Source organism: bacterium, assembly GCA_037147175.1.
Taxonomy (GTDB): domain Bacteria; phylum Cyanobacteriota; class Vampirovibrionia; order Gastranaerophilales; family UBA9971; genus UBA9971.
Window position 1 is genome coordinate 1 of the sequence record JBAWVS010000007.1, and the last position, 57,671, is coordinate 57,671.

General features: G+C 32.1%; 59 protein-coding genes (1 of these 59 running past the window's edge). 30 read left to right on the top strand and 29 right to left on the bottom strand.

The window, feature by feature from the left end; genetic code table 11:
• Positions 1-76 precede the first annotated feature (76 nt).
• Positions 77-1,681 (bottom strand): ATP-binding protein, encoded by a 1,605-nt coding sequence (locus WCG23_02825; protein MEI8388798.1) that lies wholly within the window; start codon positions 1,679-1,681, stop codon positions 77-79.
• Positions 1,668-2,798 carry an SIR2 family protein gene (locus WCG23_02830; GenBank protein ID MEI8388799.1) on the bottom strand — a complete coding sequence of 377 codons (1,131 nt, stop codon included), beginning with the start codon at positions 2,796-2,798 and terminating at the stop codon, positions 1,668-1,670. Before WCG23_02830 ends, WCG23_02825 begins: the two co-directional genes overlap by 14 nt.
• A 253-nt stretch (positions 2,799-3,051) precedes the next feature.
• Between WCG23_02830 and WCG23_02835 the strand changes: the two genes are divergently transcribed.
• Positions 3,052-3,453 (top strand): hypothetical protein, encoded by a 402-nt coding sequence (locus WCG23_02835; GenBank protein ID MEI8388800.1) that lies wholly within the window; start codon positions 3,052-3,054, stop codon positions 3,451-3,453.
• Positions 3,454-3,489: 36 nt separating this feature from the next.
• Here WCG23_02835 and WCG23_02840 read toward each other — a convergent pair whose 3' ends face one another.
• The 4 genes from WCG23_02840 to WCG23_02855 all read right to left on the bottom strand — a co-directional run bounded on the left by WCG23_02840 (position 3,490) and on the right by WCG23_02855 (position 6,860).
• Complete coding sequence (locus WCG23_02840; protein MEI8388801.1) at positions 3,490-4,392, bottom strand: radical SAM protein; 903 nt, start codon at positions 4,390-4,392, stop codon at positions 3,490-3,492.
• Positions 4,393-4,523: 131 nt separating this feature from the next.
• Positions 4,524-4,904: a hypothetical protein gene (locus WCG23_02845; GenBank protein MEI8388802.1), complete on the bottom strand. Its 381-nt coding sequence runs from the start codon at positions 4,902-4,904 to the stop codon at positions 4,524-4,526.
• Between the two features lie 320 nt (positions 4,905-5,224).
• The gene (locus tag WCG23_02850) at positions 5,225-5,410 is read right to left on the bottom strand and encodes a hypothetical protein (GenBank protein ID MEI8388803.1); all 186 of its coding nucleotides are present in this window, start codon (positions 5,408-5,410) and stop codon (positions 5,225-5,227) included.
• 139 nt (positions 5,411-5,549) lie between these two features.
• Entirely contained in the window at positions 5,550-6,860 is a 1,311-nt protein-coding gene (locus WCG23_02855) for an MATE family efflux transporter (GenBank protein MEI8388804.1), read from the bottom strand.
• Between the two features lie 228 nt (positions 6,861-7,088).
• Between WCG23_02855 and WCG23_02860 the strand changes: the two genes are divergently transcribed.
• From WCG23_02860 to WCG23_02870, 3 genes are all read left to right on the top strand, one after another.
• Positions 7,089-7,391 carry an HU family DNA-binding protein gene (locus WCG23_02860; protein MEI8388805.1) on the top strand — a complete coding sequence of 101 codons (303 nt, stop codon included), beginning with the start codon at positions 7,089-7,091 and terminating at the stop codon, positions 7,389-7,391.
• 125 nt (positions 7,392-7,516) lie between these two features.
• Positions 7,517-8,314: a TIGR00266 family protein gene (locus WCG23_02865; GenBank protein ID MEI8388806.1), complete on the top strand. Its 798-nt coding sequence runs from the start codon at positions 7,517-7,519 to the stop codon at positions 8,312-8,314.
• Between the two features lie 22 nt (positions 8,315-8,336).
• On the top strand, positions 8,337-8,609 hold the full coding sequence (locus WCG23_02870) for a cupin domain-containing protein (protein MEI8388807.1): 273 nt from the start codon (positions 8,337-8,339) through the stop codon (positions 8,607-8,609).
• Between the two features lie 8 nt (positions 8,610-8,617).
• Here WCG23_02870 and WCG23_02875 read toward each other — a convergent pair whose 3' ends face one another.
• Both WCG23_02875 and WCG23_02880 read right to left on the bottom strand, forming a co-directional pair.
• Positions 8,618-9,409: a metallophosphoesterase gene (locus tag WCG23_02875; GenBank protein MEI8388808.1), complete on the bottom strand. Its 792-nt coding sequence runs from the start codon at positions 9,407-9,409 to the stop codon at positions 8,618-8,620.
• 152 nt (positions 9,410-9,561) lie between these two features.
• Positions 9,562-9,888, bottom strand: a complete 327-nt coding sequence (locus WCG23_02880) for a hypothetical protein (protein ID MEI8388809.1) — start codon at positions 9,886-9,888, stop codon at positions 9,562-9,564.
• 184 nt (positions 9,889-10,072) lie between these two features.
• On the opposite strand from WCG23_02880, the gene WCG23_02885 reads away from it, so the two are divergent.
• The 4 genes from WCG23_02885 to WCG23_02900 all read left to right on the top strand — a co-directional run bounded on the left by WCG23_02885 (position 10,073) and on the right by WCG23_02900 (position 13,935).
• Positions 10,073-10,828 (top strand): type IV toxin-antitoxin system AbiEi family antitoxin domain-containing protein, encoded by a 756-nt coding sequence (locus WCG23_02885; protein ID MEI8388810.1) that lies wholly within the window; start codon positions 10,073-10,075, stop codon positions 10,826-10,828.
• Between the two features lie 237 nt (positions 10,829-11,065).
• Positions 11,066-11,683: a DUF6088 family protein gene (locus WCG23_02890; protein MEI8388811.1), complete on the top strand. Its 618-nt coding sequence runs from the start codon at positions 11,066-11,068 to the stop codon at positions 11,681-11,683.
• Positions 11,683-12,660 carry a nucleotidyl transferase AbiEii/AbiGii toxin family protein gene (locus WCG23_02895; protein MEI8388812.1) on the top strand — a complete coding sequence of 326 codons (978 nt, stop codon included), beginning with the start codon at positions 11,683-11,685 and terminating at the stop codon, positions 12,658-12,660. The genes WCG23_02890 and WCG23_02895 overlap by 1 nt, the downstream gene beginning before the upstream one ends.
• A gap of 1,113 nt (positions 12,661-13,773) precedes the next feature.
• Entirely contained in the window at positions 13,774-13,935 is a 162-nt protein-coding gene (locus WCG23_02900) for a hypothetical protein (GenBank protein ID MEI8388813.1), read from the top strand.
• A gap of 30 nt (positions 13,936-13,965) precedes the next feature.
• Here WCG23_02900 and WCG23_02905 read toward each other — a convergent pair whose 3' ends face one another.
• Both WCG23_02905 and WCG23_02910 read right to left on the bottom strand, forming a co-directional pair.
• On the bottom strand, positions 13,966-14,367 hold the full coding sequence (locus tag WCG23_02905) for a HEPN domain-containing protein (GenBank protein MEI8388814.1): 402 nt from the start codon (positions 14,365-14,367) through the stop codon (positions 13,966-13,968).
• Entirely contained in the window at positions 14,354-14,677 is a 324-nt protein-coding gene (locus WCG23_02910) for a nucleotidyltransferase domain-containing protein (protein MEI8388815.1), read from the bottom strand. The genes WCG23_02905 and WCG23_02910 overlap by 14 nt, the downstream gene beginning before the upstream one ends.
• Before the next feature lie 566 nt (positions 14,678-15,243).
• Here WCG23_02910 and WCG23_02915 point away from each other — a divergent pair.
• Both WCG23_02915 and WCG23_02920 read left to right on the top strand, forming a co-directional pair.
• Positions 15,244-15,537 (top strand): hypothetical protein, encoded by a 294-nt coding sequence (locus WCG23_02915; GenBank protein ID MEI8388816.1) that lies wholly within the window; start codon positions 15,244-15,246, stop codon positions 15,535-15,537.
• A gap of 11 nt (positions 15,538-15,548) precedes the next feature.
• The gene (locus WCG23_02920; protein ID MEI8388817.1) at positions 15,549-15,872 is read left to right on the top strand and encodes a hypothetical protein; all 324 of its coding nucleotides are present in this window, start codon (positions 15,549-15,551) and stop codon (positions 15,870-15,872) included.
• Between the two features lie 53 nt (positions 15,873-15,925).
• Here the strand turns inward: WCG23_02920 and WCG23_02925 are convergent, their stop codons facing one another.
• Together WCG23_02925 and WCG23_02930 are read right to left on the bottom strand one after the other, a co-directional pair.
• Complete coding sequence (locus tag WCG23_02925; protein MEI8388818.1) at positions 15,926-16,237, bottom strand: DUF3892 domain-containing protein; 312 nt, start codon at positions 16,235-16,237, stop codon at positions 15,926-15,928.
• A gap of 52 nt (positions 16,238-16,289) precedes the next feature.
• Positions 16,290-16,499: a hypothetical protein gene (locus WCG23_02930; protein MEI8388819.1), complete on the bottom strand. Its 210-nt coding sequence runs from the start codon at positions 16,497-16,499 to the stop codon at positions 16,290-16,292.
• 209 nt (positions 16,500-16,708) lie between these two features.
• On the opposite strand from WCG23_02930, the gene murC reads away from it, so the two are divergent.
• Together murC and WCG23_02940 are read left to right on the top strand one after the other, a co-directional pair.
• Positions 16,709-18,175, top strand: a complete 1,467-nt coding sequence (gene murC / locus WCG23_02935) for a UDP-N-acetylmuramate--L-alanine ligase (protein ID MEI8388820.1) — start codon at positions 16,709-16,711, stop codon at positions 18,173-18,175.
• 352 nt (positions 18,176-18,527) lie between these two features.
• Entirely contained in the window at positions 18,528-20,303 is a 1,776-nt protein-coding gene (locus tag WCG23_02940) for an ATP-binding protein (GenBank protein MEI8388821.1), read from the top strand.
• Here the strand turns inward: WCG23_02940 and WCG23_02945 are convergent.
• From WCG23_02945 to WCG23_02955, 3 genes are read right to left on the bottom strand one after another with little or no spacing between them, the layout of a single operon-like run.
• Positions 20,293-20,979, bottom strand: coding sequence for a response regulator transcription factor (locus WCG23_02945; GenBank protein ID MEI8388822.1), 687 nt, complete (start codon positions 20,977-20,979; stop codon positions 20,293-20,295). The two genes, WCG23_02940 and WCG23_02945, sit on opposite strands and share 11 nt — an antisense overlap.
• 40 nt (positions 20,980-21,019) lie before the next feature.
• Positions 21,020-21,499 (bottom strand): hypothetical protein, encoded by a 480-nt coding sequence (locus tag WCG23_02950; protein MEI8388823.1) that lies wholly within the window; start codon positions 21,497-21,499, stop codon positions 21,020-21,022.
• Positions 21,492-22,148: a hypothetical protein gene (locus tag WCG23_02955; protein MEI8388824.1), complete on the bottom strand. Its 657-nt coding sequence runs from the start codon at positions 22,146-22,148 to the stop codon at positions 21,492-21,494. The genes WCG23_02950 and WCG23_02955 overlap by 8 nt, the downstream gene beginning before the upstream one ends.
• 529 nt (positions 22,149-22,677) lie before the next feature.
• Between WCG23_02955 and WCG23_02960 the strand changes: the two genes are divergently transcribed.
• Positions 22,678-23,493: a lysophospholipid acyltransferase family protein gene (locus WCG23_02960; GenBank protein MEI8388825.1), complete on the top strand. Its 816-nt coding sequence runs from the start codon at positions 22,678-22,680 to the stop codon at positions 23,491-23,493.
• 14 nt (positions 23,494-23,507) lie between these two features.
• Here the strand turns inward: WCG23_02960 and WCG23_02965 are convergent, their stop codons facing one another.
• Together WCG23_02965 and WCG23_02970 are read right to left on the bottom strand one after the other, a co-directional pair.
• Positions 23,508-24,791 (bottom strand): FAD-dependent oxidoreductase, encoded by a 1,284-nt coding sequence (locus tag WCG23_02965; protein ID MEI8388826.1) that lies wholly within the window; start codon positions 24,789-24,791, stop codon positions 23,508-23,510.
• A gap of 12 nt (positions 24,792-24,803) precedes the next feature.
• Complete coding sequence (locus tag WCG23_02970) at positions 24,804-25,688, bottom strand: SpoIID/LytB domain-containing protein (protein ID MEI8388827.1); 885 nt, start codon at positions 25,686-25,688, stop codon at positions 24,804-24,806.
• A 241-nt stretch (positions 25,689-25,929) separates the two neighbouring features.
• Here WCG23_02970 and WCG23_02975 point away from each other — a divergent pair, with 241 nt between their 5' ends.
• The 4 genes from WCG23_02975 to WCG23_02990 all read left to right on the top strand — a co-directional run bounded on the left by WCG23_02975 (position 25,930) and on the right by WCG23_02990 (position 31,583).
• The gene (locus WCG23_02975) at positions 25,930-26,523 is read left to right on the top strand and encodes a hypothetical protein (protein MEI8388828.1); all 594 of its coding nucleotides are present in this window, start codon (positions 25,930-25,932) and stop codon (positions 26,521-26,523) included.
• A 149-nt stretch (positions 26,524-26,672) separates the two neighbouring features.
• Positions 26,673-27,761, top strand: a complete 1,089-nt coding sequence (locus tag WCG23_02980) for an MnmC family methyltransferase (protein ID MEI8388829.1) — start codon at positions 26,673-26,675, stop codon at positions 27,759-27,761.
• Positions 27,762-27,809: 48 nt separating this feature from the next.
• Positions 27,810-28,868, top strand: coding sequence for a flavodoxin-dependent (E)-4-hydroxy-3-methylbut-2-enyl-diphosphate synthase (ispG, locus tag WCG23_02985; GenBank protein ID MEI8388830.1), 1,059 nt, complete (start codon positions 27,810-27,812; stop codon positions 28,866-28,868).
• 165 nt (positions 28,869-29,033) lie between these two features.
• A complete protein-coding gene (locus WCG23_02990; GenBank protein MEI8388831.1) occupies positions 29,034-31,583 on the top strand; it encodes an AAA family ATPase in 2,550 nt (849 codons plus the stop codon).
• Between the two features lie 45 nt (positions 31,584-31,628).
• Here WCG23_02990 and WCG23_02995 read toward each other — a convergent pair whose 3' ends face one another.
• From WCG23_02995 to WCG23_03010, 4 genes are all read right to left on the bottom strand, one after another.
• Complete coding sequence (locus WCG23_02995; protein MEI8388832.1) at positions 31,629-32,546, bottom strand: hypothetical protein; 918 nt, start codon at positions 32,544-32,546, stop codon at positions 31,629-31,631.
• Between the two features lie 64 nt (positions 32,547-32,610).
• Entirely contained in the window at positions 32,611-33,474 is an 864-nt protein-coding gene (gene panC, locus WCG23_03000) for a pantoate--beta-alanine ligase (protein MEI8388833.1), read from the bottom strand.
• A complete protein-coding gene (gene panB, locus WCG23_03005) occupies positions 33,458-34,309 on the bottom strand; it encodes a 3-methyl-2-oxobutanoate hydroxymethyltransferase (GenBank protein ID MEI8388834.1) in 852 nt (283 codons plus the stop codon). The genes panC and panB overlap by 17 nt, the downstream gene beginning before the upstream one ends.
• Positions 34,310-34,320: 11 nt before the next feature.
• The gene (locus tag WCG23_03010) at positions 34,321-35,649 is read right to left on the bottom strand and encodes a gluconeogenesis factor YvcK family protein (GenBank protein ID MEI8388835.1); all 1,329 of its coding nucleotides are present in this window, start codon (positions 35,647-35,649) and stop codon (positions 34,321-34,323) included.
• Positions 35,650-35,892: 243 nt separating this feature from the next.
• Here WCG23_03010 and WCG23_03015 point away from each other — a divergent pair, with 243 nt between their 5' ends.
• Positions 35,893-37,374, top strand: coding sequence for a hypothetical protein (locus WCG23_03015; GenBank protein ID MEI8388836.1), 1,482 nt, complete (start codon positions 35,893-35,895; stop codon positions 37,372-37,374).
• Between the two features lie 11 nt (positions 37,375-37,385).
• Here WCG23_03015 and tmk read toward each other — a convergent pair whose 3' ends face one another.
• Entirely contained in the window at positions 37,386-38,000 is a 615-nt protein-coding gene (gene tmk / locus WCG23_03020; protein MEI8388837.1) for a dTMP kinase, read from the bottom strand.
• A 216-nt stretch (positions 38,001-38,216) separates the two neighbouring features.
• On the opposite strand from tmk, the gene WCG23_03025 reads away from it, so the two are divergent.
• Genes WCG23_03025 through rfbA form a run of 4 tightly spaced genes read left to right on the top strand, consistent with a single transcriptional unit; the run spans position 38,217 to position 40,899 of the window.
• Positions 38,217-38,804 carry a CDP-alcohol phosphatidyltransferase family protein gene (locus WCG23_03025; protein ID MEI8388838.1) on the top strand — a complete coding sequence of 196 codons (588 nt, stop codon included), beginning with the start codon at positions 38,217-38,219 and terminating at the stop codon, positions 38,802-38,804.
• Between the two features lie 2 nt (positions 38,805-38,806).
• Complete coding sequence (locus tag WCG23_03030) at positions 38,807-39,268, top strand: tRNA (cytidine(34)-2'-O)-methyltransferase (GenBank protein ID MEI8388839.1); 462 nt, start codon at positions 38,807-38,809, stop codon at positions 39,266-39,268.
• A 17-nt stretch (positions 39,269-39,285) separates the two neighbouring features.
• Complete coding sequence (locus WCG23_03035) at positions 39,286-39,969, top strand: hypothetical protein (protein MEI8388840.1); 684 nt, start codon at positions 39,286-39,288, stop codon at positions 39,967-39,969.
• Between the two features lie 48 nt (positions 39,970-40,017).
• A complete protein-coding gene (rfbA, locus tag WCG23_03040; GenBank protein MEI8388841.1) occupies positions 40,018-40,899 on the top strand; it encodes a glucose-1-phosphate thymidylyltransferase RfbA in 882 nt (293 codons plus the stop codon).
• Here rfbA and WCG23_03045 read toward each other — a convergent pair.
• Positions 40,896-41,498: a hypothetical protein gene (locus WCG23_03045; GenBank protein MEI8388842.1), complete on the bottom strand. Its 603-nt coding sequence runs from the start codon at positions 41,496-41,498 to the stop codon at positions 40,896-40,898. The two genes, rfbA and WCG23_03045, sit on opposite strands and share 4 nt — an antisense overlap.
• A 333-nt stretch (positions 41,499-41,831) precedes the next feature.
• On the opposite strand from WCG23_03045, the gene WCG23_03050 reads away from it, so the two are divergent.
• Positions 41,832-42,632: an HDOD domain-containing protein gene (locus tag WCG23_03050; protein MEI8388843.1), complete on the top strand. Its 801-nt coding sequence runs from the start codon at positions 41,832-41,834 to the stop codon at positions 42,630-42,632.
• A 42-nt stretch (positions 42,633-42,674) separates the two neighbouring features.
• On the opposite strand, the gene WCG23_03055 is transcribed toward WCG23_03050, so the two are convergent.
• Positions 42,675-45,851 (bottom strand): DEAD/DEAH box helicase, encoded by a 3,177-nt coding sequence (locus tag WCG23_03055; protein ID MEI8388844.1) that lies wholly within the window; start codon positions 45,849-45,851, stop codon positions 42,675-42,677.
• Between the two features lie 346 nt (positions 45,852-46,197).
• Here WCG23_03055 and WCG23_03060 point away from each other — a divergent pair, with 346 nt between their 5' ends.
• Positions 46,198-46,344 (top strand): hypothetical protein, encoded by a 147-nt coding sequence (locus WCG23_03060; protein ID MEI8388845.1) that lies wholly within the window; start codon positions 46,198-46,200, stop codon positions 46,342-46,344.
• Between the two features lie 19 nt (positions 46,345-46,363).
• Here the strand turns inward: WCG23_03060 and WCG23_03065 are convergent, their stop codons facing one another.
• On the bottom strand, positions 46,364-47,284 hold the full coding sequence (locus tag WCG23_03065) for a hypothetical protein (protein MEI8388846.1): 921 nt from the start codon (positions 47,282-47,284) through the stop codon (positions 46,364-46,366).
• 301 nt (positions 47,285-47,585) lie between these two features.
• Here WCG23_03065 and WCG23_03070 point away from each other — a divergent pair, with 301 nt between their 5' ends.
• Complete coding sequence (locus WCG23_03070; protein MEI8388847.1) at positions 47,586-47,963, top strand: hypothetical protein; 378 nt, start codon at positions 47,586-47,588, stop codon at positions 47,961-47,963.
• Positions 47,964-47,999: 36 nt separating this feature from the next.
• Positions 48,000-48,461 carry a YbhB/YbcL family Raf kinase inhibitor-like protein gene (locus WCG23_03075; protein MEI8388848.1) on the top strand — a complete coding sequence of 154 codons (462 nt, stop codon included), beginning with the start codon at positions 48,000-48,002 and terminating at the stop codon, positions 48,459-48,461.
• 1 nt (position 48,462) lies between these two features.
• Here WCG23_03075 and WCG23_03080 read toward each other — a convergent pair whose 3' ends face one another.
• Entirely contained in the window at positions 48,463-48,810 is a 348-nt protein-coding gene (locus WCG23_03080; protein ID MEI8388849.1) for a hypothetical protein, read from the bottom strand.
• A 319-nt stretch (positions 48,811-49,129) separates the two neighbouring features.
• Between WCG23_03080 and WCG23_03085 the strand changes: the two genes are divergently transcribed.
• On the top strand, positions 49,130-49,633 hold the full coding sequence (locus WCG23_03085) for a hypothetical protein (protein MEI8388850.1): 504 nt from the start codon (positions 49,130-49,132) through the stop codon (positions 49,631-49,633).
• A 247-nt stretch (positions 49,634-49,880) separates the two neighbouring features.
• Complete coding sequence (locus tag WCG23_03090; protein MEI8388851.1) at positions 49,881-52,079, top strand: S-layer homology domain-containing protein; 2,199 nt, start codon at positions 49,881-49,883, stop codon at positions 52,077-52,079.
• Between the two features lie 75 nt (positions 52,080-52,154).
• Here the strand turns inward: WCG23_03090 and WCG23_03095 are convergent, their stop codons facing one another.
• Positions 52,155-53,426 carry a 3-deoxy-D-manno-octulosonic acid transferase gene (locus tag WCG23_03095; protein MEI8388852.1) on the bottom strand — a complete coding sequence of 424 codons (1,272 nt, stop codon included), beginning with the start codon at positions 53,424-53,426 and terminating at the stop codon, positions 52,155-52,157.
• A 180-nt stretch (positions 53,427-53,606) separates the two neighbouring features.
• Between WCG23_03095 and WCG23_03100 the strand changes: the two genes are divergently transcribed.
• Positions 53,607-54,410: a DUF4258 domain-containing protein gene (locus tag WCG23_03100; protein MEI8388853.1), complete on the top strand. Its 804-nt coding sequence runs from the start codon at positions 53,607-53,609 to the stop codon at positions 54,408-54,410.
• Positions 54,411-54,428: 18 nt separating this feature from the next.
• Here WCG23_03100 and mutS read toward each other — a convergent pair whose 3' ends face one another.
• Positions 54,429-57,020, bottom strand: a complete 2,592-nt coding sequence (mutS, locus tag WCG23_03105; GenBank protein MEI8388854.1) for a DNA mismatch repair protein MutS — start codon at positions 57,018-57,020, stop codon at positions 54,429-54,431.
• Between the two features lie 222 nt (positions 57,021-57,242).
• Between mutS and WCG23_03110 the strand changes: the two genes are divergently transcribed.
• Positions 57,243-57,458: a hypothetical protein gene (locus WCG23_03110; protein MEI8388855.1), complete on the top strand. Its 216-nt coding sequence runs from the start codon at positions 57,243-57,245 to the stop codon at positions 57,456-57,458.
• Positions 57,459-57,559: 101 nt separating this feature from the next.
• Here the strand turns inward: WCG23_03110 and typA are convergent, their stop codons facing one another.
• A protein-coding gene (gene typA / locus WCG23_03115) for a translational GTPase TypA (protein MEI8388856.1) crosses the window boundary here: on the bottom strand, positions 57,560-57,671 show its 3' portion. 1,688 nt of this gene lie beyond the right edge of the window; 112 of the gene's 1,800 nt are visible here — the last part of the coding sequence; the start codon falls outside the window, past its right edge; the stop codon is at positions 57,560-57,562.

Sequence of the window (57,671 nt, forward strand, 5' to 3'; positions counted from 1 at the left end):
TTATTGCAAATTACTCCAAATTCTTAAAAATTAGCTGCTTGTGCATTGGTCTTAAGTGGGTCTCTTATAAATGGTATTAAAAAATTACTTGAGAAATATTAATAGTTCCGCTATTAGGTGATTTAATATTATCTAGTTTATCAACTGCAAGAGAAATTGGCATTTGTGTTGAAATACCGTTAAAAATGCACGTTCCGACTGGCAATGTGGGTATTGAATCAGCTGTTATCCTATCTATATAGGATATTGAAGTTTCAATAGATTTTAAATCATTTTGATTTACTAATCTATGTATAAAATAATTATGAGCTTGAGATATTATTGTTGAAGATATATCAGACGGTCTTTGACTGGAGATAGTAATAAAAACCCCAAATTTTCTACCTTCTTTTATAATTTCTTCAAAAGTTTCCAACCGATAATCTTTCCATGTCTCAGATTCCCTAGAAGAGTCTTTAGATAATATATTATGCGCTTCATCAATTATTATATTAAGAATTTTATTAGTATATTTTTTTTGTTCTTCATATAAAAATTTAGATATTATTAGAGGAACTATTTTTTTCATTCCTATATTTACATTTTTTAAATCAACAACAATAATGTTTTGATTTAACCAAATATCAGATGAATCAATAAATTCAAATATTTTATCAATATCTTTTTTTCTTGATTGTAATCTGTTTATAACTGGTGCAATATGTTCATTTACAGACCTATTACTTAAAACATCTCCAATAAGTTGCAAATATAAAACGCTTATAATCATATCCAATAAATTTTCTTTAATTTTAAAGTTATCAACTCTTTTATAAATTATAGTATTTGGAATTTTATCAGGATTTGTTCTTAAATAGCTATTTGTAGGTTTAAATACATATTCTGAATTCTTGTTATTCCAATCAATATCACAGTCAATATCTATGATATTATCCTCGTCATAATCTTTTGGAAGTATATTTCTCAAATAATCAATTAACAACACAGCTTTTTCTTTATCTGCCATTGTTAAAATAGCGTTAATACGCTTTCTTATAATATTTTTCATATATTCTTCTGGATTGTCTGAATCTTTTATTCTTATGTAAAAGTCTAAAGACCTTTTAATAAACGGCTTTTGTGTTTTATCTGTAGCTTCAGCAATTATAGAAAAGAAACTATTATCTAAAATAGTATTTACAGGCAATTTTATTTTATCTCCACCCTCAAGTTTATATGTGGATAACTTATAAACTTTTTTATTGCAACAAATACAGTCATTTGAAGAATATTCACCATTAAAATCAAACAATAAATATTTACAATTGTCTTTAAACTTTTCATTGCAATTAATCTGTGGATGATTGAACAAAGAACTATATAATTTAGCTAAAGTATTAGATTTACCGCTTCCTGTATTTCCAAATATAGCAATATGACTGCTGAATAATTTATCAACACTAATATTTATATCCATTCCTTCATTTGGCGTTTTCCCAATAGTTATAGTTACATAACCTTTTCTAACTTGAATAAAACTTCCAACTGAAATATTTTTTACTATTTCCCCATTGAAAAATAAATCAGATGAATTTTTGGACTTATCAACTTTAATTAATACTTTTTGTCCACTTACTTCTGATACTTCACCAACTTTTAATACGGAGTCTCTTATTAAAATGTTTAAATTAGTTTCTGGCATATTGTGGTAAACCTTTAATTAATTCACCGAAAAGCAAATTGAAGGCTTCGAAATTCAATTTATCTTTATCATTATAAATAACAGTTACATTATTGTAAGAGTTAAACCGCTCTCTATATGTATCTAGCTGATTTATGTCGTAAGCAAAGATAAATAATTGCAAGGTTGGATTAGTTTTTAAAGCTTTTTGAACGAGTTCTTTTATGTGTTCATCATTAAAAGAGAATCCTAATGAAATAAGCATTGAATTTTCTCTATCTAATTCATTAGCTAAAAACCTTAAAAGACTATAATACACTTGATTCATAACAGTTGTCTCAAACTTATTCTTTGAAGGAATAACAATTGCAATTTTTTTCAATAAATCATTTATTTGAGTGTTTAGTTCAAAATCATTTTTAATAGGTTTTGAAATCCCTTGTTTTATTATTGAAGATATTTCTTTTTCTTTATCCGCAATGTTTATAGAGGCAAAATTGTCTACTAACTTAATAGTTCTATCAAGTACAATAAAAGAGTCTTTAATAAGCCAATGCACTGAACCATGCAGTTTTACAAGATTAACACTTGGTAGTGTTGTTTTATGCTCATATAAACAACCACAATAATTTATTGATTTATTAAATTCAGAAACCTCGAAAACACTATTTAAAAAAAGTTTATTTTTATTTCTAAAACCATCATTATAGTGAAAAAATGAACCTAGTTGCTCACAAGCATCTTCCATAAATAAGTCATAATTAGTTGTAAAAATATTTGCAGAAGGTTTTGTAATGGCATTTTTTCTATTAATGAGAGCTTTGTTCAAGAGTTTCATAAATTTAGTATAATTGTTTTTTGTAACCATAATATCCCCGTTATCAAGGGAATGGAACAACATTTTATTTATGTGAAATATTTCTTTCAAAAATGAAAATAGAACATGTTTTGATAAATTTACAAAATCTTGTTCTTCTATTTTGTTAATAATGTTTTCAATGTCACCTAAGACGTTTATCGCAGGAGTTGACAAACCTGCACCAAATAAGAAATTTATATTGGCTGATTGAAAACCTTTAAATAGAGTTGTTTTTAATTCTTCAATATCATTCTCTGAGTTTAAGTTTATTTCTTTCACTATTAGTAAATCCTTGTTGTTGTTATTAAAATTTATATAAAGACTTTCATTTTTATATTTATACTAACAAAAACAATTACAATTTATTATTAAATTATTATAAACGAGAAGATCCTTTTATAAGAGTGTAGGCATACTCTGCACATTTATGTTTTTTTTCATGTTCAAATAAAAAATATCTTGCCATTGTGGACAATATTTGTTTAAAATCAAACCTTAGAACACAAATAAAAAGTTGTGAGAAGTTAAAAAAATGGCAAGAATAAAAAAGCAGACAATCGGATTCACGCAACAGGATGTTAAAGCGAGAGAAAACAGTTTTAGCTTATCAAGCTACGAGCGAGTCACAACCTTTAATTTCAATGAAGAAGATAAAGAAGCAAGCATCTATACATATAATAAAACTTTAATAACAAAGCTGGATAAGTATTGTGAAGAATTCCCGAAATTATACAAATTAACAAAAACGGATAAATACGGAAAATATATTTCTAAAACTTATTCTGTTCCCAAAGATATGATTTCTGTAAGATTCCCGACAGCTTTGCCTATAAGACAAGACAACGTTTTAAATAATATGGCAAAGAAAAGAATCGATTCTGACGCTCTAAAGCAGCAAAGTTCGGTTCAATTAAACCTGTTAAATATTAAATAAAAATAATTACGACTTTCTGAAAGGCTCAAGATTAAGTTATAATCCTCTTGAAAATTCAAGTTTCAATATATCAGGATGCTTAAGCGCATAATCAATACTTTCAATAAGCTTCTGTTTGTTTTTTGCCAGATTATTTGACTCTAACGGCAAATAATTTGAAGCGTGATTTGACCTGAAGATACATTTTTCAAGGTCATTATCAAGATGCTCAAGAAAAATCTTTAACTCGTGAAGAATTTCAATATTACTCATAGGCAGAAACTCGCCATTTCTTTTTTGCTCATAGAGATGAGTCTTTGGAGGAATCATCAAGGTTAATGCCGAAACATACCAAGGCACAGCAGGTTCCGGTTTTATTCTGTTTATTAACTCAGCGGTCTTTATTGCATGTTGAATGCTTTTTTCTTTATCATTACCGGCTAATCCTAAAATAATAGTTGCTGAAAGAGTTATTCCTGCTTTGTAGAGTTTATGACAAGCCTCTGTTATTTCAGCAGAAGTTACGCCTTTGTTAATCTTCTTTAAAAGTTCATCATCTCCTGTTTCTATACCAAGATACAGAATTTTTATACCTGCATCAGAAATAGCCTTTAATTCCTCATCACTTTTGGACAAGATATCCTGTGCATGAGCATAAGCTCCGATTCTTGTTAATCGAGAATGAGTGTTATAACTATGTTTTGCTATTTCTATAAGTAAATCCGTCTTCATCACAAAAGCATTGCCATCAAGGAGAAACATTTTTCTGACATTATCTCCATACTGCATTTTTGCAGTATTTATATCCTGCTTTATCTCTTCAATGTTTCGGATAAGAAATTTCTTTCCCTCATTTCCGATACAAAAAGTACATTTATGAGTACATCCCTCTGTTGCTTGAATAAGCAGGGAATTTGCTTCTGAAGGCGGTCTGTAAACCGGCTCTTTGTAATAGATCATAATCTCTTTACCAATCGAAATTTTCAGAAAACTCAAGCTATAAATTCAGATCTGACAAACCGCATTTGTGAATTTTTGCATCTTGTTCAAGCTGAATCTTTAAGCTGCAATACTCCTGATTGTAACTTGCATTAACTCCACCAACACTGACCATTCTTGGAAATTTTCCGCCAAATTTCTTGCCAGTGCCATTTTTCTAATTCTACATTTCTTTTTAGAATATAAGTTTGTTTTGAAGTAAGTTTTCGATTTAACCAATCTTGTATAGGTAAATTGGTTTCTTCCTCTGTCACATAATCACCGGCATATTTTTCAATATTTTTATAATGATCAATATGAGAGAGAACTTCTTTTATTTTCTTTACATCTCTGTCTTTGTGGAGATGATAACTATATTTGTCAATATTTTTCGACATTCTGTTTAATTTAAATCTAACAATTTCAAGTAAATACTCGAAATCCCAATCTTCATCCCTCCATAAAACAGGAATCCAAACAAAAAGCCTTTCCATAAATCGGAAAACTTTTTCTGGAAAATATAACATTTTTCTAAATACAGATTTCATTATTTTAACCGTACATTGCCTTTATATTATCAACATTCGTTGTTTTTCTTGCTTGTGCTAAATCATATTGAGTTTGCATATTAATCCAAAATTCAAGAGTAAAATCACTTGACAGCTTATATTTAAGGTCTTTTAATCCCGGTAGAGTCTTTGTGAATGATGAAGTTATAAACTTTTATGACTCGTTAAAAAATTAGAGAATTTTTCAATACTTTGGATTTTAAGGAAATCGTGCCGTAAGATTTTTGACTTTACAGTGATTCGTCTTACCCGATTTTTTTATGTTTTGAAAAATCGTATTCGTTTACAATATCACCGTTAGGAAGTTCGTAAACTATTTTGCCGTTGACTGAATAGACATTCGGCAACCCGTTTAAACGGTTATGCTCCTGAGCTTTTTTAACCGCTCTGTTTCCGATTTTTGTTATTTCATCTGATAATGTTTGAGTCATTTACTTATATCCTTTACAAATTCATTATAAAGAGCATCGTTTAATATTTCAAGCCCGCTGTCTTCATTTTTTGCTATTAAACTATAATTTGAAATACCGTTGTAAAACAAATCCCAATCATCAACTATATCTTTGTATTTTATTTTAAATCAGCAAAGCATTTTTTAAGCTTTTTGATTAAGACTGCGCTGAAAATAAGCGAGCAGGTAAAAAGAGCAACAGCAAGTCCTATCCAGAGCCCGTATATTTTAAGGTGTTTAACAAATGCAAGATAAATTCCTAACGGCAATCCGACTGCCCAGTAACCGAACATCATGGTAAATAGAATTGGTTTAGTACTTCCAAGACCTCTTAACGCTCCCGACAGAGTTATCTGAGTTCCATCAAATATTTGAAATAAAGCTGCTATAAATAATAATCCCGAGCCGGTCAGTATGATGTTTTTGTCAGTCGAAAATATAGACATTAAGCCTTGCGGAAAGACTAAAAACATTAAAGCAAAAATACTCATAACCGATAAGGACAGACTTAGTGCCGCAATTAAATTGTCTTTTATATCCTGATAATTCTTAGCACCGTAGGCATATCCGATCCTTACACCAAGTGCGTTTGATACAGCAAGCGGAACCATAAATGTAATTGATGCGAATGTAAAAACAATACTGTGCGCCGCAACTTGAACAGAGCTTATGTTGCCGACAAGTATAGTGACAAAACTAAAAGCTGAAAGCTCAAGAAGCAGACTTAACGAGATCGGGTATCCTATGTTTAGTATTTTTTTGAGGTATTGTTTATCAAAGTAAAAATCTTTTTTGAAAAACTTATGACAATAAACTATAAGAGCAAGTCCCATTAAGCTTCTTACAACAAGTGTTGCTATCGCAAGTCCCTGTACTCCTATTGACGGGATAAATTTACAGCCGAATACAAGTATCCATGCAATCAAAAGATTTAAAAATACTGCAATTATTGCAACAGTATTGGCAAACATAACTTTTTCATAAGATTGCAGGAATTCTTTCAAGGCGTGATAAATATACGCACCGAGAAATGAGAAACTGCAAATATAAATATATTCTTGAATATTCGGCACCAATACTTTTTCAAAGCCCATATAAGGGATTATCGGCACTAAGCTTAAAGTTATTATCATAAAAATCACCGATAAAACAGCAGCATAAAGAAGAGTAATATTTAAAAATTTGTTAATATCAGTCTTTTTACCTCTTTCTTTTGATAAAACGGGTGATATGCTTAGCAATAGTCCAAAGCCTGTCATAAAGATAATGGTTATTATTGCATTTGCGATGCTGATTGAAGCTACGGTATTTACTCCGTGTCTTGCCGCAACAAAAACATCCCCTGCTCCGATAAGCATTTGACCGAGTTGACCAAAAATTATCGGAGAAGCAAAAACCAGCAAACTTTTTATATTCTTAAAAAAATTCATAAATAATGCCAAAAACCTAATATCAGCTTATTAAAATAATACCTTAAATATCAGTAGAGATTATTTCACGGCTTTCAACTTAATTTTGAAGAAGTTTCATATTAACTCATGGAATTAGCCTATTCTTATATAATTACAGTTGTTTTTATTATAATTCTGTAAATATGATTGCAATTATCCTGATTAAAGGGTAATATATCCAAGTTATCAATATAAGAGAGGTTTGTCATGAACAAAGAAGAATTAGTAAAAGAAGTTGCGAAGAAAACCAAAATGTCACAAAAAGAAGTAGCTGAAATTATCGGTGCTACCGTTGAAATGATTACTAAAACCGTTTCAAAAGGCAAAAAAGTTACTTTAGTCGGTTTCGGTACATTTGAAGCTCGTAAAAGAGCAGCAAGAACCGGTAGAAACCCTCAAACAGGCGCAGAACTTAAAATAGCTGCTAAAACTGTTCCTGCTTTCTCAGCCGGTAAGAAATTCAAAGAAATTGTCAATCCTGTAAAAGTTGCTGCAAAAGCTTCAAAATAGTTTTGACTTAACTTTAACCAAAAATAGCTGAGTACGTAAGTATTCGGCTATTTTGTTACGGAGACAAATTTATAATAATATCTGCTATTATAAATATTGAATTTAAAACAACGGGAGAGACGTAAATGCAAAACAGAAACGCTCACGAAATTGACTATAAAATCTACGGCGATGATATGCAGCTTATAGAAATAGAACTTGACCCTCAAGAAAGCGTCATAGCAGAAGCCGGAGCAATGACAATGATGTCGGAAACGATAGGAATGAATACAATTTTCGGAGACGGTTCAAGTCAAGAAGAAGGATTAATGGGAAAACTTCTTGGTGCAGGCAAAAGACTTCTTACGGGCGCAACTCTTTTTATGACAGTTTTTACCAATAACGGACAAGGAAAACAGCACGTTTCTTTTTCTGCTCCGTATCCCGGTAAAATTATTCCAATGGACTTAAATTTGCTTGACGGAAAAATCGTCTGTCAGAAAGATTCGTTTCTTTGCGCCGCTAAGGGTGTTTCTATAGGGATGGAGTTCACTAAAAGATTGGGTGCAGGTTTCTTTGGGGGAGAAGGTTTTGTTCTTCAAAAACTTGAAGGAGACGGCTTGGTTTTCGTTCATGCCGGAGGAGCGATTATAGAAAAAACATTACAGCCCGGTCAAGTCTTAAGAGTAGATACAGGCTGTATTGTTGCTATGACAAAAGACGTTGACTATGATATCCAAATGGTCAGCGGTATAAAATCAATGCTCTTTGGCGGTGAAGGATTATTCTTTGCTTCATTAAAAGGACCCGGAAAAGTATGGATTCAATCATTACCTTTAAGCAGACTTGCTAACAGACTTTATTCAGCTGCTACAGTAGCAGGAGGAAAAAGCACAGAGCAGGGAAGTGTTCTCGGCAGTTTAGGAAATCTTTTACAGGATTAAAATTTATAAACGGAGAAAAATAATGGCAAAAATTCTTGTTAAAAAACTCACTGAAGAAGAATTAAAATCTTTAAATCTTGATAATTGGGGCTCATGGACTTGCGAAGTTTCAAGATTTAACTGGGAATACTCGGATAAAGAATCCTGTTATCTCTTTGAAGGGGAAGTTGTTGTTGAAACAGATGAAGAAACCGTGGAATTCGCAGCCGGTGATTTTGTTGTCTTTCCGAAAGGTTTAAAATGTATTTGGGATATCAAGAAACCTGTCAGAAAAGTATATAAATTCGGGGATTAACTATTTTATTACAAGCTATCAGTATCAATTATTACTCCATAACTTGAAATATCTTTATTATTTTCGTTGTAATATCCCCAAGGGCAACAAACTACCCTTGTTCCGTACTTTGTAAAATCTACATCGCTATGCACATGTCCATGGCACCATAAAACCAGATTGTCATTTTCTTTCATTATCCAATCTAAATTACTTGCAAAAGCGGCACTTAGTCTATCTTCTTTGTATTCTTCGCTTATGCAGTCTATACTTGGAGCATGATGAGAAACTACTACAATTTTCTTATCAGGATAGCTCTTACAGGTTTTGTTTATAAAATTAACACTCTTTTTATGCCATTTTACTGTATCAGTTACGTACAATGTTCTTACTCTATCTTTGTCTTTGACATTCACATATCTAAAATCATTCATTGATTTCCAAGCCATCCTAGAGCAGTAAATAGGATTACCGAACAAAGAAAAGTCTGTATATAAAGTGCAGCCTATAAAAACAACATCTTCAACAATGTGTATATTGTTTTCTAAAAAACGAACATTGCCTTTTTTGAATTTATTTTTTAGATATTTTATTGAATGCTCTTTTGTATCACCTGAATCAAAAGTAACTTGGTTGTATCCCAAATGATTACCTTCAACAAATATGCCGTTTTTAATATTAGATTTTATCCATTCTTCTGTTGCAAATCGGTCTCCTGATATATCTCCGCAAGCAACGACAAAATCATCACCAAAGTCAAATTGGTAATTTTTCTTTTTGTTTATATCAGTATGAATATCGGATATTAGTCTAAGCTTCATGTTTATTTTTCCAAAGTAGTCAAAACCGTTTATAGCGCAAAGACAAACTGAAAACCACAATTAAAAATAATTCTATAAATATTTTTCAATAATATCTTGTTACTAAAGATATCTTTTTAGCTGGGTATTCGGCTATGGAACTTTCAAATTAATTATCTTTCCCCGCAAAGCTTTCCATCTTCAAATTTATCCCTTAAATCTTGCTCAACTTCTTTACGAATGCGAATATCACAACCTTTTAGGTACTTAATAGCATAACAAATAGCACCGTTTGCTTTTTTATGCCAATCTTGTTTTCTATCATGGCTAGTAATTCTTGCTTTAATATCTCCCGATTCACCAATATCAATTGGTTTATAATTACCGTTATGTTTATCATAAACAACATAAACGCCTTGATATGATTCAAGCTCTGATGGGGTCTCAAAATATCCCTGAAGTTTGTAATTCGTACCTGATTTACCTTTAATTTCAACCATAATGAACCTCTTCCCCTTTCTTGATTTGTTTTTATCAGTGTTAGCTATAAAAATCAATATAAAGTCAGTTTAACATACGTTTTCACATCCATGTGGCTAAAGTTTATAGCCAAACGGTCAAAGTTTTTTGGTCTAAAACAAGATTAAAACTTGAATGGTTTAAAAAAGATGATATAATTAAACCATGAGTATAGATGTTTCAGCAAAAATAAACCAACTGTTAAAAAAAGCACCTCATAATGTTGTTTTAACGACTGCATGGCTCGCAGAACAAGGAATCAGTTCTCAATTAATGGCAAAATATGTAAAATATGACTGGTTTACTTGTATTGCTAAAAGTGCATATATTCGTTCTGAAGAAAAAGTGACTCTTGAGGGCGGGCTTTTTGCTCTGCAATCACAATTAGGACTTTCTATACATATCGGAGCCACAACGGCTTTGTCTTATCAAAATATAAGTCATTTTCTCAAAACTAATAACGAGAAAATTTTGTTTGGAACCAGAAAAGAAACTCTTCCTGTCTGGTTTGAGAAATACTTTTCAAATTTTAAAATTATTAAAACTGAGTTTTTGCAAAAAGATGTGGGAATTATTGATTACAATGCAGGTGATAATACTATAAAAATATCTTCAGTTGAAAGAGCAGTATTAGAAGTTTTATACCTTTGTCCTGATAAAGCCAGTTTAAAAGAATCGTATCAACTTATGGAAATGTTGGTAAATGTTCGACCCGGTCTGATGCAGGAGCTTCTGGAAAAATGTAATTCTGTTAAGGTTAAACGACTATTTCTTTATATGGCAGAAAAAATAAACCACGACTGGCTTAAATATATAGAAACAGATAAAATAGATATAGGAAAAGGGAAAAGAGTTGTTTCGAAAAATGGAAAGCTTGATAAAAAATATAATATAGTTATAGAAAATCTGGAAGAAATTTAATGTTTGGAAGTCGTCAAAACCGTTTATAGCGCAAAGACAAACTGAAAATCACTACCCGCGTTCAATAATTAAAAATAATTCTATAAATATTTTTCAATAATATCTTGTTACTAATCAGTTTAAGTTACAAAGTTCAAGTGCTCAAAAGTATATTTTTCCACTTAGTTTGACATATTTTTACACATTGATTTTCCAGAAAAAATATGTTATTTTTATGGAAAAATAGATGGAGTAAATATGAAAAAAACCGCAAAGAATCTAATAATTTCACGAATTTATGGAAGGGGCAGGGGTTGGGCATTTACCCCAAATGATTTTATTAAGGATTTTAAGCGTTGGGAAGTGGATGACTCTCTTGAAGATTTAACAAATGAGAATAAAATTCGCAGAATTATGCGCGGACTTTATGACTACCCATTATATAGTGAGATTTTAAATAAGACTGTAGCACCTGATATGGAACAAGTTGCAAATGCTTTGGCGCGCAAGTTCGGTTGGAGAATTCAGCCAACAGGAGAAACTTCTCTAAATTATTTAAATTTATCAACACAAATAATGGGAAATTACATTTACTTATCGGATGGTCCAAGCAAAAAATATGATATACTCGGGCAAACTTTAGAATTTAAACATACAACGTTAAAAGAAGCTACTTTGCAGAATAAAATTGCAGCTACAGTTGTTCAAGCAATTAAGGCAACAGGAGAAAGCAATATTACTCATGAATTTCTAAATAAACTAAAAGAAAAATTCAGCAATGATGAATGGCAGAAAATCAAAAAGGATAGCGTTAAAGCTCCTATATGGGTTTATAATTATATTTCTGAAGTTGCTGCAAAAAAGGAGAATGAATAATGTTAGAAAAAATTGCGGCGGCGGCATCAGCAGAAAGAAAAGCAATTTTTCTTGAAGCAGCCTCTATAAAAAATATTAGTGCAGCTATGATTGAAAAAGATTTTTGGGTTTGTTGGACGTTAAATAGACTCTTTTCTGATTCTGAATTACAAAGAACTCTTTGCTTTAAAGGAGGCACATCTCTTTCAAAAGTCTTTGGAGTAATCGAACGCTTCTCTGAAGATATAGATTTAATTTTGGACTGGAACACTATTACAAAGGGGAAAGAGGTCATACAGCCATCCAAAAATAAACAAAATAAGAAAAATGAAGAAATTAACGAAGCTGCTCAAAATTATATTTCCACAACTTTAAAAGATAAAGTCTCGAAATTAGTTGGCGACATTTGCGCTATAACTGTAGATGAATTTGACAAAAACACTTTACAAATAGAATATCCTAAAGGTATTTCAGATTTATACTTGCTGCCGCATATAAAACTTGAAATAGGTCCTCTTGCTGCTTGGACTCCAAATGAAAAACATCCTATAAAACCTTATATTGATAACATAAATAAAAATATAAAAATTGCTGATATTATAGTGCCTACGATAATTCTGGAACGCACCTTTTGGGAAAAGGTTACTATTCTGCACAAGGAACATTTTAGAACAGTAGAAAAGGCTAATCCTGAAAGATATTCGCGTCATTACTATGATTTATACAAAATCGGAAATTCTAAACTTTTTGAAGCTGCATTATCAAGAATAGATTTATTGGAACAGGTAGTTGAATTCAAAAAAAGATTTTATCCTTGTGCTTGGGCAAGATATGATTTAGCTTTGCAAGGAAGTTTAGAATTATTACCGACAGAAGAAAATATTAAATATTTAAAAGATGATTACGAAAAAATGAAAGGAATGATTTTCGGTGAATATCCAAGCTGGGAAGATATTTTAGGGTACTTGAAAGAATTGGAACGCAAACTCAACTTATAACATTTAAAGAAACTTCTAAAGAGATTAATTGAAAATTGTAAATAATAGTAAAACTTCAAGTAAAATCTTTACACAGCTTTATTTGTTTTTATAACAATATAACAACCCTTAACGCTCTTTTGCCGACCTTGCTATTTTTCCACTGAGTCTGACGTATTTATATATAAACAACAACAAAAATTATTTTCAAGATATATGTAAATCAGAGCAAACTATATATAAACAAAACAGGGGTTTCTATACGCTCATAACCCAAAGGTCGTTGGTTCAAATCCAGCCCCCGCAACCAATCATAACAAGGGTTTCGCCGATTAAGCGAAACCCTTGTTATTTGTTTTTGTCCACATGTTGTCCACTTGATAACTTTGTAGCCTATAAAAATACTAATAAATTTTATATGTTTATTCGGTAAATGAAAAGGCGGAAGCGAAAGCAAAAATCAAGTATAGTGTGCCTTTTGGGCATGTTTTAAGGTCTGAGATGACTTTCCATTATTTACCAATACTTACCAGCCTTTACCGTTTTGTTACCGCTTTTTTTGAAAAATTACCATGCTGGGTTTTAAATATTACTCAAAAGGTTTATTAAATAAGGGTTTAAGGCATGGCGTATAACGGTAAACATTTACCGCTTTTCATTATAGAGGAATGTCCCATTCGTAACTTGCAAAAAATCGCCGCTTAAATGAAACGGTGCGGCTCTTGCCCTAGTTTGTCGGTCTGCTTAAAATGTCCGAAATGGGATATTTATGGGACTAGAATGGGAGTAAAATGGGACTTGATAATTTTTTTATCTTTCGCCTTTATCCCTAACACATCTATCATACAGGCATATTTTTTGCAGTATAGTAATATCCCATTTTTTTGCGGAGGGGGAAGTTTAGGGAAGTTTGGGTTATGAGCGGGTTTTAGCACCTTAACTTGTTTTAATAAATATTAGCAGTATTTAGTCATACCAAGGTTTTGCAAGGTTCGTTAAATCCGATTAATATTTATTAAAATACAAAAATATACACCATATCTGCACCAAATATGCACCAGATTTTTAGGTCTAAAAAATGATTATTATTATAAAGTTATAAAAAACCTGCACCAAATTTTAAGGAAAAAGAATATGCCAAGAAAAAAACAAGAACCAAAATTTATTAAAAAATTTTCAGAAGAAGAATGTTTACCTCCCAAAGAATTTTGGGAAGGATACAATGCTTTGATAAAAGTGCTAGTTCACCATTATAAGGAATATCAAGATATTGGCAATGAAAATACTTACAATTAGGTGTAATTAGATATAATTAAAAATTATAAATTAATTTTGACAAATTTTGATATAATTTTCTATCGTATTAATAAAACCTTGAGCATCTTCAAAACATTTATTTACTATATCTTTATCAGGCTTGTAAGTAAACTCATAATCGCTTTTCATCCTGTTTTCATAAGCGGTTTTATAGGTTATGAATATTCCGTTATCAAATATATTATTTTCATGAATAAATTTTTTATTGAACCAGCCAAGCAATTGGCTATGTTTTGAGGTTATAAAATCATTTAAATACCCAAGAGCCATAACAGAATAAAAAATAGCATAATAAATTCTGTTTTGTGCAGTATTTAATCTTGCTCCTTCTAAAGCATACTTGGCATCATCAAGAGCTTCTTTTGACTTTAATAGAGAATTTGCTATAAGAATATCCTTATGCTGCTTCATAATAAATACCCTTTTCAACGACTTCTCTTAAAAAGATAGGGTTTTTCTCTAAATCATTCATGGTATAAGGGTGATAATCAATAAATAAATCACTTTCATATTCTAATAATCCGATAATTCCTGCTAATTTGCGTTCTTCTTCATAACTTAATTTTTCTGAGAAAATTATGATTATATCAACATCACTATTTTCAGTATAAGTACCTTTAGCCATTGACCCATAAAGATAAGTGCCGATGAAATTATTAAATACAACGGCAAGTTTTTCATTAAGTTTATTTATAACTATATTGATTTTTTTATCTGGCATAAAAATAACCTCAAGAATTATAAATATTATTATAACCTATAAAGTTAAAAACTAAAGTTCTGACACCTTAATTAATACAAAAAACTTTAGCCGTCTATCATAACTCAGTTTCAACGATAATCTTTGTACTTTTCGAAAATATACTCTGATATTAAGTTAATAAAGGTTTTAGTATCTTTTGGTCCTAATGGTACTTGTTTAAGCGTGCAAATATAGTCATTTCGGATAAATAAAGGAATTAAAAGCCTATAAAAAGTCATAATTCGAGATTATTGATAATACTTATAAATTGTATAATTTCTTTGTTCCCACTTTGTTCCCAAAATCCTGATAAAAATATCAAACCATTTCTCCGCAAAGCCTTCCAACATATGATGTTACATCCATGTGGCCAAAGTTTATAGCCAAATGGCTAAAGTTTTATGGTTTTATGACCTTTGGATAACTTATTCTTAAACTTATTTAGAATATTTATCTAATTTTGAAATAGGCTTGTAATTTTCAAAGAATAGATTATAATAAAATTAGATTGATAAACACTTGTAATTTTCTAAAAGGGTTTTATAGTGAAATTTAAAGTAGATAAATTAAAAGAAGTTCAAAAGGAATATAACAGCCTTTCTAAAGCCCCACAACTCCTTTTGCAGGACGATTACAATATTATTAGTATAAAAGGTATCGAATTTGTTAAAACCAGATATTTAGCACCTAAGCTATTTGAGATTAAGACTAAAGATTTACGCTCATTATTCAAGTATGAATCCGACCAAATCATAATAATAGGATTAATTTACGAGAAGGATTCTCAAAAAGCACCTAATTATTACATCAAACTAGCTCAAAAAAGATTAAAACCATAGGAGATAAAGTTATGAATAAATATGTTTATGTTAAAGATTCAGAAGGATTTGTAACTAAAAAACTTGCCGACAAAGTTGAAACTGATGAAACAATTATTAGTAAAGAAAACTTTGAGCAAATTTCAGGGATTGAATATTATAAAAAAACTTTTGGCAGGGGTGGAGCAAGAGAAGGTGCAGGTAGAAAAAAACAATATACTTCTAAAAAGAGAGAAACCTTTGACCTCGAAGAATCTGATATTATCAGTTTAAAAGAATATGCAAAGAAACATAAAATCAGCAAAAACAAAGCTCTACATGAAGCTATTAATCGTTTAACAAAGCTAGAAGCTTAAACAGTTCCTAGCAAGGTGACTAGGAATTGTAATCATTATTCGAATTTTTTTATTTAATATTCTAGTAAATTGCCTAAATTATCCTTTTTAGTTTTATTTGCATCAGTTCTTAGATAATAAGTTCCATCAATCAATACTTTTTCAACTTTTGCACCTTTATTCCAATTCCCATCACTATTTTTTGTGATAGTACAAAAAGTTTTTCCACTATCAATTTTGGTTATTACGTCAGTTCTTTTCCAGTCGCTACCTGTACCAACGGAATCATCATTATCTGGATGAACAAATACGCTATCAATGTGTTTAGTAGTAGCTGTTTCTACGTATCTGACTTTTGAAATAAGATAATCAGCCCATTTTGCCATTTTACATACTCCTTTTTCTCTAAATTCCTAATTTGCTGAGAATATTCGTTTTTTATCTGGTATGACAAGGCTTACAACAATAATAGCAGCCATCAACATTGCTATAATATTCTTTTGCTTTTTTAACCGCATCTCTACAGTTATCGAAAGCTCCTAGATATTGTCTATTGAGAACATCTGGCAAATAAGAACATTCCTCACAGTGAACTTCATGTTCTCCAGTTGACTGTGCATTTTGGTTTACATAATAACTTTTAAACATAATTAAACTCCTTTTTTATATCAAACTATTTCCCTTTTTTACGTTATTTCCCCAATACAAGGGCTCTAAATTACTCAAAATGCTTGCGTAACTCCTGTTACTTAAGTAATAATAAATTAATAATGGTTTTTAATTTTTGATTATTATAAAATATGAGTTAAAGCTAAAGAAGTGGGATGTTTGAAATAAAATAGATGCGGCAGGATGAAATGGAAAACACAAAAATTAAGTTTTCAAAAAATAATCTTTTTAGAAAAAATTTATTAAAAGAAGATGGATATATTCATTTTATAGCAATAGGCGGGATCGGAATGAGCGGTCTTGCAAAGATTTTAATCGAATCAGGCTATAAAGTTTCCGGTTCTGACATAAAAAATAATGCAAACATAGAATCAATAGAAAATGCCGGAGGCATAGTTAAAATTGGTCATAGTTTCGAAAATATAAAGGACTGCTCTCTTGTAGTTGTAAGTTCTGCTATAAAATCAGATAATTCTGAATTAATAGAGGCAAAAAAACAAAATATTCCGATTATTCATAGATCACAGTTGCTAGAAGCTTTAATGTCAGGATTCGGCGAGAGGAAAAAACAATTTTCAATAGGCGTTACAGGAACACACGGAAAAACGACGACTTCAGGAATGACTGCTTTTTTGTTCGAAAAAGCCGGTTGCGATCCTTCTTTTGCTATAGGAGGCCAACTGCCTTATTTTGATATAAATTCAAAAGCAGGAAATGGAGACTATTTTGTTTCTGAACTTGATGAAAGCGATGGATCAATCGAGCTTTATACTCCTGATATAAGCATTATAACGAATCTTGAGTTTGACCATGCCGATCATTATGAAAAAGGCTTTGAGCAAATCCTTGAAACTTTTGAAAGATATGTAAATGATCTTGATGAAAACTCAAAAATAATAATAAATACCGATGATTCAGGAAATTTGAGTTTGTTGGAAAGGATTAATCATAAAGAAACTGTTACATACAGCACTAATGCTGAACATCCCTTGCATAAAATTGCAATTTATAGAGCCGAATCAATTGCAATTGTTCCTAATGCGAAGATGAAAATTTTTAAAAACAGTGAATTGCTTGGAGAAATTACTCTTGGAGTTCCGGGAGTTCATAATATTTCAAATGCGTTGGCTTCTATAGCTGCTGCTATTGAATGCGGATTAAGTTTTGAAAAAATCGCCGGTTCTCTTGAAGAATTTACAGGAATGAAAAGAAGATTTCAAACGGTTGGGTCTTTTAACGGTGCAAGAATAATTGATGACTATGCTCATCATCCGACTGAAGTTCAGGCAACTTTAAAAACCGCTAAAGAAGTTACATTCAACTCAAATAATGGCAGAGTGATAGCAATTTTTCAGCCTCACAGATTTACAAGACTCGCTAACTTATGGCAGGACTTTGCTAATTCGTTTAAAGGTGCAGATATTGTTTACTTATGTGACGTTTATCCTGCTGGAGAAGCACCTATTAAAGATGTAAACTCAAAAAATTTATGCAAAGAAATAACTTATACAGAGTCTTTCTATATTTCCGGAGAACTTGAAGATATTGCAAAAATTGTAAAAGAAGAAATCAGGGAAAACGATATAATTCTTACAATGGGTGCCGGAAATATTACCCAATTAGGAAAAATAATTGCAGACAAAAGTCAACTTTAATAAAACTTTTGCTTTGAGAATATTTCTATATTTGTAATTTTTAAAAATTATTTATTTCATAACCAAAAGCTAATTCATTCCTAATAATTTTTATCTAACATTTTGTTAGATGAGTTTGGGTAAGGATATATAAAATGATTCCTGTGGTTCATGAAAGAATAACAGCAAATGCTTTAAAAAGATTTTTTTCGACAAAAGCTCTAAAAGTTATAAATAATGCAAATTTGGATTGACTGCTATTTTTTAAAAAGAAAAAATGCAGTTAGCTGTACTAAAACAATAAAATTCTTCTAAAAAATCTGTATAATAACATTAATTAATAACCCATAACTAAACCAAAAGGAATAACTAATTGAAAAAACGATTGTTCGGGCAATTTTTCCCATCATATTTAATAATTATAATTATCATGCTTTTAATGAGTGTTTTCTTAACCTCAAAAATTTTAAAAGAATTTTATTTTGATCAGATTAAAACCGATTTAAAAACAAGAGCCTTTTTAATAGAAGAGCAGGTAAACAAACGCCTTTCTCCTGCAAATGCCGAATATTTAAATAATTTATGCAAGAACCTTGACCAAAAAACTTCAATGAGAGTTACGATAATACTTCCTTCAGGCAAGGTTATTGCTGATTCGGAAGAAAATCCTTCCATGATGGATAATCACAAAGACCGTCCTGAAATCATTAAAGCACTTGCCGGTCAAACTGGGGATTCTGTGCGATACAGTCATACTTTAAGAAAAAACATGATGTATGTTGCTATACCTGTTAAAGAAAATCAAAAAATAACAGGATTTTTAAGAGTTGCGCTGCCTTTATTATTCATAGATAAAGTGCTTAAGGTTATTTATCTCAAGATTCTTGCTGAGGGACTAATTGCAGCTTTTATAGCTGTTTTTATAAGCTTTTTTATAGCCGGACGAATAAGCAAGCCGCTCGAAGACTTAGGGCTGGGAGCAATGCAATTTGCAAAAGGGGATTTGAAATACAGACTTTCCATCCCTAAAACTAAAGAAATAGGCGAACTTGCTATAGCGATGAATGAAATGGCAAATCAATTAGACAGTAAAATAACTCTTATTACGCAGCAAAGCAACGAGCTTGAGGTTATTCTGGCGAGTCTGGAAGAAGGTGTTATCGCAATAGATATAAACGAAAGAATTATAAAATTAAATCAGGCAGCTGCAAAGTTAATAGGCGGCAATTTGTCGGATATTCAAAATCATAAAATACAAGAAGTAATAAAAAATTCCGACTTGAACGAATTTATTGCAAAGTCTCTTTCTACAAAATATCATGTGCAGGAAGAAATTATTTTCTACACTCAGGATAAAGAATGTATTATTCAGGCTTACAGTACGGCTCTTCAAAACACTGAAGGCTCAAACATTGGTGCTTTAATAGTATTAAATGACATAACCAAACTTAAAAAACTGGAAAATATAAGGCGTGACTTTATTGCCAATGTTTCTCATGAACTCAGAACCCCTATTACCTCAATTAAAGGTTATACAGAAACATTAATTGACGGAGCATTGGAAAATAGAGAAAAAGCAGAACAATTTATTAATACTATTTTAAATCAGGCAAATCGTCTTAATAGCATTATTGAAGACCTTTTAAGCCTTTCAAGGCTGGAGCAGGAATCAAAAGAAAGTGAGCTGGTTACTGAAGAAAGTAAAATAATTGATATTATAAAATCCGCAATTCAGTTGTGTTCAATAAAAGCTGAATCAGCAAAAGTAGAAACAGAATTTTCATGTCCTGAAGATATCAGGATGTCGGTTAATTCTTCACTGATAGAGCAGGTCATAGTAAATCTGGTTGATAATGCAATTAAATACAGTCCTGAAGGAAATAAAGTATTAATCGAAGCATTATCAAAAAACAACGAACTTATTATTAAAGTTACAGATAATGGATGCGGTATCCCCAAAGAGCATTTGCCACGGATATTTGAAAGATTTTACAGAGTTGATAAAGCAAGAAGCAGAAAATTGGGAGGCACTGGCTTAGGTTTGGCTATCGTTAAACATATTTGTCAGGCCCATGGAGGCTATGCAAAAGTAGACAGTACCCTTGGCATAGGCAGCTCTTTTTCAATACATCTGCCGCTTATTCCTTAAATCTATATCCGACGCCTCTTACAGTTTCGATATAATGTTCGCATTTATCAAGTTTTTTGCGCAAACCTACCATTAAAACATCTACAGACCTGTCTGTAACTTCATAATCATCGCCTTTTATTTGATCTATAATTTGATAACGAGTTAGAACACGACCGGATTGAGATGCAAGCAAATGAAGAGCCTTAAATTCTCCATTAGTAAGTTTCAGATGTGTATTGTTCAGCAAAACCTCATATTTAGCAGGATTAATTGATAATTCGTGTATCATTATAATTGAATTATTATCATATTTTTCATCAATTTTTCTTCTTAATACCGCTTTTATTCTGGAAATAAGAATCTTAGGACTGAAAGGTTTTGTTACATAGTCATCAACACCATATTCAAAACCTTTTATTATTGTTTCTTCTTCGCCTCTAGCCGTAAGCATTATTATCGGAACTTTATTTGTTTTTTCGGAATTTTTTAGCCTTTTACAAACTTCCATACCGTCAATACCCGGGAGCATAAGATCAAGAAGAATTAAGTCAGGCGAGGTTTTAAAAATATTTTCTAAAGCCTCTTCTCCTGAAGAATAAACAGTTGTATTATATCCATTTTTTATAAGATTGTATTCGATTAATTCTTGAATATCTTCTTCATCTTCAATAATTATAATATTTTGTTTTGACATTTAATTTTCCTTTTTAATTAAGATTATTATAAAGGCATATTTAATCTTTATACATATTTTTTCTCACATAAGTAGTTAAAGGCGTAACAATAAGAGGAGTAATAATTCTTTTTGCAAGAAGAACGCTTCCAAAGAGTGTTGTAAGGATTCTAAAATTATTTTTAACTACTTTGCTTGGATTAAGAGGCATATTTGTGATTTTTCTTGATACTTTTAACAGATATTCCTGCGTATTATTATTTAGTAGGATTGATCCCGAGCTAATCTGCACAAGTGCCTCTACTACGCCATTTGTCAATTTATAGGCCTGAAGATATTTTTTGTTTTGTTTATCTATCTTTTCATTTTTCCCGAATTGGACATAATCGACTACTTTTGAATAAAAATCCACTGCAACAGATGCACCTAATAGTATTTTTGCATCATACATTCCATTAGCAACTCTTTTGGAAATATGTTTTCGAGTAGCTATAGAAACTGGCTTCAGTATGTTATTAATGTTGTTAATTTTATTAGGCATAAAGTTTATCTTTTGATTTAAGTTTTAATTTGGGCAAATCTTTATCTTTTTTAATTATTTTTGGAAGAATTTCATTCAACAGAATTCCCGCTAAAGGTATTGTTAGTACAGTAAGAAATAATGCAAAAATACCTTTGAGTTTACTTAAGTTTTTACTTCCGTTTTTCTTAGCAGGATTAAAGAAGTTTCCGAGTTCCTTGTCTACAAAGTTACCAAGAGTACCTTTTTTTGCCTGATGATCCAGCACTTTTCCTGCTGCAAAACTTGTCGTTATAGCAGTTACAAAAGAGAAAAATGCCTGCACAGGATGTAAAATTGCGGAATTTCTTATAGCATCTTTTTTTTCATCTGTAAAAGGAGCAATAGCAAATACCATTAACGGTGAAATTATTGCTTTTCCTGAATAGTTGATTAAATTAGATGAATTATGTCCTATTTCTTTTTCTAAAACACTGTCATACGTTTTAAGAAAATTCAGCCAGGTTTTTCTTAAAAATCCTGGCTGAACATCTAATTTATTTAATTTTGCAGCTCCAAAGCTGTTTTTTTGCAAATTACATATAGCTTCAATCGTAGCGGAAGTTCGTTTCCTCTTTGTATCTTTATGAATGTGAGCACTTATATAACTATTACAAGAAGGTATCAACATAATTTTATTAAACACCCTTTATTTATCTCAAACAAAAACAAATATTAACTTTATTACTAATAAGTTAAATAAACTTTGTTAGTAATTTATTAGAATTATGTTAATATTTGTTTTGATTTTCAGGAAAGAAAACAAAAATAAAAATTGTACTAAAGCATAAGTGCTAAATGATTTATTAGGTAGCCAAAATTTAGGCCTATACAATATATTACCAAGCCTAAAAAGAAAAGGTTGCAAATTATATTAAAACAAAATTGCTTTTTTTAATTAAATATCATTATTGTCCAACTGTATTTGCATAAAATCCGCTTGTCCATAAATTTCCACCACATAAAAATTGTTTAATTTCTTTATGTCTTGAAAACAATTCCTTCGCTGTTAATTTTTGGACTCACAATAATAACCAATTCAAATTTTTTTATAGAAAAATTTATCATTAATCATATACAAAAAGGTAATGATTAAAATTCAAATTATGTTCAAAATAATAAAAAAAGTATAATTAATTTTTTATTATTTTAAGGTAATCATGAAAGTTAACAAGACAACGGTTGCGGATGCAACTAAAAAGCTTGAAAAATCAAAATTGGTTGATAAACCTCAAATCCCTGCCGATAAAAATCCTCATTGGGCAAAAATCATTGAGCCATGGGTATATTGGCTGATTGAGCATAACTTTTCTTCAGTGAGGATAAAAAATAAAGAAAACTATAATCGCGGAAATCCAAATTATGCAAACCTTTTATACAGCAATCACAGTTGTTTTCATGACGGTCAGGTTGCTTATTATATATGCAGAAAAGCTTTTGATGCTAATTTTTATTTAATGATTCAAGAATTGTACAAATTGCCTATACTTTCAAAAATAGGAGGCTTTTCTGTTGAAAAAAATTCACCTCTGGAAGCTTTAAAATCAATAAATTATGCTTCAAATTTGCTTTCTGACAAACAAACAATGCTATGGATTTTTCCGCAAGGGAGAGTCATGCCGCCTGACTTTAGACCTATAAAGTTCGAAAGCGGATTAACTTATATAACCAGCAAGGTTAAAGGTGTCAACTTAATTCCTGTATCCATCAGGTACACTTTTTTAAGAGATGTAAAACCCGAAATATTTGCTGAAATTGGAGAACCTATAGAAATAAATAACGGTATTAATAATAAAAAAGAATTTACTCGTTTTCTTGAAGAAGATTTAACTAATATTGCTGATGCGCAAATAAATAAAATTACTCAAGGTGATTTAAATGGGTATGAATATATTTACCAGAGTAAATTGCCAATATTTAAAAGATTAGAACCTTTTTTGAAATATATTTTTTTTGATAAAAGATATTTAAATTGAAATAATAAATTTAACTAAGATTTTATCTTTTCAGCAATGTATTTTCCTGCATACTCACCCATTGACCAGCAGTTTGGTTGAATCCTGATAGAAGCCTGCGCTTTAAAAGTTGCAGAAATACACCTTCCAACGACTAAAAGGTTCTCTATTTTTTCAGGAATAAGGGATTCTAATGGGATTTCGTAATATTGATCAGGCGCAAGGTGTTTTAGTTCATTTTTACCTTTTTCTTTAGCGTGAATATCAACAGGATAATTTGATTGAGCAACCGGTTTATTGCATTTTTTAGCACTTAAAATATCATCTTCTGTCAATTTATATAAACCGTTTATTCTTCTTGAATCCCTGATTCCAAGCTGTGGGGCTATTTGGCTAATATAAGCTTCCTCAAATCCTGTCAGGTATTTTTTACAAAACTCAGCGATTCTTCTAATTTGCTTTCTGCCTTGTTTATACGCATAAGATAGATCTTCAGGGTCTAGCGGATCCAGTTCATGTTTTGCAGAAATTCTCGGACAGTTTAAAGCAATACTGTTTTTTTGCCCGGGTATAGAAAAAACTTGAAAATAAGCTGCATCTTCGTCTTTAAGCAGACCTTCTCTAACGGCAGATCCAAAAAATGGTCTTAATTTCCATCCAAGATTGTCCCACGTGTGCGCTGTCGTTAATAAAATAGTATCATAATCGTGATAATCGATTGCTGTAACACTGCTGTCAGGGTCTAATTCCGTAAGCCATTGAGAAAAAGCGTCTAAGTTCACATTTGTCATAATAAATCTTAAACTCATTGTCTGATGTTCTTTACTCTCGAAAGAAACACCTGCAAAAGCTGCTAAATCCGCATCACCTGTTGCATCTACATAATATTTAGCCTCAAATTCTGATTTTCCGCCTTTATTAAAGCATTTGACTGATTTAATATTATTATTCTCAATTTCAGTGCCTATAACTACAGTATCAAAAAGAGTCACCACTTTATTTTCATCGCAAAAATCATCCAGTACACACTTTAACATTTCGGGATTAAACCATCCGGGATTTCCGTCATTAAATTTAGCGCTATTACCTGTTTTAGCAAGCCTGTCTAATACTTCTAAAACAATTCCCTGCGTAAGATTTTTGCCTGCGTCAGTTATATTTTTCATCATAGGAGTAACAAGCGCTGCTGTCGCTGTACCTCCCAGAAAACTGTTTTTTTCGATTATTAAAACTTTGCAACCTGCTCTTGCGGCTGAAATTGCTGCTGCGACTCCTGATGTACCACCACCTGCTACAATTAAATCGTATTTTTTATTCATAATTGACCTCTATTAGTACTGAAGTGAGTACAGTCTTACGTTCTGGTAAAAATATCCTAGTATCTGGTATGCGCTATAACCTGCATTAGCCAATATATTTGCTCCATTCTGGGACATGCCTATTCCGTGTCCATTTTTAGGGATACCCTCATCATAGGCTTCTACAGCTCTTATAAACGGTAAGTCTTTACCCCATACTGCACCGGAAGGCAATGTATGACCTCCTGAACTAGCATGATAATAGGCGGGTATCACTTTATTTCCATAAACAAGTACCTGTCCTCTTGTCGCTTTTACAATTTCATTAGTTTTAATTGTTTCGGCAGAAGCGCCTTTATAAACCTGATCCTGAGTTGTATCATTTACATCAAAGCCATAACGCGCTCTTTTTCCCATATTTGCAACAGCAAAGCTTCTTGCCGCTATAGCCTGTGCTTTCAAAGCTTCTGTATTCCAACGTGCAGGCATTTCTGAAGGGACAACTCCCTGAATATAACTTTCAAGATCTACTTCATTAACCAATATCAGACCATTTCCCGTATTATATACAAGAAAACTCCCTCTGTACCAGCGTTTTTTTGCATAAACAAGACCATCAGTCCCGTTTGGTTTTATTGTTACTGCATTAGAATTTAGCTGGAAATTTTTTCCACCTGTGGAAATTATCATGCCATTTCCGTTTTTAGAAAGGCTATAAGGTTTCATTTGGTCAATAGCCATAAGATTTTGGCCTGATTGTGCATCAGAAAGCATACCACCTTTGGACCCACCAAAGACGACCTCATTTACACCGTTATATAATCCGACTTTAAAGGCTTTTGCAGGTCTAACATTGTTTGTAAATGCTAAAACCAGCAAAAACATAATGATTATTATTTTGTATATTTGTTTGTTCATATTATTCAGCCATATATTAAAGTCTATTAATTATAGTCCTGAGAGATTTAATATTCATCAATTATTAATATGAATATACCCGCAAATTTTAAATATTAATCTGTTCATGTGAAATATTGAAAAAAAAATTTATAAACAAAAAATTAATTCTTCAGGGCAATAAACTTAATGTTAATTTAACTTAAATTATTATACTAATTCTCAATTAAGACAAATTCTTATGTGAAATAGGGAGATTTTTATGATTAAAATATTATCAATATTATTTTGTTTGCTGATTTTTGCTTCACTTCCTGTATTTTCACAAAATATTGAATTAAATAACAAGCAAAATGCAAATACTTCATCCAACGTCAAAAATATTGACTGCACAGATTATCCTGTTGTAAGCGGCTTAGAACGAAAAGCTTTCGGAAGTACATTTCTGAATGAAAATATATATAATAGGGTAAACAGGCTTGAAAACGAAATACTGGGAACAACATTTCCACAGGAAGCTCTATGTGACAGGATTGATAGGATAGCTAAAGCAGCAGCCAGCTCTGAGACTTACGCAAATAGTGATACATCTCCACAACAGTCAGTATATCAAACAACATTGAACTCTGCTATGCAAAGCATGTCAAATAGTTTCAGTAGCAATAGTTCGTGCAACAACCAATTTAACTCAACTCAAAATACATCAGCACTCCAAAAGGTACTTAATTTTGCCATGCCGTTTATTAACGGATCAAATACTAATTGGAATAATTCATTTTACAATCCAAACTTTTCAGATAATTATAGCGGTATTCAAAATTCAAGTTTTGGAGCCGGAGTCAAAATACTTCACTAGATAAATAATTGCATCAACAATGATTGATGCAACAAATACATATTCTGTAAAGATTTTATTGCCAATGCAATTATTGCCTAAGCAACTATCAATAAACTTTTATCTGGTATTATTATTTATAAAATAATCTAAGATTTGGGGTGAGTATTTTGGAATTTGTTCCCGTACATAGCGAAAGTCAAAATAAAAACGATATAACAAAAGCAACTGAGCAGCTTGAACTCATTCCTATTACTACAGAAGACGGAACTGTCAGTCTGTATAATTTTACTATAAATGACGTGTATCACAGCAAAATTGGAGCTTACACCGAAGCTTTATATAAATATACTGTGCCTTCCGGTATTTTGGAATTTGTAAAACATAACAATGAAGTCAAAATTCTAGATATTTGTTTTGGATTAGGTTACAACAGTAAAGTTGCGGTTTCAGAAATTTTTAAAATTAATCCCGAATGTAAAATTACAATTAACGCTCTTGAAATCGATCCAAAAGTTCTGGCGCTATCATGTATTTTATTTAACCAAACAGACAATAATTTTATAGAGAAAGCATTTTTTGATGCAATTAGTAAACAAATAAATGTAGTCGCTGTACTTGAGGAATACACAAATAATGTCCTCAAATACAGCCCTAATTTGACCGAAATATTACCGTCCTGCTATAAAAGTATTGACGCGGTCGAAATAAAACAGAAATTACATAATATATATTATCGGACTATATCGTCTAGAAATAGTAGAGGGCTTAAAACTAATCCTTTAAAAGATTTATTGACTATTAATATTTTTACGGAAGATGCAAGAAAGGCAATAAAGCTTATCAACACCGAACATGACTATATTTTTCACGATCCTTTTACCCCTTCAAAAGCTCCTGTTCTGTGGACAGTGGATTTTTTCAATGAATTATTCAGAATTTTATCTCCGAACGGAAACTTGACAACTTACAGTTCATCAGCTCCTGTCAGGGCTGGACTAATTGAAGCAGGATTTTTTGTAGGCAGAACTGAACCTGTAGGAAAAAAAACTTCCGGAACTATTGCATACAAAAACATTGAGCTTCTTAAAAACTTCTTAACTTCTAAAGAAAAGGGGCTCTTGGAAACAAATGCGGGAATTCCTTATTATGACGAAAATCTTATCAACTCTTCTGAATCAATCTTAAAAAATAGAGAGTTAATACAAAAAAACTCTGATCGGGTTTCATCAAGTAAATTTTTGAAGTCATTCTTATAACTTTTGTTATGATAAACTTATGTTAAGAAAGCTTGTAGTGATATAAAAATGAAGAAAAGAAGAGTTTCAAAAAAAATCAGAATAGGTAATGTTGAAATAGGAGGAGATTCCTCTATTTCTATACAATCTATGTGTACAACCGACACTAGAGACACGCATGCCACTATTGAACAAATCCACAAGCTTACTGATGCAGGTTGTGAACTTGTCAGAGTAGCGGTATTAAATAAAGAAGCGGCAGAGTCCATTGGTGAAATAAAAAAACATATTAAAATCCCACTTATTGCAGACATTCATTTTGACTACAGGCTTGCACTGGAGGCTATAAATCAAGATATAGATGCCTTAAGGCTAAATCCGGGAAATATCGGAAACAAAGAAAACATTGAAAAAGTGGTTAAAGCCGCAAAAGAAAGAGAGATTCCTATAAGAATCGGGATAAATGCAGGCTCACTTGAAAAAAATTTAAGTGATAATCACGATAAAATCCATAAAAATCTGGTTAAAAGTGCGTTAAAACACGTAAACATACTTGAAAACCTTGATTTTGATCTTATCAAAATCTCCCTAAAAGCAAGTGATGTGCCTACAATGATTAAAGCTTACAAAAAAATATCTAAAAAAGTTGATTATCCGCTTCATCTTGGAGTAACCGAGGCAGGAACTATAAAAACAGGTTTAATAAAATCATCAATCGGCATTGGAGTGCTCTTAAATCAAGGCATAGGGGATACTATCAGGGTTTCGCTTACAGAAGACCCTGTAGAAGAAGTTTATGCGGCATGGGAAATTCTAAAAGCACTTAATATACGAAAAAAAGGGCTGAATTTAATTAGTTGTCCAACCTGCGGAAGATGTGAAGTTAATCTTATCGAACTTGCAAAACAGGTGGAAGAAAAATTCAGAAATATAGACAAACCTTTAACAATAGCGGTTATGGGCTGTCATGTTAACGGGCCGGGTGAAGCAAAATCAGCAGATATTGGCATCGCATGCGCAAAAAAAGAATCTTATATTTTCAAAAAAGGCGAAATTATAAAAAAAATCCCTTTTGAAGACGCATTACAGACTTTAGAAGAAGAAGTAAAATCTTTATTAAGTCCCTAAATTATAATATTAAGATATGTTAAATTTAATTTGGTATACCGTAAATCATTGATGCTATTGATTTTAAGTCTAATTGTGTAAAATTAATTTTAAATTCAACTATCAACTTTTTTTTTGAGCAGTTTTAAATTTAATAGTCGAGTATTATTTGAGGGATCAAGGTAGATGAAAATAAACAATTTAAACAAAATTCAATTTGTAGCGCCAATTAATTCTGATGACAAAACAACTAAATCTGTTTTAAATAATAATATTATTTGTAATAACCAGACTTTTGACAGAAAAATGCCAAGCTTGCATAACTTGAAAGCTAACTATCTTGTGAGTTTTGGAGTAGAACGATCATTTAATCGACCTGAAGTAGGTTCGAGAAAAAATGAAGAAAAATATTTAAACATACCATTTTATGAAAAAAATGCAAATGATCTGGCAATATTGCTTGGTCCTGACAAGGATGCAATTTTGACTTATGACGATAAAACTGCTTTACCGGAGTTGTCATTTCATAGATTTGCAAGCAATGTAAAAAACGGCAATTATAGAAAACAAGGCTTTCAACCTGATACAAATATAGTAATTTTTAGTCCAACAGACTGGATACGTATAAATAAAGATCCTGAAGTTGCTTTAAGAACTGCAATAAACAAACTTCCAGATCCCGAAGCAAAAACTGTTGTCCTTATAAAGGATATGAGAACATATTTAGAATATACAGTTGGAAATAAAGATGCACATTCTCTTTATTCAGGTAAATTTTTAGGTGATAATGTCCAAATTGTTGGATTGATGGATAATTCTTCCTATCAAGAAATAAAAGAATCAAGTTCAATTAAAAAGGATATTAATTTCCTTAAATTGTTCGGAACAGTGAATTTAAGTGTTCCCGGAGAAACTGAAACAAAAGAAATACTAAAAAAACAGGGCAAAATATTAAATACTATTATAAAAAGATACGAACCTACAAAAGTTACTATATCCGATAATGCTATTGATAAAGCTGTTGATTTGTCAGCTCAAAAAATTGGCGGAGAGTTCCCCGGAAAAGCTTTGAATGTAATAGATTTAGTAATTTCAGCAAAAGTTAATGAAGTGAAACAAAAAAATCCTAATAACCCAATAAGCGTCAATAGTTCAGACGTTACAAGATTTTTCGAAAAACATTATGGTATTTTAGAATCACTTGTTGACAAAAATTCTCAATTTAAAAAAGTAGAAATTCCTAAAACAAGATTTTCAGATGTAGGCGGTGCTTCAGACGTAAAAGAAATTCTTAAAGACGGAATTTTAGCTTATATAAAAAATCCTAAAGAATATTTAAAACACAATACAAAAGCGCCTAAAGGCACATTATTTTACGGTGGTCCGGGCACAGGAAAGACATTATTAGCAAGAGCACTTGCAGGAGAAGCAGGAGTGCCTTTCTTTAACGCCACAGGCAGTGATTTCGTAGAAGTATACGTTGGAAAAGGAGCTGCAAGGGTTAGAGAATTGTTCAGAGAAGCCAAAAAAGCTGCTGAAAGTTCTGATAAGAAAACTGCAATTATCTTTATAGACGAGATTGACGCTGTTGCAAAAAAACGTGGTAATGGTGAAGGTGGAGGAGCTCAAGAGCATGATAATACATTAAATGCGCTTCTTGCTGAAATGGACGGATATAATAAAGACTCCAAAACACATGTTATCGTTATTGGTGCTACAAACCGTAAAGATATTCTTGATCCGGCTATTCTGCGTCCGGGAAGATTTGATGATTCTCTTGAAGTCCCAAATCCGACAAGGAACACAAATAGCAGGCTTGAAATATTAAAAATACATACTAAAAATGCACCGTTTAAAGATGCAGCTGATAAAGAGAAAATAATAAACGAAGCTGCAATAATATCAGCAGGATTGAGCGGAGCAGAATTAGCTGATATGGTAAGCAAGGCAGCAAAGGTAGCAACTAAAAGAGAAAATGATAAATTTATTACTCATAATGACTTAATAGAAGGATATCTTCAAGTAAAAGCAGGTCCTATTAAGCATTCGGACGAATCTGACTTAATTAAAACTGTAACTGTTGCACATGAATGCGGACATGCAAGCACCGGTATAATTCTTAATCATATACTTAAACAGGATATATCATTTATTACTCAGCAGGAAAGAGGCAATTTTCTGGGAGCTGTTTTCTATAAACCGGGTAAAGATATGGGTCAGCCAAACTTTGATTCAGTTATTGCTTCTGCTGCAATGAGTTATGCAGGCGGCATAGCAGAAAGCAGATTTCAAAGCGGCGGACATGATGCAGGTGTTTCTGGTGACCTCAGTAATGCTACAGAATTAATAGAAAAGGCTGTTGAAAATTGGGGATTAGGACCTAATGTAGGTTTTACAAAGGTAACTGACAAGAATCGAGATTTATATAAAACTGAAATTAAAGATGATGTTAGGCTATTTACAAAAACCGCAGAAAAAATATCTAGATTAATTACTGACTATAACCGAGATTTTATAAGCAAGTATGTAGTCGACTATAAAGCTAATATTGGTAAAGCAGGGAAAACACTGTCAGGTGAAGAATTTAAGAAACTTCACGATGAATGGCTAAAAAAATCAGGTAAAGATAAAGAAGAGCCGCTATTGCAACAAAAAATCAGTATCTTAATAGATTCTGCAAGAAACGGCAAAATACTAACTGATGAAGAATTAGATAACAAAATTAAAAATAAATAATAAAAAAAGCGGGTAATTGATTTCAGTCATTACCCGCTTTTAGTTTTAATCAAATTTTAATTTAAAAACATCAATTTGCTTATCGTTCATTAAATAAATCCCTCTTGAATAAAGCTTTATATTATTATTTTCCGATAAGGTAAGCCTGTTTTGCAAAAGTTCGCTTACAAGAATGTCTCTCGGATTGCAAAGATTCAGGATTTTAGAAGTTATTTCAATATCCACAGAAGTGCTTGCATCACTGAAACTGCAATGACAGGCGATTTTGTAGTCAAATTTTATATTTAAATCTTGCATACCTTTATTAACTTCTTCAACACGTTCTTTGAAAAAAAGTAAAAATGCTATGAATTTATTTATATCTGTAAATATATAACTGTTAAGATTATTTATTCCGCCGACATTTCCATAAGTTTTGCCTGAATACTTTTTATAAGCATTTAGCAGTGAATTTTCATAAGCTTCAACGAGACCGCTAGAGAAAAAATCAGAATCTTCTTTTTTTATAAGATATGAGTCTGTTGGTTGGTTTCTAACTAATTTTAATATTACATAAACAGTATTGTTTTTTTGTATTTCATTTATAAAATTTTGTTTTTCTTCCTGTTTTTTTCTTAGCTTCTCTTTTTCTTTTAATTTTAATTTCATTTTATCTACAATTCGATCAACAAAGTTTAAAATATGTCCGATTAAAGTAAACATAAACGCTATGACTAAAACAACTCCTGCGAAAAATAATATAGTGTAATTAATAGTAAAATTATTATCATACGTGACACTATATTGAATATAACTTCTAAATGGAGCTACAAGAGGATCTATATATTCACTTAAAATAGCTACAAAAGGCTTAACAATATCGAGATTAACAAGTGTTAATGTCCAATATAAAATAACAACAGGAATTAAAATAAATAAAATTCCTTCAATTAACTTAAATAAACCTTTAATAAATTTAATCAATATCTAACCCCAGCTATAGATGACATAATATTCAGTTTAACAATTTTTTTAATAAATGTATAGATTAAATTAATAAATTATCAATTAATCTTACTGTTCCTACTTTTGCGGCTATAGCAACAAGGGTATTTGTTTTCAATAAATCAATCGATTTTAGGTTATTTGCATCTAAAATTTCAAAATATTCAAGTTCTGCCTCAGAACTAAGAAATTGTAAAGCATTATTAATAACCTCTTTTCTTGAAGTTATTCCTGCCTTGTAATCATCTTGAACTTTTCTTAAAACTTTCGACAAAGTAAGAGCTGTTATTCTCTCACTATCAGACAAATAAGCATTTCTTGAGCTGCATGCTAGACCATCAGTGTCTCTAATTATAGGACAACCAATAATTTCAATCGGAATATTTAAATCTCTGACAATTTTTTTGATAATTATGAGCTGTTGAGCGTCTTTTTGTCCGAAATAAGCTTTGTCAGACTGAACAATGTTAAAAAGTTTTAGAACTATAGTTGTTACACCGTCAAAATGCCCTATTCTTGATTTTCCGCATAATTTGTCCTGATAAGAAGAAGGCGAAACAACTTTTGTTAAATCTTTCATTTCAAAATCGGCTTCAGGATAAATTTCTTGGGGTGTCGGTGCAAAAATAAAATCCACATTATTTTTTGAACATAATTTTTTGTCAGCTTCAATTTGTCTTGGGTATTTGTCGTAATCTTCGTTAGGACCAAACTGAATAGGATTAACAAAAATACTGACAACAACCCTGTCGCATTGCTCGCGCGCTTTTTTTATAAGGCTTTCATGCCCGATATGAAGAGCACCCATCGTTGGAACAAAGCCTATTACAAGATTTTGGCTTTTCCACTCTTTTATAATTTCTCTTAAACTATTAATTTCTGTTAGTATTTCAGTTGATGTTTTCAAGTTTATCTCTTTCTTTTTTATCAAGGCTGAAAACTTCCTGTTCTGAGGGGAATTTTTCAGAAATTACATCTTCTATATATGAAGAAACAGCTTTTTTTGTTATTTCGCAAATATTAGCATATTTTCTGGCAAATTTTGGAGTAAAGTCTTGATATTTGCCCAAAATATCGTCTATTACAAGAATTTGACCCGAACAATATTTGCCTGCTCCAATCCCGATTGTTGGGATAGAAAGTTTTTCTGTTATATACTTTGCAGATTCTTCAGGAACCATTTCCAGCACTAATCCGAAAGCTCCTGCTTTTTCTATTTCTTTTGCCTGCTCGAGTATCTTTTTTGTTGCTTCAAAATTTTTTCCCTGAACCTTAAACCCGCCCAGTGTCTGCAAAAATTGCGGTGTAAAGCCCAGATGTGCCAGTACCGGAATGCCGGCTTCGACAGATTTTTTTATACAATTAATTATATGCTCGGATCCGCCTTCATATTTTACTGCATTAGCCCCTGCTTCTTTAATAAAACGTCCTGCATTAAATAAAGCTGTCTTTTCATCAACTTGATAACTCATAAAAGGCATATCAGCAACAACCATTGAAGTTTTTACTGCTCTTGTAACAGCTTTTGTGTGGTGCAGCATCTCTTCCATCGTTATCGATAGAGTATTCGGATGCCCTAATGCAACCATCGCAAGAGAATCCCCAACAAGTACAATATCTATTCCGATTTCATCCAGTGCTTTTGCTGTAGAGTAGTCATAAGCAGTTAATGCAGTGATTTTTCTGCCTGATTTCTTGTATTTCAATAATTTATTTACTGTAACAGGTTTTATATCAGTCATATTGCCAAACTCTAGTCATTTTGCTCTTCATAGTATTCACAAGTTTCATCGGCAGAATTTTTATCAGACCCTTTATACCAACTGTAAATTATTTTTGTAATTCTTTGCGCACTGTGGCGAACATAACCTTCTTTATTTTCTTCTGTTAATCGTCTGATTAATACTTTTAGTCCGAGATCTTTAACTTTATCTAAATCATATTGAACAGGAAATGAGTTTGCTACTTTGTACTTATTTGCCAGATTTTCAGGCAAAGTGTCATTTATGAGCACAGTATCAATAATATTTTCGTGTTTTGAGTGATCAAGAATTGCTTTTACATGATCATACACGCTATATCCGTCTGTTTCACCGGGTTGGGTCATTATATTACATATATATATTTTCTTGGCAGTCGATCTTGAGACGGCTTCGGTTATTTCAGAGATTAAAAGATTAGGGATTACACTTGTATAAAGGCTGCCCGGCCCCATTATAATAATGTCAGCTTCTTCTATAGCATAAATTACATCATCTAGAGCTTTTAAGTTTTCCGGCGTAGCTCCTAACCTTTTTATTTTTCCTCCTGCATCAGGAATATTTGATTCCCCGTAGACTATGCGTCCATCTTCCAATTCCGCATAAAGCTTCATATCATCCAGAGTAGAAGGCAGTACTCGTCCTCTTATCGCAAGAACTTTTGAAGATTCTTTGACGGCAGAAACCATATCGCCGGTAATTGCACACAAAGCAGTCAGAAAAAGATTTCCGAAGCTATGTCCTTCTAAGCCATGACCGTTTACAAATCTATATTGAAACAACTCTGTAACGAGATTTTCTTCATTAGCAAGAGCCGCAATGCAGTTTCTTATATCACCGGGAGGCAAAACGCCCATTTCTTCTCGTAATCTGCCAGAACTTCCACCGTCATCACCGACAGTAACAACGGCTGTTAAGTTTCCTGTTATATGTTTTAAGCCTTTTAGTATAGTATTTAGCCCTGTACCGCCGCCTATTGTGACAATTTTTGGTCCTCTATTAAGTTTTCTTTTGAGATAAAGATTTTGAAGAAGATGCGCACTGGGGTCTATAGCGTTTATTATCGTGTTGTTTACTCTTTTCCATCCCAAAATATAGATCATAAGACCGATTAAAATAGCAAAACCACCGGTATAGTTTGTTGGAAGTTGTATTGCTATTGTTTTAATAAATTCCATAAACTGATGAATAGGGTGCAGGTCAAGCAAAATTGCTATCCCTATAATAAGAAAAACTGTTCCGCTAAACATTAAAAACAGCCATCTCTTTATCTCAAGTCCCGGTAAAAACCAGGCTAAAAAATCGGGTTTGTCGTTTCTCATTTTATAACTCAATTCTGAATATCATATATTTTATCTTTAAAATAATGATTACCTACGAATTATCTTACATTTTTCTGATTAAATCAGCACATATATACATAATAGTTACATATTGAAATAAAAAAACTAGCTTAATATATCTTAATAAATTCCTTTTTAAAAAGCAATTATTTTAGATATATTGTTTTTATATATATATAAGATAATAAAATAATATTTGTTATATAAAATTAAGGAGAACAAATGAGCATTCAGAACCTTTACAATTCAAACTACCTTAACAATTCCGGCTCTTATCAAAGTTATGCTTATGCGCAGGCAGGAATGTTTGGTTTTCAACAACAATCCACTGTTTTTGGAAATTGTCTACCTCAGCAAGCACAACAAGGCAGACATCCACATCATCAACGTCATCAGCATCCTCATCACCCTCAACAGCAAGCTAATAATGCAAACCAAAATATGTCTTCACCTCTTAATTCACTATTACCAATGTTACTTAGCTTATTAGGAAATAATCAAAACTGCCAAAGACCAGGTTATCCTCAAGGTTATCCTCAACAATATGCCAACCAAGGTGGCAACCAAAATTCATTATTAAGCGGATTAGCTTCATTATTTAGCGGACTTGGCTCAACTCAACAAGGTTATTCCCCATATCAAGCCAACTATGGCAATGCAAATAACGGATTTGGCGGATTTGGCGGATTCAACCCAACACAATCATATTCGCCTCTCCAAGGTAATTTCGGTTTTGCAAATAATGGATGCGGTAATACAAATAACGGATTTGGCTCTGCATTCAACGGATTTGGCGGAACACAAGGCTTTCAAGGTGATTTCAGTAATTCAAGTTTTGGATTAGCTTTATTATACGGAGAATTTAATTCATCACAACAAAATTATCCAACATTTCAAGGTAATTACGGAAATATAAGTAATCATCATAATGCTTGCTCAAACAGCTATACAGAAAATGCATGGCCTCCAATTACACAACAAAACGATTACGCAGAATCTAACCAAGAAGCAACCATACCTCCTATGTGTTCACATCATGATGCCGTAGGATGCAGACCTACAGATATTGAAACAAATATCAGCGATACATCTGTCTGGGGCGATCCTCACTATCAAGCAAAAGGTTCCGACGGTACTACTGACATTAACTTTACTCATAACGGTACTACAGGCGATACATATAACGTATTTCAAGGCGACGGATATGAAGTAGACGGAAAATACGGATTAGCCGGCAATGACGTAAACAAAATATTAGACGCAAATATTAAAGACGGCAATGATTTGATTAATTACAATGTAAATGGAGAAACATCAATCAACGGAAAAAAATTAAATGATGGAGAAACAATAACACTGGCAGACGGAACAAAAATTAGCCAAAAAGGTACAAATATGACAATGGATACCAAAGATGGTAATTCTTCAATAGGTTTCAGAAATAATGATGGTATCTGCCTTGATCCTACAGGAAAATTCACCAACATCGGCGGTATACTCGGAACAGCAATAGCTCAAAATAAAAATCTAACAGAAGAAGAAGCAAATAAATTCGATATTACAAACACCAAAACAGCTGCTTCAGACGCAAAAACAACTGCTGCCGATACAAAAGCAACCGCTGCTGATACAAAAGCTGCCAAGAAAAAAGAAACTACAAAAAAAGAAACTACAAAAAAGGACACAGCTACCACAAAAGCTTAACAAATAAGATTTTATAAATAATTTTCTAAAATCTTAATCACATCAATATAGACATTTTCAATTTCCTGATTTGCGTCAATTACCTTGATTCTGTCAGGAAATTGTTTTGCTAATTCAAGAAATCCGAACCTTACTTTCTGATGAAACTCTTTTGCTTCTGACTCAAGTCTGTCTTTTGTTGTACCGACACGAGTTTGAGCAACATCTGTACTTACATCAAAAACAAATGTTAAATCAGGCAAATATGACTTAGTGACTATATTATTCAACATTATTATTTCTTCTATATCCAAACCCCTTGCATAACCTTGATATGCAACAGAAGAATCTATGTATCTGTCACATAAAACGACTTTGCCTTCATTAAGTGCAGGGATGATTTTTTGATCCACATGCTGCGCTCTGTCAGCTAAATATAGAAATAATTCGCATTTATCAGCAATTTTACCTTCGTGATGAAGTAAAATCTCTCTTATCTTTACACCAAGAGGTGTGCCGCCAGGATCTCTCGTTGAAACAACTTCATAACCTTTTTTTTGAAGAAAATCGGCAGTCATTTTAAGTTGAGTTGACTTTCCTGAGCCGTCCGCCCCTTCGAAAGTTATAAATAATCCTTTTTTAATCACTCATTTATTCCTTTTCATATCATATATTTAATCATAATTGATAAAGGTTTATTGTCTACACTTAAAAAGATTGCTTTAGCAATAATTGTCTAACTAACAAAGTAATATACAAATTAGACAATTCCATTTTTTGAGATAAAATTAATGATATATCTGGACATTGCTGTTTGAAGCAGGCTGGTTCAGGAGGACAAAGAAAAATGGAGAAACGGGAAATTGGCTAATTTTATTTCAATATTAAGAACAATTCTGGCATTTGTGGTTATAGCAATGCTTTTTATTAAAGGTGATAAAGTTTATTGGTCTGCTTTCGGATTAACTATTATTGTAATCTGGATGGACGGACTTGACGGATATATTGCCAGAAAATTCAATGAATGTTCAAAATTTGGAGCGCTTCTGGACATATTAAGCGACAGAATTGTTGAAAATGTTTTCTGGATATCCTTTGCTGTATTAGGATGGATTGGCTTATGGATTCCTCTAGTGGTCATGACAAGAGGAATTATCACAGACAGCTTGAGAAGTCTTGCCCTTGAACAGGGATATACGGCTTTTGGCTCAACCACAATGATGACAAACAAAATCGGAAAGTTTATTGTAGCTTCAAATTTTTGCAGATTTACGTATGCTGTTTGCAAAGCCGTTGCATTTGCTCTTTTGATTGCTGCTCACGTGCCTGCTGATTACCCTTATAAGTCAGTTGTAAGTCTTATTGCTTATGCAAGTGTTTATATTTCGGTGTTCTTTTGCGTTGCTAGAGGAATCCCCGTAATTATTGAAAGTAAAAGATTTTTAAAATAACAATGAATAAAAACGCTTTTAATATTGTTTTATATGAACCTCAAATTCCGCAAAACACTGGAAATATTGCAAGACTGTGTGCATGTACGGGAAGTTCTCTTTTTTTAGTCGGCAAATTGGGTTTTCATATAACTGACAGGCATGTTAAAAGAGCAGGTCTTGATTATTGGGACTCTGTAGACATCAATACAGTTTCAACACTTGCTGAATTGCAGGAAAATTTCCCAGATAATAATTTTTATTTTTTAAGTACGAAAGCCTCCAAAAAATATACCGAAATATCCTATAAAAAAGGAGATTTTTTAGTTTTTGGCAGTGAAACTAAAGGATTGCCCGAAGAAATTGTTTTCAACAACATAGATAACAGTCTGACAATACCTATGATAGATAACCAGAGAAGTCTTAATCTCTCAAATTCTGTTTCTATAGTAGTTTATGAAGCTTTAAGACAAATTAATTTCTAAATCAGGAAAAAATTAACATGCTAAAAACAAAAAAACCTTTTAAACTCTTAATAAATATTTTTAAAGATAATTTTCGGCTTATAGTATTTGCTGTATGTATTTTGGCGGTGGTTGCCTTAATTTCATACCAGATGACCAGGTTTACTTTTCATGATTATGCCCCGAACCTTCTGGCAGAGATCACAGGTATGTTTTTGAGCAATATTTTCACTTTGCTTATTATTGATCAATATTACAGAATACAAAAAGAAAAAGAATATTCAAAAACACTAAAAGAGCTTAAACATAAATTAAAATATTTGTTTCATGTTTATAAAAAGCATTTCGGATCAGTATTTGAAATTGAAAAGGCTCTCAGTAACACAGATTTTTCAAAAAAACTTTTAAATAAAATTCATTTAATTCAACAAGAAAAAGTAGATTTAAGTTCGAGCCTGGAGAAATTTGAATTTATTAATTCGTTAGAAGAAATGGGAAACATTTTACAATCAATAATTCATGTTATTAATATTTTACCGAGTGATTTTGAAATCAAAGATTTTCTTGTTTCTTTTGAAAAATTACAAACGACATTTTTGTTGTTAAAAAGGCATCTTACCAATTTAGAAGACTTAAATCATCCGATTTTTATAAATGATATTAAGTACATAGCAGAACAATTTTTAGTAATCAGCATTAATGAAAATTTTAAAGATATATAATATGATAATATATAAAATAAATTATATTTAACTGAAAGAGGAAGAAATATGAAAGGAATAATTCTGGCAGGAGGAAAAGGAACACGGCTTTTTCCGGTAACTCAAACAGTATGCAAGCAGCTTCTTCCGGTTTACGATAAACCAATGATTTATTATCCACTTTCTGTCCTTATGCTTGCAGGAATAAAAGAAGTTTTAATCATCTCTACTCCGGAAGCAACTCCTATGTTTGAAAGTCTTCTTAAAGACGGCTCACAAATAGGAATTTCTATTTCATACAAAATTCAGCCTTCTCCTGACGGACTTGCGCAGGCCTTTATTCTTGGAGAAGACTTTATAGGCAATGATAATGTCGCACTTGTTCTTGGAGATAATATATTTTACGGTCAGGGCTTTTCCGGCATGCTTAAAAATGCAGCTCAAAGAACTGAAGGAGCTACGGTTTTTGGCTATAAAGTAAAAGATCCACATAGATTCGGCGTTGTAGAATTTGATAAAACAGGAAAAGTCTTTTCTCTTGAAGAAAAACCTGAAAATCCCAAATCTGATTTTGCAGTAACAGGTCTATATTTTTACGATAATAAAGTTGTTGAATATGCAAAATCGTTAAAACCTTCGCCGAGAGGGGAAATAGAAATTACTGATTTAAATAACGTTTACCTTAATAACGGGGATTTGAACGTGGAACTGCTTGGTAGAGGATTTGCCTGGCTTGATACTGGAACTCATGAATCCCTGCTTCAGGCATCGCATTACATAGAGACAATCGAAAAAAATCAGGGAGTAAAAGTTGCCTGTCTTGAAGAAATAGCATATTTAAAGGGATTTATCAACAGAGAGCAGCTTTTAAAACAGGTTGAATATTACAAAGCCAGTGATTACGGGGTTTATTTGAAAAATATTATTTCACCAGATTACGTTAATGCCTAGTAATACTTACTTTTTGGCAAATTAATCCTGAAATTTGTGGCAAAAGTAACGGTTTTCCCGGGGCTTGCAAGAAAATCAATCCCGATGGGACCTTTTGAAAAGCCTAATACAGGTACAATCAAAGGGGTTATTCCCCCGATATTGAATTCATAACGCTGATATCCGCGCATTGCCAATAATTTATAGTTTAAATCCATATTTACGCCGGCTGGCAGTTCTTTTTCAAATATTTTTCTTGTAATTCCAGCATAATATGTCTGGGAATGGTAACTGTTATTGTAAGTTCCCAATGTATATCCGTTTAAATCAACACCCACAAGCTTATTTGATTCATTCATCTCTGCTCTGTCTTTTCGGGTATGGTAACTGAACATTAATAGATCTAAAGAATTTTGAGAGGGTACTCCTTTTACAAAGTCCCAGCTGTTTTTTAAAAATTGTTTATCTTTTAGTTTTTTATTCGTTTCAATATTTAGCTTGATAATATCAAATTTGCCGCTGCTGATACTTGTGCTATTATCTTCCGGCAGTAAATCCTTTGCGAATACAGATAATGGGTAAAATATAATTATTAATAATAAAAAAAATATTTTTTTCATTTCATCTTTACTCTTCGTTAATCAAAATCAAATTTATTATAAGACAAAAAATTAATAAAATTTAAAAATATTTTTATTAATAAATTTAAACTTTTTATTTGATAATTTGGCATTTTCACTATATTAATAGTAATATATAAGAATAAAATCGAGTAATAATTTTAAGTAATAGATAAAAAAATCTTTATGTCTTTTTATCAATCTGAGGTAAAGTAGAATAATACCAATATTATTGAATCATGAGATGTTTAGTTTTACTTAACATAACAGTTAAATCCCCAGTTATTAAATTAAAAAATAAAGTTTACCCCAAGATTCAAGGCTTGAAATAAAATGACTAAAACCATAAAAGAAATAATTGATGGTACCACAGGGATTCCTTCTATGCCACAGGTTGTGTCGGAATCACTTAACTTAATTGAAAACCCGAATTCAAGCATAAAACAGCTGGGGAACATCATTTCTAAAGACATAGCTATTACTACACAGCTATTAAAGCTTGTAAATTCAGCATATTATGGTTTTCCTACCCAAATAACAACTATTGATAAAGCTATGGCTCTTTTGGGTTTTACTACTATCAGAAGTATAGTGCTTAGCGTGGGATTAAAACCCATGTTGATGACAAACAGCGGGAAATTGTTATGGGAACATTCCATAAGGACTGCTGTAGCCTGCCAAATGTTAAGCAAAAGTCTTGGTGGTGTTGATCCTGATGAAGCTTTCGTCATGGGATTACTTCATGATGTCGGAAAAGCCGTTATGGAAGGTGCTAACAAAGATGCAATAAAAGAAATAACAAGGCTTACCAGTCTTGGTGCAGATATATTACAGGCTGAAAAAATGTTTTTTGGTTTCACTCATACAGAATTAGGCAGAGAACTTGTTGTAAGATGGAAATTACCACAAATTATAGGTACAGCCATCAGGTACCACCATAATCCTCTGGCATCAGAAAACAAAGCCCATTCATGTCTTGTATATGTTGCTGACAGAATTTGCAGAGAACCGCTTAAATATCCTATATTAGACCCTGATATAATTGACTCATTCGATTTCGAAATACAAGATCCAATGGAATTAAGAGAAAAAGTTTTTGAAGCTGCTAATCACATTATAACAGCTCTTTCATAAGTCCAGTTCTTTAGAAAAACACTATAATTTTTCGGAATAATTTTATAAATCAGGTGTGAGAATATCTTTTATGTCATCAAAAGTGATTGTTTTACCGACATTTCTGTCTGTAGAAATGACGCTGTCCAGCAAATCTTTCTTTCTTTCCTTGAGTTTCATAATTTTTTCTTCAACAGAGCCTTTGGTTATAAGCCTATAAACAAAAACATTCTTGGTTTGACCGATTCTATGGGCTCTGTCGGTAGCTTGATCTTCAACAGCCGGATTCCACCATGGATCATAATGAATTACATAATCTGCTCCGGTAAGGTTTAATCCTGTACCGCCTGCTTTTAAGCTGATTAAAAATACAGGAATTGCGGGATTATTATTGAAATTATTAACTACGGTCTGTCTATCTTTTGTTGATCCTGTAAGATATTCGTATTTAATACCTGTTTTATCAAACCAGTCTTTAACAATATCTAACATCTGCACAAATTGGCTGAATAAAAGGACTCTGTGACCTTCGCTGATGATTTCTTCAAGCATTTCTTTGAGATGTTCGAACTTTCCTGACTCGATAGCACCCATTTTTCCTTCTTTATCGTAAAGCCTCGGGTGACAACACACCTGACGTAAGCGTAAAAGGGCTGAAAATACTGACATTTTACTCTTTTCAAAACCGTCCGCATTAACCTTATCAAATATTTCCTGTCTTGTACTATCAAGCACATCAAGATAAAAATCTTTTTGCTCAGGTGTCATTTTACAGTAAGCGATGTTTTCAATTTTATCAGGAAGATCTTTTGCAATATCTCTTTTCATACGCCTTAATATAAAAGGATAAACTTGCTTTTTAAGGCGATGTTCAACGGTTCTGTCACCTTTTTCTTGAATTGGTACGGCATACCTGTAATTAAATTCGTTTATGTCATACATAAAGCCCGGCATGAGAAAATCAAATGCAGACCACAATTCTGAAAGTCTATTTTCTATAGGTGTACCTGACAAAGCCAATTTATGAGAAGCTTTTAGCAATTTTGCAGACTGGGCAGTAAGTGATTCGTAATTTTTAATGTTTTGGGATTCATCAAGGATAATTGACCTGAATTCAATATGTTTAAGTTGGTCTATATCCCTTCTTAAAAGAGCATAACTGGTAATTACTATGTCATAATCGTTTATATGCTTGAATAATCCTTTTCTTGTTGCTCCCGTCAAGTTCAAACACTTTAATCCGGGAGTAAATTTATCGATTTCTGCTTCCCAGTTAAACACGACAGATGTTGGACAAATTACTAAGCTTGCAGCACTTCCGTCTGTTTCTTTCGCTTTTTGAATGAGTGTCAAAGCCTGTAATGTTTTTCCAAGCCCCATATCATCTGCTAGTATGCCGTTTAAGCCATAAGTATATAAAAACCACAACCAGTTAAATCCTTTTTTCTGGTAATCTCTAAATTCGGCTTTAATTCCTTCAGGCAGCGGGATTTCTTCCATTGAATTAAAAGAGCTGATTTTATCCCAGAATGTCGCAAATTTTTTGCTCATTTTAATAACAGTTTCCTGCTCGGTTAATTCGGCTATAATCCCTGCACGGAAGGTCTTAACTTCATATTTGCCTTCAATTGTTTTAACCGCATCAACCGTAGAAAGACTTTTATTGATTGTCTGGATTTTGCTTGTCGGTATTTCTATATTGCCTTTTGATTCAAGATAAAAATATTTTCTTCCTTGCTGAAAATACTGGTATATTTCATCAAATTCAATACGTTTTTTCCCAACAGTGCAGTATAATTCAATTTCAAATGAATCAGCACTTTTGCAAAAATCAATCTTTGCATTAAATATAAGTGAACTTTCAGATATTTTATATTCAGAAAGATCTTCTTTTTCAATTACCTTCCAGTTTTCACCTGCATTTGGGAGTAAATAGCTGAAAAAATCAATGGCATTATCTCCGTCTATAGCAAGGTTATTAGTTTGCATTGGAGCAAATCTGCTCTGCAAAAGCTGTTTATAAGCCTGTTCTTCCAGTTCAAGATTTCTTTTTACCCAGTAAATAATATTTTCTTCAGGTTTTTTTACAGTTACGTAAGGAGTTTTTTCAGCAAGTTTTCCGTAAGGAACTATAGTTCCGTCATATTCAAACTCAAGAGTGGCTTTAATATTATTCTCATCTGACTTTTCCAGAGTAATAACATTTATCGGCACTGTATGAAGAAGATCAAGGTTATCCAGAGTATCATAAACTTCCACAGTCATAAGTTTTTTAAGGTTTGGAAGTTCTTCATAAACGAATTGTCCTCCGTCAGCATCTCTTATATCTGTAAAAGTCGACTTTGTAAGATGGTGAGGAAGTCGGGAAAGAGCTGTATCTAGCGGAAATATTACGCTTTTGTATTTGCCCCATTTTATTGATTTAGAAAAATAAAAAATTTCTTCAAGCGGTAATTCATCATCAGGCTTAGACCTTTGCCAGTGAAGTGCCAGCAAAACATTGCCCACTATTGAAACATTGACTTTTAACACAAGTTTTAGCGGAACAGATGAAAAAACAAGCCTTTTTTGCGTTTCGCTGTCTGATATTTCTTCTACCTGCGCAAGAAATTGCATTAAATTATCAATTTTACTCATTGGAATATTAAACCATACGACATTTTTGTTAATATTTGCATTTTGATAAAGATATTGCATCAAAGCCAGTTCGCGTTTCTGCACATCAGTGAGTTCAAATGCTGTCCCTGCTGCTTTTTGCATAGCAACTATTGCTCTTAATACAGGTTCTATATTTGTTACTGTTTTGTTCTCATTGCTCCTGTCAAGAACTTGAACTCCAATAAATTTAGGGTTCGGTCTTGTGTTAAGCACAAATTTATAACTCCCTTGCGGATTTAAAATTTCAGGAGGAGTCTCATCTTCAAAAATAAATTCCTGCCCTGTTTGTTCAGTAACGAAAGTCTCAAAAAAATGTTTTTTTATGCTATAAAGTCCTACGCATACAGCATGTTTGCACCATTCTTCTTCGAGAGGGCACGAGCATTCAGCCGTTACTTTTTCTTGAGAAAAATGCAGTTTAATCTCGTAACTATCCTGAAAAGACCCTTTTACTTTTGCGGTTAAAATCTCATTTTCAAGTTTTGAACCTAAAACCATTTTTTTCTTGTAATAATCATATCCTCTTCGCCAGCTGCCCGGTGCTGCGAGGTCTTTTATATATTTAAAGTTGAAATTAATCAATACAGACAAACTCCAGTGATAATCTATACTCCGAAAATTAGAGATAATTGTATTTCTTACTAATTAACTCGAATTGCTAATTAAATTTATGCGTGATTGAGAGGAGAGGATTTAGACTCTACGAGGCAATCCATTTTATTTTTAATGATTGCTTCGATTTGCTCGCAGTGACGATTTTAGCGATTTTGCAATTCGAGTTAATTATACATCAAATTCGCAATTTTGGCATAATCAAGAGGATCATGAATATTAAGATTTGTTTTTAAAATATTCTTCAACTGTCAATTTTTTTTCAGGAGTTTTTATCTAAGTGTTGGTTTATAAAATCCTTAATAAGATGAGTAAAATGCAAATAAATTCTTTTAACAAAAATCAAATTTCATTTACAGGTGTTACAAATACAACTGAAAAACCTATTAGAGATAGAATCAATATCTGGCAGAAAGCTGTATATCTATGGGGAAATTTTTTGCAGAAGCTGATAAATCTCTAAAATAAAAAAATATTCTCAATCAAAGTTTAACATCTCTGGTAAAAAGTCCTATGCTTTTTACCAGTTTGCTTTTTTTATCTACAATCAATACGAAATTTGTATAATCATACAATTCGTAAAACGAATCTATATTTTCTTTTTTATATTGTTTTTTAATAATTTTTAAACACTCCGCAAGCGGTAAATTTTTAGGAATCAAGTTGACCCAGGTTAATAATCCGCTTTCGAACTTTAAAATAGCTTTGTCATAGTAATAACCAGCATTTCCTAATTCGTTCGACAAAACATAAATAGAATTTGTTTCAGAATTATCATCTTGATACGGTATTATATTGGGGTATTCACTTGTAAAATCTCTTTCAAGAGTTGTTCCAGGTTCAATATTCTTAAATTTTTCAAAAAATTTCTGCCTCATTGAAGGAATAATAATCTTTTTTGAATTTTCATCTGTTGAAGAAAATGGAGACTTATTAAAATAAGTTATACTTTTAGCATTTTTACTTATTTTGTCTGAAGAAATATTGAAAAAATCATAATTATAATAATCCAAATCTTGATTATCAGTAACATTTATATCTGTAGAATTTCCGTATATTGACACAAATCTTGAGATTTTTATATTATGAGCAAGATTAAACTCTATCCAATCCAGTTTGTTATTTTTAAAGCCAACTCTAATTGAGCTATAAACATCACCCGAACAAGGTTTTAACTTCATTATAGTAATGCCGCCTGTGTATACCTCCAAATCAGAGTCGTTAATTTTTGAAAATATTTTTTTAAATTCTTTGAGTGTTGTATGTCCGTATTCAATTTTTTCAGGAGAATATTTTTTTAAATTTTGCAACTCAGGCAGTTTATCAGGAAAAACGCAAGCCGAGCTGAAAATTATAATAAGTATTAAAAAAATTATAAGAAGTAGTTTATTTATTCTATTCATTTTTTTACACCGATTAGCGATACAAATTTCCTTATTTTATTTTATAAAAAATATTTGAATTTTTTTACCGCCATAAAGATGAACTCTAACGATATTTGCAATATCTAATACTTTTGACCTAGTTATGTTAAGAAATATATAATTCAATATTTTCTTTTTATTTCTGTTTGTTACTTATGTTTAAAAAAAAATTTTTAAATGTAATGTAAATTTTTACTCTTGAGATTACTTAAATGAAACAAGATGATTAAAAAATAAATTATATGTAAATAGATTGTATTATAGAACAGGTGGTTGAATTATGAATGTAAGTAGCATAAAAAATAGCAATTTAGCCTTTGGCTCCTTTGGCGTTGTTGTACAAAATTTACAGGACGAAAATAAAACATTCGGGATACTTAAACAAAGTATTAATGAATCAAATCCGGAAACAAGAATAACTCTACATAAAACTAAATTATTTCCGGGATTTAACAGTGAACCCAGATATTCAATATATGAAGTAACCGGACGGAATATGGAGATGGAACAGCGTTTGCTTGATACTTTTAAAACTTCAGGACTAAGAGTTATACCTACAGAGGTTTCTCCCGAAACAAGGGCGGCAGAAGGCTTAAAAAATCTTACAAATGCCGCTAAAGTTCAAGAAGAAATTGTAAAATTAGATATAAATGCTTAAACTCTATATCTAAATTTAAAATGGGGGTATAAAAATATGAAATTATCAAGTGATGTTTTTGAAAATAACAAAACTATTCCTTCTAAATACACTTGTGACGGTGAAGATATTTCTCCGCCATTAAAAATAGAAGACGTTCCTGAAACAGCGAAAAGTCTCGCTCTGATTTGTGATGATCCTGACGCAACGATAGGAACTTTTGTCCATTGGGTAATCTATAATATCCCTGCAGGCACAAAAAAAATTAAAGAAAACATTCCGAAAACAAAAAAACTCGCAGACGGAAGCCAACAAGGTATAACTGATTTTGGAAGTGTAAGTTTCGGTTATGGAGGACCTTGCCCGCCATCAGGAACCCACAGGTATTTTTTCAAACTTTATGCACTCGATAAATCACTAATTTTTGAGTCTGCTGCAACTAAGTCTCAATTAGAAACAGCTATGCAAGGGCATATTATTGAAGAATCAAATTTAATAGGACTTTATAAACGCAAATAAATTATGCCCAGTCTTCCGCATAAAATTTATCTATTTCAATTATTTTGCCTTCTTTATCACCTTTTATATAAAGTTCTATAAATTCTAGTATTTTTTCACCCGGAATTTTATAATTATATATAAAAGGATGCATTCCCTGACTTATCAGGACTTTTACTATGTAATAGCATTCATTTGCACTTTTAATAAGATTTTCTTCATCAAAATGCTTGCCATTTAAATCCGATTTCATACAAACAAAAAAATATCCGTCTTTGCATCTGTTAATATTTTCATCGTTACAAACAGGTGTACTTTTTTTATTTTTAGCAAAAATATCTATAACTTTTTTATTAATTTTGTCTGTCATCTTAGTTGCACCGATTGTTATTAATTAATATATTTTTCATTCTATATCATTATTTTACAAATGTATAATTTGTAAATTTTTTTTTACTTATCCGAAAATTAATTAAATCGCCATCCTTAAAAAATAAACATTTGCGGATTCTTCACTAATATTTAGTAGCTAATCTAAAGATTTATATCTTTTTGGTAATAATAAATTTATATATTAGTAAAAAAAATTAGTAATCATGGTAATGAATCTAATCAATTTAAATTTAATAATTCCTAAAGTAATAGTGTAATAGAAATTATTTTAAAGAAAATAACCATGAGGAAGGGGAATGATAAATAACGCAAAAACTATCGTATCTGGGACATTCAAATCAGAAAAAGATTTATCATTGGCAATAAATTGGCTAGATGAGAACGGAATTGCAAAAGAAGATATAAATGTCTTAATTTCTGATAATTGTCCGGATAAAAATTTTAAAATAAAAACCTTAAATAAAGTTCCTGAAATAACAGTTAGGGGTTTAACTACAGGAACTATAACAGGTGCAATTTTAGGAAGTTTGTCTTTTGTGGGGATTATAATTGTTCCTGCAATAGGTATAGCGATAGCAGGGCCTGTAATAGGATTATCAACAGGAATTGCTATAGGAGCAGTTTCAGGCAGCGTTATAGGAGCTTTTGTCGGAATGACAATTCCAAAGTATGAAGCTGTATTCTTTGATGAAAAAACTGACAAAAGTATTCTTTTAGTTACAAAAGCGGATAAATCTTTGAAAAACATAATAAAAAGGAAATTTAGCGACCTTGGCGCAACAAATACAGCTACACAGTAGTTATCAAGGGGAATCAGATATCTATAAGTATAAGCTTTTAGATTTTATATTAAGGAGATAAAAAATTATGCATTTTAAGCAAAGTAATCAATAAGTATTAGCAAATATAAACAAGGAGGTATCTATAGATATAGAATTTATTTTACGTAAAAGAATTTAAATACATGTTTATCAGAACTTATTAATCCCGAAAATATCGGGAAAGGTAAAATCATTATCTTTATTAAATTTGTTAAGGAGGAAAGAAATGAATTTTAAAAAACTATCACTTGCTGCAGCACTTTCAATAGGAATTTTAACTGTAAACAGCATAGCAAATGCGGCATGTCCTGTTGCACAACAGTTGATTCCTATACAGCCTGCTGTACCGATTGTACAGACAGCCGTACCTATGCAGTTATGCCCAAGATGCCATGTAAATCCATGTACCTGTCAAGCTGTTGTACCACAATATAATGCATGTGACGCTCAAATAAGCGCCGCTTTACCAAACACTCACCCACATGCTAAAACTTTTGAAAGACAAGCTTTTGCGTTCCCCAGTTTAGGAAATTCATCAGTTGTTATGCCTAAAGGAAGTGAACTTGTTCAAATTGGCGGACACCAAGAAGCAATTGCCCTAAGTGATACCTGTCCTTCAGGTTTAGTAGCAGCTCCTGAGTACGGCGGAGCGCTCACGCTTTTTCCAAAAAATATGACAGGTGCAGCAGCACCATTTGGAGCTGTATGTCCTAATCAGATTATGCAGGGAACGGATATTTCAAGATGTAATATTCCAAATTCTACGAGTATTTTGCAATCAAATTATTTAAATTCACTACAAACCGGTGCAGCCGTTCCTATAGAACCTTTTAGCGGAGCATCTGCAATACTTCAGCCTTCTGTTAGCGGCTTTGCGGCTCCTATAGTACAACAACAATTGCCATCTGGTTTTGCAGCACCATTGTCTCCTTTTAACAGTTTTAGCGGTGCAGCAGCTCAATTAAGAGGTTGTCCTATCCCTATTGAAACATCCAGCGGTTTGCAATTTCAAAAAACAGAGTTAATTCCTGTTGCACCTATCTCAACCGGCGCTGCTTGCCCTGTAGGCGATCAGTATCCTGACGTTAGTTCAAATACACCTTCAGGATGTGATATCAATACAGAAACCTGTCAGGGTGTTCTTGCAGGTTATCCTGATAAATATTACAAGCCAAATGATTCTCTTAAAAGATCTGAACTTGCTGCTGCTATAGTTGCGGGTTTTGACCTCAGAAATGTACCGGCATATTCAAAACAGATATTCTCTGACGTTTCACTTTGCCATTGGGCAAAAGCAGCTATAGATAAGGCTTACAACAGAGGTATAATTACCGGAAATACATGCAATAAATTCAGACCTGAAGAATCTGCTACAAATGCGGAAACATTAAGCGCATTAGCAAAATTGATTCCTGCAAGTGTTGCACCATGCGATATACAAAGCGTATTAGCAGCATATCCTGATTCAAATGAACTCCCTGATTGGGCAAAAGCTTCTGTAGCTAAAGCACTAAATGCAGGCGTTACAAAATGTTTACCTGATTCTGCACATATCAAACCTAATTTACCAACACAAAGAACAGACATTGCAACAATGATTAAATCATTGAGAGAAAAACTTTGTCTTGAAACTGCAAAAGTAGCACCATGCGGAGCAGCAGCTGTTTGTCCTACATATCAGCCTCAAGTTGTTAGCGGAACAATTCCTACACTTAAAGTTCAAATGGAAGACATTGTAACTGCAAGAACAAGTTTAATCGGCGATGTTTTTGTAGCAAAAACAATCGAACCGGTAACAATCAACGGTCAATCATTCCCTTGCGGTTCACAGGTTAGAGGCAGAGTTGTTGAAGTTATCAGACCCGGAATGGGCGATAACGGCGGCATCAGGCTAGGTTTTAACAGCATTAAAAGCGGAAGCTGCGTAGCAGATTTACCTAAAGATGTACTTTCAGCGACTGTTATTAAAGAGAAAAATCCTAATATTGTTGGAAGAACGCTAGCATGGCCATTCACATGGACAGGTAAAGTTGTAGGTATAGCAGGCAGAACAGTTGGAACAACAGCAACAGTTGCAGCTAATGCTTCTGAAGGCGTACTTAACAACTTTGGTAACGGCACTAACGAAGTATTCAACGGTAAATTCCTGGCAGCAGGAAGAAGCTATTTTTCTTCACTCAGAGAAGGCGTAATGGGACCTGTTGACATTGTAAAAACTGCGTTTAGCGGAACAGCAGGTATTCTTAAAGAATCAGGAGATGAAATTGCTTATGTAGTTTCTCCGGATGGCGCAAGAATAGCTCAAGTTAACCCAAGAGAAAAACTTTCTATTGCCTTTGGCGGTTGCGGTTCAACAGGTGCAGCTGCACCCATAATAAGCCCTTGCGCACCGGCTTGCGCTCCGGCATGTGATCCTTGCAAATAATACAAAGTAATATTTTTAATATTTGCAGTTAATAGTGGCAAAGAGGCTGGTTTTACAATCAGCCTCTTTGCTTTGTTATAAATAACTTCTAAACTTTTCAACAGCAAAATCAAGTGCGCCTTTGTTTTGCTCAAAAATACTTAAACAAGCTTCGCTTGCTGCTGAGTATTTTTCTTTATTTTTAAACAATTCTCTTATATTTACCGAAAGTTCATCTTCATTATTTACAATGGTGGCTGATTTGTTATCAGCCATAAATTTAAAAATATCCTTGAAATTAAAAACATCCGCACCTGAAACAACAGGAATACCGTAAATAGCAGCTTCTAAAGGATTATGTCCGCCTGTGCCTGAAAAACTTCCGCCTATAAATGCAATTTTTGCCACAGAATAAAGTTTGCTCAACTCTCCCATTGTATCCAGCAAAATTATATCTGTATTTTTAAAATGACTTTGCTTGCTCCTTAAACCAATTTTGAAGCCTGTTGCACAAATCAATTTTAATACCTGATCGTTTCTTTCTGGATGTCTGGGTGCAATTAATAATTTAAGATCTTTAATTTCGATTTTAAGCCTTTTATAAACGTTAATAATTGTTTCATCTTCGCCTTTATGTGTACTGCCTGCAATTAAAATATTGTAATCGCTTGATTTTATTGAGTATTTAAGTTCCTTGATTTCATCTTTAGTTAGTATATTTGCAATATCAAATTTTAAATTCCCCATAACTTCGACATTATTTGAAGAAGCACCTATATCTATAATTCTGTTTTTATCGTCATCGCTTTGCATGAGTATAAGAGAAAAATTTTTCAAAACTTTTTTAAAGAAAAATCTGATTTTTTTGTAACCTTTGTAGGAATTAGGAGAAATTCTACCGTTTACAAGAAGAAGAGGGATGTTTTTTTTGTTAACTTCATGACAAAAAGCAGGCCAAATTTCAGTTTCGGCAATAACTACGATTTTAGGATTTAAGGCATTAATTGCTGCATTTACTGAAAATTTATTGTCATAAGGAAAATATGAAATTATGTCAGCAACATTTTTTAATTTATTTTGAGCTACCTGCTGTCCGGTTTTTGTTACGGTAGTAACTGCTATATTGTATTCAGGAAATTCGATTTTTGCTTTTTTTACCAGTGCTTCTACTGCGTTAACTTCGCCAACTGACACAGCGTGGAACCATATAGACTGCTTTGTGATTTTATTTTCTTTTATATTGGCATAAAACCCTAATTTATTCCAAAAACCAGCTCTGAATTTGGGTTTTATTAAAAAAGCAGCCAGAATTAGCGGGCTAAAAAGGATTGAGAGAAATATTACTGCTATGTTATATAATATGTACAATTTTTAAGTTACTTATCCGTATTTATTACCTACAGTGCTATTTTAGCATAAGAGGCTTTTTTGATTACAAAAACTTATCTTAATATAACTTTAAACTAACACTTTTTTGCGCAATTTTTTTATTCACAGTAGTTAATTTACATGTAAATAACAATAATTATGGAAATATGGGACAAAAATATGATATTAGGGCAAATTAGATTTATTTCACCATATATTTCGCAAAAGCAAAATAATCCAATCAACACAACTAAAACAATTTCTTTTGGAACCCAGCTTGTTAATGTTGACAACCTAAAATTCACAAACCATGCAAAAGAACGTATGAAAGAAAGAAATATCAGTTTAGAAGATATAAAAAAAGGAATTAAAGATGGTAAAGCTTATTACGAAAAAACAAATACTCGTGTTGTAGTCCTTGCAAAAGGAAATGAAGGCAAATCATTGTTTGTAGTTATGGATCCGACAAGAACAACCGTTATAACCGTTTATCATTCGAACTACGATAAGTATAACAGTAAATTTGTAATTACAAATAATGGAACACTACTAAAATCAGGTTATAAATTTTTTCCTTTGTCTGAAACTCACACACCGAATAGAATAGAAACCAGAAACGGCGGTTATAAAGATGTATTAATTGATGGTACTGTTGTTAAAGAACATATAATAACGGAAAATGGCGGTTATAAAGATGTATTATCCGATGGTACCGTTATAAAAGAACGAACAATAACAGAGAATGGCAGTTATAAAGATGTATTAAACGGTAAAGTAGTAAAAGAATATATAGTAACTGAAAACGGCTACAAAGAAATAGGAACTGACGGAAAACCGATGAAAGTTGTTGTTAAAGATAAGAATAATCAATATTATTTCTATTTACCGGCAGAAGGAATAATAAAGCACAGAGAAACCAGATACACTAAAGATAAACCTGAATTTAATCAACTTAAAAAAAAGTTTTTTTCTGAATATAAATAAAACAAAATATATTTTTAATTACTCTACAAACAGCGATAACTGAGGTGTATCCACATCAGGTTCATCAAAACTTTTTTTCTTGGACGAAATTTTTGCAGAATAATCTTTTTGCATCCTGTTCATAAGGTTTTGAGCCCTATTAACTACAGAATCAGGTAGCCCCGCCATCTTTGCTACATGAATACCATAGCTTTTGCTTGCTCCACCCTCTACAACACGCCTGATAAACTCAAGTTCGCCTTCTTTTTCGGAGATTGTCATTCTATAATTTTTTATTTCAGGGAATTTTTCACACATTACATTAAGTTCATGATAATGAGTAGCAAATATTGTCCTTGCTTTAATCTTTTGAGAAATGTACTCAGCAACGCTCCAAGCAATAGCTACACCGTCATAAGTCCCTGTACCCCTTCCAATTTCATCAAGAAGTATAAAACTTCTTTCTGTTGCGGAATTTAGAATATATGAAGTTTCGTTCATCTCCACCATAAATGTTGATTGCCCCGTTGAAAGATCATCAACACCTCCAACTCTGGTAAATATTTTGTCAACAATACCAATCTGCGCATGAGAAGCAGGAACATAACTTCCTATTTGAGCAAGGATTAAGATAAGTGCATTTTGGCGCATAAATGTTGATTTACCTGCCATATTCGGACCTGTTAAAATCATAAGAACGGGTAAATTATCATCAACAGAAGAAATCAAATCATTATTGCCTCTTATACACAAATCATTCGGCACATAGCTGCCTAAAGGCAAAAGCTGCTCAATAACAGGATGGCGTCCGTCCTTGATTAAAATGCTTGTTGACTCATTAATTTCCGGCTTAATATAGTTTAATTCTGAAGCAACTTCTGCAAAAGACAGTAATACGTCAAGTACAGCCGTTGATTTTGCCAAATCCCTGATAGGGTTAACAATTTCTTTTGAATATTCCCTAAAATTGCAATATATTTGGTACTCTAAGCCTATTGATTTTGTTTCCGCGCTTAAAATTTCTTCTTCATGCTTCTTAAGCTCAGGAGTGATGTATCTTTCGGCATTAGAAAGAGTTTGTTTTCTGATGTAATTTTCAGGAACAAGACTTGTATTTGAATGTGTAACTTCGATAAAAAACCCGAAAGTTTTGCTAAATCCTACTTTAAGAGATTTTATTCCTGTTCTTTCTCTTTCGTTATTTTCAAAATCAGCCAACCATTCTTTACCGTTTCCCAGAAGAGATTTTAAATAGTCTAAATCTTTATTCACGCATGATTTAATAAGATTTCCTTCTTTAATACCGACAGGTGCAGCTTCGTCTATGGTTTTTTCAATAATACATGCAAAATCTGTAATTTCCTGATTAATTTGCGAAAATTGATTTAGAAGAGGAGATTTCATATTAAACAAAATTTTTCCAAATTCGGGAAATAACTTCAACGAATCTCTTAAAGCAATAAAATCACGCCCATTCGCTGAATTATTACTTATTTTTGTTGCCAGCCTTTCAATATCATATACTTTGTCTAGCAGAGAGCTTAATTCAAATCTTGTTTTTGAATTTTCAATAAGTTCTTCATTAGCTTCCTGTCGTTTTTTTATTTCTAAAATATTTTGTAAAGGCTGCTGTATCCATTTTCTGAGAAGTCTTGCACCCATATTGGTTTTTGTTCTGTTTATTGCCCAAAACAGGCTTCCTTTGTAATTATTATCTCTAACTGTCTGGACAAGTTCAAGATTTCTCGCCGCATTAGCATCTATCGAAACAAATTCGTCCATATTGTACGGAATAATCACATCAAATTTAGGCAGGTCGGTTTTTTGAGTTTCTTGAAGATAATCAATAATTGCACCTGCTGCAACCAATCCCTGCGTATATTCAGGAAAACCGAATCCTTCAAGCGAATTAACATCAAATATTTGTTTAATTTTTTCAAGTGCATTTTCTGTAGAAAAAGCCAGTGTAGGTCTTATTGTACAGTTATAATTATGAGTAATTTCTTCGGGCAAATCTAAAGTTTCTTCAGGGACAATCTGAAATGGTTTTAACTGTTTTTTACCGACCACACCTATTATTTCTGAAGGAGAAATCCTGTTTAATTCGGCTAAAAGACTATTATAAGTGAGCTTCGAGATTCTAAATTCGCCTGTTGAAATATCAATATAGGCTAAACCGTAAAAATTATCATTTTTAGCTTTGAACACAGAAGCCAGATAATTATTTTTTGAAGCATCCAAAAGATTCGTTTCTGTAATAGTGCCTGCCGTTATGGTTCTTACTACTTGTCGTTCTACAAGCCCTTTAGCCAGAGAAGCATCTTCCATTTGTTCGCAAATTGCAACTTTATGACCTTTTTCAAGAAGCTTTGCAATGTAATTATCAGCTGCTTTTTGGGGAACTCCTGCCATAGGAATCCTTCCCAGTTTTCCGCCTTCTCTTCCGGTTAAAGTAAGCTCAAGATCTTTTGCAGCTATAACTGCATCTTCGAAGAACATTTCATAAAAATCCCCCATCCGATAAAACAATATCACGCCCTGATTGTCTTTTTTTATATCAAGGTATTGTTTTACCATTGGAGTGGCGTCTTCAGGGTTAACATCCCTTGTGTTTAAATAGTCTTCGCTCATAAATATTTAACTCAAATATAAATAATTCTTTATTATAAAACTAAACCACACACAAGAAAAAGCGTCAATTAAGACGCTTTTAGAGTTGATTTTAAGTATATAATTTATGAAAGAATCATTAAGTATTGTAACGTTTTTCTTATATATTGAATATGACGGCAATATTTTTTTTTTATATATATATAGAGAACAGCGTAACCCCCGAAAACAAAGGACAAGAAGATGGCGATAGGAGCAAAAGACATAGTTGATAAAGCTTTAGTTCTACAATATGCAACTATCCAAACAAATAAATTCGATGAAGTAAAAATAAGCCCTGAAGATATGTGGAAAAATATTAATATGATGGCAATGTCTTATAAAGTCCACTCTGATTTAAAAAGAACAATGAATATCCCGAAACCACAGGTTGCTCTTAAGGCTTTCTGGGATAAATAAAAAAGTTTAGTTAATATTAATTGTAGGTATATGTGTTGTGTGTGTTTTATCCTCCTAATCAGGAGGATTTTTTTTTGCAATAAAACTACACTAATAAAGATTTATCTTAACTTAACCCAGTCTGCTTTACGTATGCGGATGTTCTCAGGTGTGATTTCCAGTAATTCGTCTTCGCCTATGTATTCAAGACAGTCTTCGAGCGATAATTGTCTT

Excerpts from the sequence above, each read along its gene's own strand:
- WCG23_02825 (MEI8388798.1), bottom strand. The coding sequence starts at position 1,681 with ATGCCAGAAACTAATTTAAACATTTTAATAAGAGACTCCGTATTAAAA.
- WCG23_02835 (MEI8388800.1), top strand. The coding sequence starts at position 3,052 with ATGGCAAGAATAAAAAAGCAGACAATCGGATTCACGCAACAGGATGTT.
- WCG23_02840 (MEI8388801.1), bottom strand. The coding sequence starts at position 4,392 with ATGATCTATTACAAAGAGCCGGTTTACAGACCGCCTTCAGAAGCAAAT.
- WCG23_02845 (MEI8388802.1), bottom strand. The coding sequence starts at position 4,904 with ATGGAAAGGCTTTTTGTTTGGATTCCTGTTTTATGGAGGGATGAAGAT.
- WCG23_02850 (MEI8388803.1), bottom strand. The coding sequence starts at position 5,410 with ATGACTCAAACATTATCAGATGAAATAACAAAAATCGGAAACAGAGCG.
- WCG23_02855 (MEI8388804.1), bottom strand. The coding sequence starts at position 6,860 with ATGAATTTTTTTAAGAATATAAAAAGTTTGCTGGTTTTTGCTTCTCCG.
- WCG23_02860 (MEI8388805.1), top strand. The coding sequence starts at position 7,089 with ATGAACAAAGAAGAATTAGTAAAAGAAGTTGCGAAGAAAACCAAAATG.
- WCG23_02865 (MEI8388806.1), top strand. The coding sequence starts at position 7,517 with ATGCAAAACAGAAACGCTCACGAAATTGACTATAAAATCTACGGCGAT.
- WCG23_02870 (MEI8388807.1), top strand. The coding sequence starts at position 8,337 with ATGGCAAAAATTCTTGTTAAAAAACTCACTGAAGAAGAATTAAAATCT.
- WCG23_02875 (MEI8388808.1), bottom strand. The coding sequence starts at position 9,409 with ATGAAGCTTAGACTAATATCCGATATTCATACTGATATAAACAAAAAG.
- WCG23_02880 (MEI8388809.1), bottom strand. The coding sequence starts at position 9,888 with ATGGTTGAAATTAAAGGTAAATCAGGTACGAATTACAAACTTCAGGGA.
- WCG23_02885 (MEI8388810.1), top strand. The coding sequence starts at position 10,073 with ATGAGTATAGATGTTTCAGCAAAAATAAACCAACTGTTAAAAAAAGCA.
- WCG23_02890 (MEI8388811.1), top strand. The coding sequence starts at position 11,066 with ATGAAAAAAACCGCAAAGAATCTAATAATTTCACGAATTTATGGAAGG.
- WCG23_02895 (MEI8388812.1), top strand. The coding sequence starts at position 11,683 with ATGTTAGAAAAAATTGCGGCGGCGGCATCAGCAGAAAGAAAAGCAATT.
- WCG23_02900 (MEI8388813.1), top strand. The coding sequence starts at position 13,774 with ATGCCAAGAAAAAAACAAGAACCAAAATTTATTAAAAAATTTTCAGAA.
- WCG23_02905 (MEI8388814.1), bottom strand. The coding sequence starts at position 14,367 with ATGAAGCAGCATAAGGATATTCTTATAGCAAATTCTCTATTAAAGTCA.
- WCG23_02910 (MEI8388815.1), bottom strand. The coding sequence starts at position 14,677 with ATGCCAGATAAAAAAATCAATATAGTTATAAATAAACTTAATGAAAAA.
- WCG23_02920 (MEI8388817.1), top strand. The coding sequence starts at position 15,549 with ATGAATAAATATGTTTATGTTAAAGATTCAGAAGGATTTGTAACTAAA.
- WCG23_02925 (MEI8388818.1), bottom strand. The coding sequence starts at position 16,237 with ATGGCAAAATGGGCTGATTATCTTATTTCAAAAGTCAGATACGTAGAA.
- WCG23_02930 (MEI8388819.1), bottom strand. The coding sequence starts at position 16,499 with ATGTTTAAAAGTTATTATGTAAACCAAAATGCACAGTCAACTGGAGAA.
- murC (MEI8388820.1), top strand. The coding sequence starts at position 16,709 with ATGGAAAACACAAAAATTAAGTTTTCAAAAAATAATCTTTTTAGAAAA.
- WCG23_02945 (MEI8388822.1), bottom strand. The coding sequence starts at position 20,979 with ATGTCAAAACAAAATATTATAATTATTGAAGATGAAGAAGATATTCAA.
- WCG23_02950 (MEI8388823.1), bottom strand. The coding sequence starts at position 21,499 with ATGCCTAATAAAATTAACAACATTAATAACATACTGAAGCCAGTTTCT.
- WCG23_02955 (MEI8388824.1), bottom strand. The coding sequence starts at position 22,148 with ATGTTGATACCTTCTTGTAATAGTTATATAAGTGCTCACATTCATAAA.
- WCG23_02960 (MEI8388825.1), top strand. The coding sequence starts at position 22,678 with ATGAAAGTTAACAAGACAACGGTTGCGGATGCAACTAAAAAGCTTGAA.
- WCG23_02965 (MEI8388826.1), bottom strand. The coding sequence starts at position 24,791 with ATGAATAAAAAATACGATTTAATTGTAGCAGGTGGTGGTACATCAGGA.
- WCG23_02970 (MEI8388827.1), bottom strand. The coding sequence starts at position 25,688 with ATGAACAAACAAATATACAAAATAATAATCATTATGTTTTTGCTGGTT.
- WCG23_02975 (MEI8388828.1), top strand. The coding sequence starts at position 25,930 with ATGATTAAAATATTATCAATATTATTTTGTTTGCTGATTTTTGCTTCA.
- ispG (MEI8388830.1), top strand. The coding sequence starts at position 27,810 with ATGAAGAAAAGAAGAGTTTCAAAAAAAATCAGAATAGGTAATGTTGAA.
- WCG23_02990 (MEI8388831.1), top strand. The coding sequence starts at position 29,034 with ATGAAAATAAACAATTTAAACAAAATTCAATTTGTAGCGCCAATTAAT.
- panB (MEI8388834.1), bottom strand. The coding sequence starts at position 34,309 with ATGACTGATATAAAACCTGTTACAGTAAATAAATTATTGAAATACAAG.
- WCG23_03010 (MEI8388835.1), bottom strand. The coding sequence starts at position 35,649 with ATGAGAAACGACAAACCCGATTTTTTAGCCTGGTTTTTACCGGGACTT.
- WCG23_03015 (MEI8388836.1), top strand. The coding sequence starts at position 35,893 with ATGAGCATTCAGAACCTTTACAATTCAAACTACCTTAACAATTCCGGC.
- WCG23_03030 (MEI8388839.1), top strand. The coding sequence starts at position 38,807 with ATGAATAAAAACGCTTTTAATATTGTTTTATATGAACCTCAAATTCCG.
- WCG23_03035 (MEI8388840.1), top strand. The coding sequence starts at position 39,286 with ATGCTAAAAACAAAAAAACCTTTTAAACTCTTAATAAATATTTTTAAA.
- rfbA (MEI8388841.1), top strand. The coding sequence starts at position 40,018 with ATGAAAGGAATAATTCTGGCAGGAGGAAAAGGAACACGGCTTTTTCCG.
- WCG23_03045 (MEI8388842.1), bottom strand. The coding sequence starts at position 41,498 with ATGAAAAAAATATTTTTTTTATTATTAATAATTATATTTTACCCATTA.
- WCG23_03050 (MEI8388843.1), top strand. The coding sequence starts at position 41,832 with ATGACTAAAACCATAAAAGAAATAATTGATGGTACCACAGGGATTCCT.
- WCG23_03060 (MEI8388845.1), top strand. The coding sequence starts at position 46,198 with ATGCAAATAAATTCTTTTAACAAAAATCAAATTTCATTTACAGGTGTT.
- WCG23_03065 (MEI8388846.1), bottom strand. The coding sequence starts at position 47,284 with ATGAATAGAATAAATAAACTACTTCTTATAATTTTTTTAATACTTATT.
- WCG23_03070 (MEI8388847.1), top strand. The coding sequence starts at position 47,586 with ATGAATGTAAGTAGCATAAAAAATAGCAATTTAGCCTTTGGCTCCTTT.
- WCG23_03075 (MEI8388848.1), top strand. The coding sequence starts at position 48,000 with ATGAAATTATCAAGTGATGTTTTTGAAAATAACAAAACTATTCCTTCT.
- WCG23_03080 (MEI8388849.1), bottom strand. The coding sequence starts at position 48,810 with ATGACAGACAAAATTAATAAAAAAGTTATAGATATTTTTGCTAAAAAT.
- WCG23_03085 (MEI8388850.1), top strand. The coding sequence starts at position 49,130 with ATGATAAATAACGCAAAAACTATCGTATCTGGGACATTCAAATCAGAA.
- WCG23_03090 (MEI8388851.1), top strand. The coding sequence starts at position 49,881 with ATGAATTTTAAAAAACTATCACTTGCTGCAGCACTTTCAATAGGAATT.
- WCG23_03100 (MEI8388853.1), top strand. The coding sequence starts at position 53,607 with ATGATATTAGGGCAAATTAGATTTATTTCACCATATATTTCGCAAAAG.
- mutS (MEI8388854.1), bottom strand. The coding sequence starts at position 57,020 with ATGAGCGAAGACTATTTAAACACAAGGGATGTTAACCCTGAAGACGCC.
- WCG23_03110 (MEI8388855.1), top strand. The coding sequence starts at position 57,243 with ATGGCGATAGGAGCAAAAGACATAGTTGATAAAGCTTTAGTTCTACAA.